We start from the raw sequence: 57,671 nt of genomic DNA, 5'->3' as shown, positions 1-57,671 counted from the left end.
ATAATAAGTTCACCTTTGCTATTGTATAGTTATCCCCACTTACCTTCCCATCAATCTTGAATTTTAATTTAGTCATAATAAGAAGTCCAAGCTTGTACCACATATTACAACAAAAAAATATTTACTTTGAGTGAACCATTATAGCTAAATATAAATGGGATAGACACTTTATAAAATGTTTAGTTTAACTAGTAACGCTAATAAAATTTGAAGGAGAATTTGAATATTCACTGCAATATCTGTATCAGTAGTTGTTACGGTTACGTTTCTGGAATTTTTAATAAATGTTTTTTGTCTATTAATTTGTTTAATAGATGATTTTTGAAACAATTCTTGTGTTATTTTATCTGCCTTTTCACTATCTGCTATAGAAATACTTACTACAACCACAATAGCTGCTTGTAACGCAGCTTGGATGGATAGCGCAGCTTTTGTATCTGTAGTAGTAACTTGTACATCTGCTGAATCTACTATTTCAATATATTCCTCAGAAACTTGATCGATTTCATCTGTTTGTATAGCTTCTTCTAAAAAATTTGCATTTTTACTATATGAATAAGAATTTACTGATTCGGAATCCTGATTTATTGGCTCAGAAACCTGTTTTTTTGGTTCACAATCCTTTTTTATTGGCTCAGAATCCACTTTTTTTCGTTCAGAATCCCGATTTAATGGATCCCGGTTTTTCTTTCGTCTACAAACTTCACAATCACACATAAAATCACCCCTTTTAAACTAAAAAATTAGCAATATTAAAATATTGGCTAACTACTAGCATTTTATGTATTTTTTAATAATTTGTTTGGACAAGTAACTTGAATTTATATTTTACTTCTAATTCTTTTTTGTAATAACAAAAAATAGCCTTCTAACAAGAAGACAACCATCTTTTATTTCACATTTATATAAAAGACCCATACTTAAATACACTTAACTTCATATAATATTTTTAGAATGAGTAGTCGTTACTGAAGGGCACTTTTCGAAGTGCTCTTATCTTTAATCTCCCTCTTTTTCAGGAAGAGTTTTTTTACTAAATCCTAATATGATTTGTATCACTAAGGCTGGCGATTACCACATTTCCTTAATAGCTTCAATGAATACAGTAGCTACTAATTAAAATACCCCTATGATTTTCTCTACACTAAAAAAATCGTGCGTTATCGAACACATGAACTATTTTTTATTTTGACTATGTAACACTAAATTCACAACATTATTATCCTATATTTGGTGAAGCCTACATTTCAATGCCAGCAACCCCACACTTTTAACTAATAACTTAAACAAATGTGCTATCTCAAGGTTCCTTTGATATAGTATCTTATGTTCTATATAATGAAGAGAGCGCTAGTATTCGGAAGGAGGATGTATATGAGTATTCAACTAGCTACATCTAACGATTTAAAATGGATTAATAGTCAATATGAATCAATAGGATTTGTACGAAGTGATTTAAAGAGAGATAAAGTTGCAATTATTACATATAACAACGAGTATGCAGGTGTTGGCCGATTAGTCCAAATAGATGAAGATACTTTAGAAATGGGCGGGATTTTTATTCTGCCTCAATTTAGAGGGCTACAATTAGCTGGTGAGCTTGTTTCATTTTTAGTAGAAACTGCGAAAAAATCACAAATACAAGATGTATATTGTCTTCCTTTTGAGGAATTAGAAAACTTTTATAAGAAATATGGCTATACTGAAGTCGATACTACGAAAGAAGTAGTCCATCCAATTATTCTAAAAAAATATAATTGGTGTTTGGAGAATTACGATAAACACGTTCTACTCTTCAAATTGTAAATGTAATAAAAAAATATATTCTCAATTGCTTTTCTATCCGTACTCCTAATCGGAGCTAAGGATTAATCAAAGATATTTTATCTCTCCTTTTATAAATGGTTGATTAAAACTCAATGTTCCGTTAATACTATAGGTAACATGATTGTATTTCTCCATTCTCCCTTGGAGAAGAGCAGTTAGCTTTTGCTAGCTGCTCTTTTATTTTTTCAAAAAGTCACATAAATATCTTTAATTCCAAACATTCAAAAGATAAAATGTGATAAGATTGTTATGAAGATATTTACCAACTAATAAATGCGCCCTAGACTTACGTACTAGGGCGCATTTATTTTTTAGTATGAACTTCCTTCACTCATCTATTGTCCACAAAATAAGTATCATATGCCTTATCAAATTCATATCCTAACTTTTCTGCTAGTTTAGCAGATGTAGTATTCGCTGCGTCCCAATTTGGATACTTTCCACTTTCTAAGCAATCCAATATAAGAGCTGCACTTACTACAGTTGCCAAGCCCTCTCTTCTATGATTGTGATCAGTCGCAACTTCAATTTCAATCCCATCATTATAAATACTATAGGAGGATGCACCACATACAACTTCTCCGTTATATAAAATGCTATAACCTATACCACGGTTTATATAATCTTCTACCGACTGAAATTGACTTATAAAATCTTCAGAGATTTTATGTAATGTAGGGCTATTTGCGATATGCTCATCTATTCTTCTTAACTCATATTCTTTTGGAAGTGTTGATATAAAAGACTGTAATTTTGAACGATTAAAAACTTCTGGATTTCGTTTGAACTTATAGCGTAAAAACTTATCTATTTTTCTTTCATGGAATGTTTCTAAGCGTTGTTTCCACTCTTCACTATTTACGATAACTAAAATTCTTTCTGGAATATTACGTAATAACTCTTCTGTTTCTTTCACATTTGGGTCTCCAGCGTAAAATGTAAAAATCCCTACCGTAACTTGTGCTACTGTTGGATTTTCAAGATCATTGACCCAAGCAGTACCCATATGCCCTTGTAAATAAGAAAGTAAAACAACGTTATTGAAATCCTCAAACATAGAAACTAGTTTTTTTCTTGTATGTATATTCGCTTCATATATCATTTACATTCCCGCCTTCTTTAAAATCAATCGTATTCTAAATCTTTAAGAATCAACTTATATAATTTTTCACTCAACCGCTTGTTATATAAGCAAACACCTATTAAACTAAAATTTTATATAATTATAAATTATTCACAAATATAAAATTATTATAACATCTAATAAAAAAGAGTATCTCACTTTTTAAACTTTTGAATATACATCGTGTATGTATAAACCCTCAACATAATGTATGAGGATTTATCAAAAAATGCGTTACAACTCCTTCTTAGAAATAAAAGATTCCATTTCACCATTTTTATATACTTTAGTCAATTTAACAACTGACTTGTACGTGTTAACCTCATCGCTTATCATTTTTTTCAACTCTTCTATTTCGATATTACCAGTTCCACTCTCTACTTTTAAACAATTTGAAATGTTTAAGTATCCACTAGATGCGAAAAGAATAATGAATGTAATATCAGGAAAATTAATGAACAGTATTCCAAACTTTAAAGGGTTCGCAGCAGTATCGGATAAAACTAATCGAAAATCTAACAGTTCAGGTACTTGAACAAAGTCCTTAGAAACAATCGCTTTACCTAAAATTGCAACTTGCTTTACTACATTCCCAAGTTCATCTGTAAATTCAGTACATATAGGTGTATCTATTGTTTTAGCTTGTAAAGATACATTTAATTCTACATTATGAAAATCGAAAAAGATTGTACTACCCTCTGTTAAACATTGCGGGCACACATTTCCTAGCAAGCTAAAGTCCTCTTCAATATATTTAACTTTTGTTTTGCAACTACATACTTTCCCTATTCGAATCGCATCAATCTTTGAACAATCGACAAATATAACCTCATTGTCTTCTTGTACGAATGATACGATACCTGTTTTCTTATTAAATGAAAGAAAATAAGATACAACAATTTCCTTTCTTGCTATTATGATATTTTCAACTTTAGTATACGCTTCTAGACTTTGTAAAAACTCACATATACTATTTTGGCAACACCCACAATCACGTTTCGGTTCACAACCCACTTACACTCCATCCCTTCTCTATATAGAATTGCTACTACATATATATGAGTAGCAAATAAGAAAAGCTTGGACAATATAACTTTAACGTAACATTATCGTTACCTACTCGTACATTTATATGGAAATTACACCAATTTTGAGTAAGGACACATAATTTTTACTATAAATACATATAACAATTTCATCTTTCATAAAAAAAACGTTATAATAAGGTGTAGCCTCTACGATTACGTTATAAAGGAGATTAAAACTATGGCTAAAATTAAAGTGTACCAAGCAAAAGAAGAAAATATGGATGCAGTAAAAAATATCATTGATGTTGAGGAACAAAACCCAACTGCTGAAAATTTACAAAATCTATATGCGTGTGTATTAGATACTGAAGATATGGCATTGCCTGAATCATATATTGAAGAAGATATCTTAATTGATTCTATTGAAGTTATGGTTAACGCTTCTCAAAGCAAAGTAAGAGACTTAGGCGCATACGATGTAATCGAAGTTCAAAACAAAGGCAAGAAAACGCAAATTTTATTACTTGCAGACGAAGAATACGAAATTATCGAAGGCTAATCTAACACCGTACATACGAAAAAGCTCCTTTCCAATTGGAAAGGAGCTTTTTCATTACGCTTTTGATGTTTCACTCTTTTTATTCATTTGTTCTTTCTTAATTACCATACGCTCATTTCCCATAAAGAAAATGAATATGAATGCTAATCCAGCTGGTACCAATGCCCACATGAATGTTTGAACAATTGAACTAGAAAGAGCGTCAATAATCTTATCTAATATTTGCGGAGGGATTTGAGATCTTGCCGATTCTGATAAAATGGCTCTTGAATCCCCTAATTTTGTATTCATTCCCCCGCTCATACCTTTAAACGCTTCTTCTAATTGATCTTGGAAACCTGTTCTTTGGATCATTCCGAAGATTGTAATGCCTAGTGTCATTCCTAATGAACGAATGAAGTTACTCGTTGAAGTCGCAGACCCGCGCTGTTCCATACCGAAGTTGTGAATAGCTGCCATACTTAGTACAGAGAATGAGAAACCGACTCCAAATCCGATAATAATCATATAAACTGTTAATAATGCACGACTTGTTTCTGGTGTTAACGTGCTTAATAAGAATAATCCAATTAGCATAATAACCGCAGAAATAATCATAATGTTTCGGTAGCTAAGCTTAGTTGTTAAAAATCCGCCTAACTGCGCTGTTACGACTGACCCTAACATCATCGGTAAAAGTAATAATCCTGAGTTTGTTGCAGTCCCGCCGTATACACCTTGAATGAATAACGGAATGTATACAGTTGCTGACATAAATGCAGCCCCGTAACATAATGCAATAATTGTACTCATTCCGAATAAGCGCTGTTTAAACATCTCAAATGAAATAATTGGTTCTTCTACTTTTCGTTCAATAAAAATGAATGCGATGATTAAAATAGCGAATCCACCAAATAAACTTAAAATAAAGCTAGAATCCCAATCATATTTTTGTCCGCCTAGTTCAAGCGCAAACATTAAAGAAACTACTGCACCAACTAAAGTAATTGCGCCAAACCAATCAATTTTTTGCTTTCTATGAACGCGTGATTCTTTATAAAAGAATGTAATAAAAATAAGTGCTAAAATGCCAAGTGGTAAGTTAATATAAAATACCCAGTGCCAGCTAATGTAATCGGTAATATATGCGCCAAGTAATGGCCCGAAAATACTAGATAATCCAAATACAGCTCCAAATAAACCACCCATTTTCCCGCGTTTTTCAGGTGGGAAAATATCAAAAACGATAGTAAACGCGATCGGCACTAATGCCCCGCCGCCAATACCTTGAATAGCACGATAAATACCTAACTGTGTAATATTTTCAGCAGTACCACAAAGTGCCGAACCAATCATAAAGACGATTAAACCGAAAATAAAGAATCTCTTTCTACCATACATATCTGATAGCTTACCGAAAATCGGCATGCCTGCCATTTCTGCGACCATATAGGCAGAAACGACCCATACAAAATTTTCGAGGCCTCCTAAGTCACCAACGATTGTTCCCATCGCCGTTACGACAATGGTATTATCCATCGATGCCATTAAAATACCTAGCAATAAGCCCGCCACAACAAAGCCGAGCTTACTATTCTTCTCAACCATATCTCTTGCTCTCCCTCATACTACTTATATTTGTTTATGTTCTTTTACGACTGCATTACCTTTTTGATTAAAACTAGTATGATATTCTACAACACTAATTTCACATCCAGGACCAATTGTGACGTTGTTGCCTCTTACAACTTCAGCAATCGTATGTTCTAAATAGATATCATCTCCTTCAACAATCGAAGTTTGGAGGTTTCCAGCATGACTAGTAAAAGGAATAAATCTCGCTTTTTTACGAACGGTAATTTTTTTACCACCAATTTCTCTTACCTTACTGCCTTCATAACGAAGTGAGATTTGAATATTTTCAGCATTAAGTAATCCATCACTTTCAAGACCACCAGTTAATGATAAATCTTCTACTTCAATATCTCCCTTTACATTTAAAGCACCTTTTACATCTACGAAATCACCTGAAAACTTTCCTTCAATATCTATCATACCTCTAACTTTTGTTTTTTCAATATGAGCATCACCATGAATTTGTGTATTACCATATACTTTTACATATTCCGCATCTACATTTCCTTGTACTTCGTTATCTCCATACACGACATAGTTTTTCACTTTTACATTACCGCGTACATCACTCGTTCCGTACGTTTTAAACTCATTGCAACTCATATCATTCGTAATTGTTCCTTCACCGCGAATCTTCACTTTATTATAATCTCCGCCTGCTGAATTACCAGAACCATTTACTGTGAGACTATGTGGATGTTCCATACTGATTTCTCCCTTCCGTTAAACCTGCTTAATTTCTTTTACATTTGCATTTTTATCAACAGTAAGAACACCAGTATATTCAATCAGTTCAATCTCACAGTTTGCTCCTACTGTAACATTGTTTCCTCTTACCGTTCTTATGTGAGCATAATCAATATCGATATTGTCACCTTCTAATAGTTCAGCTTCTAACTGCAAGCCAAACACTGTTTTAAATAGTCTACTAAATGTACCTGATCTATGTCTTACTTTAATCGTTTGACCACCAATTTCTTTCGCTCGACATGTACCGTGAATATTTATATTAATTTCATCTGCGCTTAATAAACCACCGATTGTAAATTGTCCTTCTGAAGAAAAAGTATCCACTTCACAATTACCGTCAATTGTAGCTTGACCATTGACTTTAAATTCTTCACCAGTGACATTTCCACCTATTGTACCTTTTCCTGCAATTTTCAAACTGTTTGCTTTTACATTTTGCGTAATTGTTGCTTTTCCATCAATTCGCATCGTTTCAGCTTGAACTGTGCCATCAACTTTACCAGATCCGCTAATTCGTGCACTGCTACTTTTCAAATCGCCAGTAACTGCACCGTAACCGTTACATTCAAATTGCTCACATTCAACATTTCCATTCACAGTTCCTTTTCCGTTTAATTGCACTTTATGAAACTCGCCACCATTCGATGAACCGTAACCATTTATAATCAAATTATCTGTACGCATACTTTCTCCTCCACTACAACAATTTAGTTTTTAATGCTTCGGTATATTTCATAATCGCTTCGCGTAAAACGATTTTGGTGCCTTTTTCAAAAATTAAATCGTCCACGTTTGAAACTAATAAACATGTAGAAATCCCTAACTTTCGGACAATGATTAAATCACAAGTTTTATGTTTAATTGCTTCATAATTTTCACGTAAAACTTGCAAGACCATTTTTCCTTCTTCTAAACTAATCTCTCCTGATTGTAGTAATTCTTCTAACATGTACACATAAAGAATGTCTACAAATTGAAACTCTGCTGTTTTATTCGTTTGTTCTATGAAAAATTGTAAAACTGGTTCTGATGCAATCCCCTTGCATAAAATGTCTTCCTTTGTTAAAAGAATTTCTCTCACACTCGGCGAAAACATGTTCGCTAGTTCATCAAGTGATAAATCCTCTTTCATCGTTTGGATTTTATCGATACGCTCTAATATCTTTTCTTTCGGAAAAAATGTCTCTTGACCTGTAAACGTTGATTTTCGTACAAACCAATCTTCCGGAATTAAATTTTTTCTTTTCCACCTATATAACTGTCCGTATGAAATACCAGTTAGTTCTAATAAATCTTTTTTTGAAATTAAATCTGTACTCAACTGTACAACACTCCTTCCTGATAACAATGTAACATAACACTGTTACGTTGTAAATAAACTTTTATCACAAGTAGCGTAACAATGTGTAAAACAAACCTATTCCTACATACAAAAAAGGCTCTTACACACCTTATGAAAATGTGCAAAAGCCCTTATATATCAAGACTTAAACCAAATATTATAAAAATCAATCCAACCTTGTGAATTAATCATTATATTTTGAACTTTTTCATGTGTACTTACCTCTTGTTTATTACGATATAAAGGAATAATATGAATTTGACGTAACAAAGTATCCTCGATATCGCGTAACAGTGTAACTCTTTTCTCTAATTCTTCTTGTCTAAAATAAGGAGACAACTTTTCATGAAAGTCCATGCTGCTTTGTCCATGAATAAAACTATTTTTTGTAAGAAACATATATAATAGACTATCTTCTATTCGTTCACTAATTGTGGCACTATCATGCATCATATCGGCCTTTTGTATCGTACTTACTTCCAATAGCTCTTCTATATCAAGAAAATTTTTTTCTACACGAACCCCGTATTTCGCACACTCTTTTTGTATCCACTGTGCATCTTCAACATGATCTCGTCCTGTAAATGTGTAGAGTTGTAGCACTTCATTATGATAAGTACTCCTTTTAATTAAACTTTCTACATCTTCCTCAATCTCTACAATGCTTTCACCTGCTAATATTAGTTTTTTTGCCACTTCTCCACGTTCTCCGCCGAGTTCTTGAACGATTGTATAACCATGAATGATGTTGTATAACGCTTTCCGAAATAACGCATCTTGCATTGGTCCTTCTTTCGTAAGATTACATGTTATATATGTCACGTTCGACTCAAGCCGAGACAATTCTTTATTATGTTTTTCTTTATCTTTATACTGCGCCTTTACTAAAACATCGTATGTACTTACACCTTGTTCTACATTCCACAACTCAACACGATCTAAAAAAGGTCTTTCACGAAAATATAAAGGATGTCCTTCTAAAATGAACAGATTTTCATTACTTTTATATAATTGAAAAGGCCCTGTTCCAATTAGCCCTCCTGCTTCATCTTCATTCACGATAGAACACTGTTCTGCACTTAGCATATGTAAAAACATTCGATTTTCTGTATGTAATTGAATTTCGAAAACGTAGTCATCCACTGAACGGATACTTTCAACGTGTTGTAACATCCATGCGTGTGCATTATTTTCCAGCTTCATAAATCGATTCAACGAGTATATAACATCATGTGCAGTAAGTTGTTTTCCATTATGAAAGTGAACTCCTTTTCGTAAGTAAAACGTCCATATTTTTTTAGCGTCATTATATTCCCAGTGAAATGCAAGTCTTGGCTCTATAATGTTTGTATTACCGTCTACATACACGAGTGTGTCGAATATATGTTTTACCATATGGCATTCTGAGCGCATTGTAGCGTATACAGGATCTAATGTGATATCTAAATTCATTTGTACTTGCAACCGGAGTACATCTCTTCTCCCTTCAGATGTCATTTCAACCTTATGACCAAATATTGAATCCACCCAGCAGTGATATTCTCCCTTTACCGATGGAAAATGCGAGCTATAGCGTTCCACAAATATGCTTCCGCTTTTCACATCCCCTTTTTTCGTTATTTCTTTTCCTCTATCTAAAATTAAAGAAATCGGGTGCTTTTGAAATATTAACTTAGAACGATTTCCTCTACCGCGACCTGGAAACCACTTAATCCAATTTAAATCATCTAATTTTTTTATAATTAATTTACTATTACGCTCTGTACAAAATAAAGTTTCAGATATATTTTGCACTGTTACTTCCAAACGTTCTCCCTCTTTTTTTCCTTTTCCATAAGCAATCCATAGTTCAATGTATTGATCTAAAATAAACATCAAAATCCCCCTAAAAGGTGAAAAATACTCCCTATTCTTTCTACCCTTTTTCCAACTCTCCTTTCATCTTATCATTTCAATATAGAAAGGAGGAATTAATATTGAATTATCTCTTACTTCGTTACAATAAACCTATTTTTATTAGACTGTGCGGTGAATTATTAACCCGAACGACTGAATCTATGTTAGCTCTCATTATGATTATTTACGTCAATAAAATGTTAAACGGCAATGTAATAATAACTATGCTGATTTTCGGCTTACAGCCACTTTCAGACATTTTATTTACACTTATTGCTGGAGGAATTACTGATAAATATGGTCGAAAAAAGATTATGTTACTCGGATTATTACTACAAGGTGTTGCAATCGGTAGTTTTGTTTTCGCTCAATCCGTTTTTATATTTGCACTGTTATATGTCATTAATGGTATTGGCCGTTCCTTATACATTCCAGCTCAGCGTGCACAAATTGCTGATTTAACAAAACAAGAGCAGCAAGCAGAGATTTTTGCTCTCCTACAAACGATGGGAGCAATTGGATCCGTAGTCGGTCCTTTAATCGGTGCAATTTTTTATAATACTCACCCAGAATATTTATTTATCGTGCAAAGTGTAACCCTTACGATATATGCCGTTGTTGTTTGGACCCAGCTCCCAGAAACCGTTCCACCTATAAGTAAGTCGAAACAAACAGTTGAGGCAAGTTCACCAAAACAATTTGTTTTTAAACATTATGCCATATTCGGTCTTATGGTTTCTACACTTCCTATTAGCTTTTTTTATGCCCAAACTGAGACGAATTATCGTATTTTTGCAGAACATGTATTTACTAATCTCGTATTCATACTCGCATTTATTTCAATATGCAAAGCCATTTTGGAAATCATTCTACAAATCTTCCTCGTAAAATGGTCTGAACGATTTTCTATGGCGAAAATCATCCTTATTTCTTACGCCTGCTATACAATAGCTGCAGTTGGCTTTAGTTATTCAACGACGATATTGTCGTTGTTCTTCACCTTACTCTTTTTAGTCATTGGAGAAAGTATTGCTCTAAACCATTTATTACGATTCGTTTCAGAAATTGCACCTCATGATAAACGTGGTTTATATTTTTCAATTTACGGTATACACTGGGATATATCTCGAACGTGTGGACCAGTTATTGGTGCAGTTTTATTAAGTAAGTTAAATGGAAGTATGCTGTTTTATATTTGTGCTAGTTTCTTATTAATTGGAGGTATTGTTCAAGCGCTATTTGTTCAAAATTTGGAACGTAAAAAAATCGTGAACCATCCTACACATAATTTATAGGTTACTACTTTTTCAGTAGATCAACATTTCTTATTGGATGAATGCTAAAAGTATTTCGCATATGACAGGAGACGTTCCTTATTTACAACTAAAAACACCTCACTTAAAGAAAGTGAGGTGTTTTTGAAATCACTTAATTTCTTATCCTGCCATTTTATTAATACTATCCTCTGGTGAAAATACGGAAATATGATCTACCTTACCAGTCGATTTTGGAATGACAAATTTCAATTCATACTGGTTATTTACTTTGTATACATATATTTTGTCTTCACCATTCTCTTTAACTGAAGATGGTTTTCCTAATGCTTTTACAATTTCTTGTAATGTAATCGATTTTAGTTCTGCATGATATGAGCGTACATCAAAAACTTGTGATCCTTTATTAAATCCGAAAACAACATTTTTATTTGTAAAAGTTGCGTACATTCCGTTCCCTGCTTGTTCGGTTTTATTTGCTTTCCCCCACGCTTTTTCAATTTCTTCAATATCCCCTGTATGGGCTCCAAATGGTACATTAAGTACTTTTCCTTCTTTTGCGAGTTCAAACAAATCTTTAACGTGGTTAATTGATTTTTGATTAAGTGTTCTATTTTTCGAATCTGACTCAGGTGATGGGTTTGTTGTTTTTTCATTACTTGGTTTTGCTTCAGGATTTTTCTGTTCTTCTGAAGAATTGCTTTGTTCATTTTTATTATTTTCCGAGGTTAGATTTGTTTCCTTTCTTTCGTCTGTCCCTTTACATGCTGCTAATGCAAATGTGCATGTAAAAGTGAGGAATATCATACCTATTTTCCAATATACCTTCATCACTTTTACCCCCTATTGTATTTTATTCATTTCGATAACCAACCGGATGCGAAGTATAATATCGATTAAGGACTTCTAATTCTAAATCATAACTTTCCCATAATTTAAAAAACTTGGATTTATATTGTTAATCATCGTATTCATCTCCTTATTTAAACCTTCTCTTCTCAATGATAATATCCTCTATCTATATACTTAAAACATGCTGTTACAACAGCTCCTTGAAACAGAAAAAAACCAGTAGGAAATAATTATTCTTTTCCTACTGGTTGAAATGAAATTAAACGGTAAATCTTAGCTTCTTAAAAAATATAACGATAGTGTTTTTTACAGTTTCAAAATTATAAGCAAACGTATTGTCTCCACTTAATGATGAAATACATGTTAAACCTGCAGCTTTAATAAAAGCTTTTACATCTACAAGCATAGAATTAGCCTCCATGAATTTAATTACAATCATTATAACAGGTGTTTTACGATGCTAACATGAAAGTAATAAATACATTTCTATTATTAATTTATCCCGCTATTTGCCGGGCAGTAAGATCCCCACCTCAAAATTCAGCGGAAACAAAGAAGTTAGGTGGGGGCCCTGTTGTCCGTAAAAGCCCGATTGGTGAGGGCTGATAATCAGTGGGGATGAACAAAACCCCCACTGATTAAAGTTTCACTTATTTAGCTCACAGTACACCATTCCAATGTCATATAAAAAAGCTGCCCAAAAAGGGCAGCTTCAAATATGTATATTACAATTCCACCGTTTTACCATCTTCAACAATATGATAAAGTAAATGCGCTAAATGATGAATTGGACCGTATTCTTCCTCTTCCTCATCTGTTTCACCTTGGAACTCAAGATCGTTTAAGTACAGTGCTAAAAATTGATAGTATAGTTTTAAATCAAATCCGTAGCACGCAGTTGGCTCTTCATGATCACCTTCGTACTGTAACATTAAGTATTGATCGTTTCCTTCTGCATCTTCTGCGTCAAAGAATACGAAGAATCCAACGTTTGTATCTAAATCAAATAGATGACGAGTGCCTTTTTCTGTTGCTTTGTTAAAGTCCTCTTCACTTAATTTATGTACTGTTGTCGCTTTAGCATTATCTTCTTGATGGAAATTTACTGTAAATGTTTTCAATGCTGACACCTCCTAATTGTATAATACTAGCATAACATATAAAAAGGACTGCTTACAAATGTAAACAGTCCTTACATTCATTTTCGCATTGCTCGTAATAAGAAGCTTACGATAAAAATTAAAATAATCGCACCGATTAAAGCTGGAATAATTGCATATCCGCCAATGACTGGACCAAAACTACCAAGTAATTTCGAACCAACCCAAGAACCGATAATACCAGCAATAATATTACCAATTACACCACCAGGTACGTCCTTTCCAGTAATTAAGCTCGCAAGCCATCCTAATATACCACCGACGATTAAAGACCAAATCATATAATAACCTCCTTTACATTTCACCAATCAAAATATAATTAGAAACAATTGCTTACCATTAGTTATGTGACATTTTTCATAAGTTATTCATGTTGTTCAACTTTAAGATTTTTGAGAATAATACACACAGATTAAACCTTTTTTTGAACTAACGATTTATCCGACTTGTTATTACACACATTAAGGACAATCTGGCTTCAATATTGTTCGCATAAACTCTTCTTTAAAAGCTGCATAGTTAAAACCAACAGCAATTCTTTGAATCGGCCGATCATCAAACCTTGTTGGCTCACCTATTTTTCTAAAGTCTGCTACACTTTGGCCCCTAGTCACATCATTTGTCGTACTAATCCACACTGCCGATTTTTTATATTCGAAAATACTGTCATCTATAAACGAGATAAACGGTAGTAAATCGTGTATAGGACTTCCACCAATACCCGGATATTCTTTTTTATAGAAGTTCTCATAATAAAAATCAATCATTGGTTTAATGAGTTTCGCCTGTCCAGTTCCTTTTTTATCTATTATATTGGCCATTTCAGGCGTAATAAGCGCGCCCTGTGTTACATTTAACGGGTATATACTAGCGTTTTTCGCATATTTCATAACAATATTTGCTGCAATTGGATCACCATAAAAATTCGCTTCAGATACTGGTGTAACATTACCTGGAAATAGGAAAGCGCCGCCCATTATATAATACGAACAAATACGATCCATTATATTTGGATACAATAAAAATAACGTAGCAAGCGTCGTTAGCCTCCCTGTCGCCACAATTATAATATCTTCTGGACAAGGTTCGATTAATTTGATTAATTCACGAAAATTTTCTCGTTTACAAATTCTCATCTCAGGTGGAATAATAGGCCCTAAACCGTGATCCCCATGGATTTCAGGGAAAAACAAAGGCTCTTCGGCTGTCATCGGTCTACTCGCACCTTCAATAATTTTCACGTGTGTAGCATAATACCTTTCTAAAAAATAAACATTTTCCGTAACGATATCTCGTGATACATTCCCGTACTCAGCAACAATACCTAGAATATCTAATTTACATGTTTTATTTGCATAAATTAACGCTACGGCGTCATCAATACCAAAGTCTCCAAAAAAGATAATTTTCTTATTAACTATTCTCACCCCTCTTGAGCATACTCTACTATTATTATTATGTGAAAAAGACAAGGCGGTGAAACAGCGCAAACTAAAAAAGCCGCCTATTTATTGGCGACTTCAATCTTTTTATAAGACAAATATGCAAGTACATTTTTACTTGAATCGTATTTCGGGTTATTTCCTTTTCTCGGCTCTCTCATATGTGTCTTTTCAAATCCAGGAATGTCTGGCATTTTCCCCATAAATTCAAGCATTTCTTCCTCAGTACCTTCAATGCGTACACGAATCATTATAACTATTCCTCAATTCTCAGTTTCTCTGTACTAAGTATATCGTACTTCAGAAAGACTGCAACACATTTATCTTTTTAACGTTGTACTTTTTTTACATATAAACATAGCCATTTCAGTATAGAACGATTCTACTTTATTATTTTTAAATTGAATATTAAAATATCCCTTCATTTCGTTTGGTGCTTTCATCATACATTCTGTTAACTTTTCACGCTTTTGTACAGGGACATCCATCATATTACACCACCAGTCAAAATCAAACTTCTTATCAAAAGTCAGACATGACTGCATTTGCAAACCGTTTTTTTCTAATAAAGTAAGCCATTCTGTCTTTTTTAGAGCTCGTTCATGACTTGGGTCACGCTTTTTTTCTATAAAATTATAAAATGTATCATATTCATTATTTTCTGGCGAAACATTATCTATTAAGATGAATAATCCATTATCCTCCAACGTACGATTTACTTCATAAATAAATTGAGCCGGACTCGTAAAATGATGGGCTGCAATCCGGCATGTAATTGTATCAAAAAAATGGTCTGAAAATGGTAAATTTTCTGCATTTCCTGCTACAAATGATACATTTTCATGACCATTCTGCTTTATAAAAACTTTTGCTTTTTCTAACATCTGTTCTGTTAAATCAAGTGCAACTACTTCTTCAAACATAGGTGCTAACATATTTGCCACATGCCCGCCACCAGTAGCAACATCAAGAAGACGATTATTATGACGAGACTCAACTTGTTGAACTACATATTGTAAATCCAGTCCTTTAGCATGTATTTTACTATTTACATATTTATCTGCATTACTGCCAAACTGTTTTTTCACAAGCTCTTCTTTACTCATATTATCATCTTCTTTCTATTGTTATTTACATATACGACTCATATAATTATTACAATTCTCTTTATGTATTTTCAAATCCTCTTTTCATCTCACTTCTCATCATGTTCCCTTATAATCAAAATAATATGATTACACGTTCTTCCATTAAACAAAAAAAGGCTACGGGAACTTGCCCCCTAACCTGACTAAATATTTACTACATTTTTATTTCTTCGTATATATCTATATAATATAAATCCTCTTTCAACTTCATAATAACATCTACTTCGTTATAAGTAGCCTCACGAGCATGTAAACCGAATTGATCCATACCAATCCATATCCACCCAGGTGTAAGATATAAAACATCTATATTAAAATAATCTAACTTAGTAAGCTCCGATGTAATAAATTTATCTTTATTAGCGATTTGTTTATCTATTAAACCGTATTCTTTTCCATTTTCAAATAGCGAAATAAATTTCCCTACAATCGGATGTTCACGAACAATAAAATGATATTCTTTTTCCTCTATATTTACCACAATCAAACGAGAAACAGATAAATCAGGCCCTGAATTCGACATATTTGTTTATTCACCTCCTTATATAGGCTTCTTAAATATGATAACAAATGAATATTCAAATTAAGTTAATATAATGTAAAAAATAAAAAAGCTGAATTCCCTTTAGAAATCAGCCTTTATAATTTGATTAACTTTATTCTTTTACAAATTATTATAATGTTTCTTTTTCCTCATCATTTCCGGAAACTAAACTTCCTATAGCATCTGCTGTTACTTCCACTACAAATTCACAAATACCAGCTACAACTTCTCCAATTATTTCATCCATCTTTTTACCCCCTTATTTTATGTAACCTATTTGCATTATAGAAGAAATTGGTAAATACAAACTATCGAAAAAGGTGACATAAACCTTACAGAATTGTAAGCTCTTTTATCCCTTTACTTATCCCCTTTGAAACTCCAAGTATTTTTAGCAGACATATAGGCCATCATAATATGAAGCAAGTAATAATCTAGTGTCAGGAGGCGTTTAATATGTATTACGTAAAATTAATTAAAGGTCAATCTTTCTACGCTTTTGATCATCGTTTCTTAGTGTCTGAAGAAGAAGAGGTTTCAGAGAAAATTTATAATTACTTACGACGTAATGAATTTTTTGAAGTACGTAAAGAAGAATATTCTGCTTAATTACAAAAAGCATTAAGAAAAATATCATCTTATGTGGAACACACGAATATTCATTAACTGTAGAAAACCTTACTAGTGGTGCAAGCGCAGAAGTTGTTGGCCCACTATCTTTTAGCGCTTTAGCTATTGGACAAGAGCGTAAATGTTGCTAAGTGAATCTAATATTTAATTTTGTACTTGAGAAAAGCGAGGCGTAGTTATACGTTCTTGCTTTTTTATATGTACCTTTACTTTCTATTAGCTTTAATCATAAATTTTTTACGTTTTGATTCACTTATTTCATCAATTAACACATCAAATTTTTGACAAATCAAAAAGATTGAAATCCAATTATGAAACACGTAATATAGACTCTGACTCTAAAAAAGTTCGTATGAAAATAATACATAAATAAGGAGGTTTTATATACGAGTTTTTCATTTTAAAAGACGGAGAGGTTTTATGTTATGTGGCGTAATAAAAACGTTTGGATTGTTCTAATTGGGGAGTTTATTGCAGGTCTAGGATTATGGCTTGGTATTCTTGGCAACCTTGAATTTATGCAAAAATATGTCCCTTCTGATTTCATGAAATCAGTTATATTATTTATCGGACTATTAGCCGGTGTTCTAGTTGGACCTATGGCTGGCCGTGTCATCGATCAGTATGAAAAGAAAAAAGTTCTTCTTTACGCTGGATTTGGTCGAGTTTTAAGTGTTATTTTCATGTTTTTTGCTATTCAATTTGAAAGTATCGCATTTATGATTGCATTTATGGTTGCTCTTCAAATTTCAGCAGCATTTTATTTCCCTGCATTACAATCTGTAATTCCACTCATCGTACGTGAGCATGAGTTATTACAAATGAACGGTGTACATATGAATGTTGGTACAATTGCTCGTATTGCAGGTACTTCACTAGGTGGAATTCTTTTAGTTGTGATGAGTTTACAGTACATGTATGCCTTCTCAATGGCAGCATACGCCTTATTATTCCTCTCGACTTTCTTCCTACAATTCGAAGACAAGAAATCAACAACACCAAGTAAACAAGCTGCAAAAGATAATAGCTTTATGGAAGTATTTCGTATTTTAAAAGGAATTCCTATTGCTTTTACAGCACTTATATTAAGTATCATCCCTCTATTATTTATAGCTGGGTTTAATTTAATGGTTATTAACATTAGCGAAATGCAACATGATCCTACGATTAAAGGGTTCATATATACAATTGAAGGTGTCGCATTTATGTTAGGTGCCTTCGTAATTAAACGTCTATCTGATCATTTCAAACCTGAAAAATTACTATATTTCTTCGCAGTTTGTACTGCTTTTGCACATCTGTCATTGTTCTTTAGCGATATAAAATGGATGGCTCTTACATCATTTGGTTTATTTGGGTTTAGTGTTGGCTGCTTCTTCCCTATTATGTCGACGATTTTCCAAACGAAAGTGGAAAAAAGTTATCACGGTCGCCTCTTCTCATTCCGTAATATGTTTGAGAGGGTTATGTTCCAAATCGTCTTACTTGGCACAGGCTTCTTCTTAGATACAATTGGGTTACAATATATGGTTCTCATCTTCGGAGTCGTTTCATTATTGATTATTTCTATTTCCCTTTCTAAGCAGAAACATTATGAAAAACAGCATTCGCAATCTGCGAATTTATAAAATAAACAAAGAAGTATGGATCTAATATTGAATCCATACTTCTTTGTTTTATAATACGCCTATTTATTACGTTTATTGAAATTACCTAAAGGAGTATCCCCCTTTTATTTCGAATAGATTATAAAAAGTACTCTTTATAAAAGGAGTGGTAAAATGTCTGATGGCATCGAAGTATTTATTATCCTGCTCTTTGCAATTGTTCTGTTTAGCATCCTAAACTTTTTAGCCATTTCCTTATCTGGACATAGTTTTAAAAAAAGAATCGTGGCAGGTTTCATATTTTTACTACTGACTCCCATTATCTTTTTGACTATCGCAACATTTGCTTCTATATTTGATAAAGCAGGATTTGGCGCAGGTACGTTAGCCTTTATGATCGCAAGCGTATATATATTAAATGGAATAGTAATTCTGCTTTCCTCTTTATTTATCCTCAAAAAAGACATAACATAGGCTATAGTACTAGCATGAATCTGACTTTACACTAGATTCATGCTTATTTAATTTCTCCTAAATTTTTATATGAAATTAAATAATTCTTTAAAAAAATTTAAACTTTATTTATTATAATATCCCTATCGCATTCGCACGTTTATTCAAATTTAAAAGAAAGGAGCACAAAATGAAAAAGGTTCTACTTACAATTCCTATACTAATTATCCTACTTAGTGGATGCAGCAATAACGATATATACGGTTCTTGGGAAGTCGTTGACAATAAAAAAGGTGAATGTCCTGTATATTATAAATTTGAAACAGTTGTCAAAAAAGAAAATAAAGAGGAAATTGTGCAAAATTTAGTAGAAATGCAAACAACAAAGAATAAAGACGATTTATATAAAGGCTCATTTGTAAAAAATTCTAATGTATATCACATTGATTATGGTAATTCATTTACATCGGACCAAACTTTAAAAGTTGCCGACGGTACATTAAATGTATACTTTTTGACAGCCGAAAAATTATGCACATATAAAAAGAAATGATTACATTTCAGAGGAGACGCAGAAAATATTTTCTGCGTTATTTCACTTTAGAAATCGTCCACAAAAATAGCCCTTGTTTTCGTATTCTTTTTCATTCAAAATATGAGAAATATGCTTAATAAAAACTAGAAAGTACCTTAAGTTATATAAAATGAATCATATAATACACATTTTAATTAACACATCTACGCTATTTACATCGATACTTTTCAAAATAGGCTGATCCTTCCTCTAAATTTGTCAATCGTTTTAATTTTCATAAAAAAATGATAAAATATAAACATGTGTTTTCAGAATAATTAAAAATGCAGAATGAAAGCACTGTTTTAGGAGGGGTTTTGATGACTTACACGTTAGCAACTAGAATGAAAGCATTCCAATCTTCTATATTTAGTGAATTAGGAGCCTATAAAAAAGAAAAAATTGCAGCAGGTCATAACATGATTGATTTGAGCATCGGAAATCCTGATATGCCGCCCGCTGATTTTGTAAGAGAAACAATGGTACATACAGCGAGTGAAAAAGAGAGCTACGGGTATACATTATCCGGTATTCAAGAATTTCACGAAGCTGTAACTGAATATTACAACAACACTCATAACGTTTTATTAAATGCGGATAAAGAAGTTTTATTATTAATGGGTTCACAAGACGGGCTCGTTCATTTACCTATGGTTTATGCAAATCCAGGTGATATTATATTAGTTCCTGATCCAGGATATACAGCTTATGAAACAGGTATTCAAATGGCTGGTGCAACATCTTACTACATGCCTTTAACGAAAGAGAATGATTTCTTACCAGACTTAGAAGTTATCCCTGAAGAAATTGCTGATCAAGCGAAGATGATGATTTTAAACTTCCCAGGGAATCCCGTTCCAGCAATAGCTCATGAAGATTTCTTTAAAGAAGTAATCGCATTCGCGAAAAAGCATAATATTATCGTTGTCCATGATTTTGCTTATGCTGAATTTTATTTCGATGGTAATAAGCCAATTAGCTTCCTCTCTGTACCTGGTGCTAAAGAAGTTGGTGTAGAAATCAATTCTTTGTCAAAAAGTTATAGTTTAGCAGGTAGCCGTATTGGATATATGATTGGAAACGAAGAAATTGTTCGTGCACTTACTCAATTTAAATCTAATACCGATTACGGTGTATTTTTACCAATTCAAAAAGCGGCATGTGCTGCACTAAGAAACGGTGCTACGTTTTGTGAGAAAAACCGTGAAATTTATCAAGAACGTAGAGATACACTAATCGATGGATTCCGAACATTTGGCTGGAATGTCGATAAGCCAGCTGGTAGTATGTTTGTCTGGGCTGAAATTCCACAAGGATGGACTTCTCTAGACTTCGCTTATGCATTAATGGATCGTGCGAATGTCGTTATTACACCTGGTCATGCATTTGGACCTCACGGAGAAGGCTTCGTACGTATTGCACTCGTTCAAAATAAAGAAGTGTTGCAACAAGTTGTTGAAAACATTAGAAATAGCGGCATTTTCGTCCTTGAAAAAGTAAATGAATTAGTTAAAAATTAGTTCCCACTCCCCTGCTTAACTTTAGCAGGGGTATTATTAATTGGAGGTACTTTCATATGCATATTAAAGACACACTTCCCCATCGTTATCCATTTTTAATGATTGATAAAGTAACAAATACAAAACAAGATGAATTCGTTACAGGATATAAACTCATTACAAATAACGAATGGTTTATAAATGATAGTCAAAAACATATGCCTCATATGTTAATTGTAGAAGCACTTGCTCAGCTTAGTGCATTTGTACATACAAGTGATTCTGAAGGACTAGGATTCCTCTCCTCTTTAGATGGAGTTGAATTCCACGGAAAAGCATATCCCGGTGATAAACTTGATTTACATTATGAGCTAACGCGCAATCGCCGAGGTTTTGTTCTTGGTAAAGGTATTGCAACTGTCAACGACCAGCCTATTGTAACTATAGAAAAACTATTAATATATCAAGCAGATTAAAGTGTTCCTTATATCAGTTGGAAATATCTATTCTCAACCAATTAAGTAAATAGGAAAACATATTACGTAGTTAGGAGCAGGAAAATGGAACGTACTATCGGTATCGATGCTGGAGGCACATTAACGAAAATAGCTTATTTTAACGAAAAAAAGCTATTAACTTTTAAAAAATTTTATTCTCATGAACAACATAAAATAATAGATTGGATTAAAAACAACAATGGCATAAAACAAATATGTATTACGGGTGGTAAATCGAAATTATTACAGCAACTGCTTACAGGTTCATATAAAATAATAGAGCTAAACGAATTTGAATCTACTCTTGCAGGTGTCCAATACATATTAAAAGAAGAAAAACACACTATAAACAATTTTATTTTAACCAATATCGGTACAGGTACTTCTATCCATTATGTTTATAATGAACAATATATTCGCGCTGGTGGAACCGGAGTTGGCGGTGGGACTATTATGGGACTTTCAAAATTGTTAACAAATATAGATCATTTTGAAGATATAATACCTCTAACAAAAGTAGGATCTAGAAAAGAACTAGATATTACGGTTGGAGATATTTATGGTGGTATTCTTTCCCCTATCGATAATAACTTAACTGCTAGCAACTTCGGAAAAGCAGCCATTACAGAATCAAATAATAGTAGCTCCGATATACTAGCTACTGTGCAAGGACTTGTCGGTGAAGTCGTTACTGCATTAAGCCTTCAATTCGCTGAAACCAAAAACATTGAACATATTATTTATATTGGTTCGACTTTATGTAATAACGTACAACTTCAACATATTATTAGTAGCTACACCGAATATCAAAATAAAACACCAATCTTTTTACAAGATGGTGGTAATAGCGGTGCAATTGGTGCATTACTTCATGCTACGAAATAAAAAGCTGACTTTTGTCAGCTTTTTAGAAATGGCACTTCAAATTCAATAATTGATTCCCCGTTCTCTCCAATCCGCTCCACGCTTATTCTATCAATCACACAATTTAACTCCCCATGAAAACTAGGAATCTCCTTCACTACTTCAGCAGCTAATTCGGCACTTTCTTTTCTTCCGACTGTTACATGCGGGATGTACGGAATGTCTTCTTTCAAAAATTGTAATAAAGGTCCTGTATACAGCCTATCATGTAGTTCTTCTATTTGTTTTCTTCCTCCATCAACTTCTAAAAACAAATAGTTTCCTACACTAGTGATACGATTTGCAAACTCAATTTCAATTTTGCCTCCCCCTATTGATACATTAAAAATATGAGATTTTAATTCATCATTTGAAATATTACTCTTAAATGGGAATACGATTGTTATATGCGGTAGAATTAATCCAAATAAAGGATCATGTTTATGTCTAATGTTCTCTATTTTATCGATGGACATGTTGTTTAGAAAAAGTAAAATTGTACGCATTTTTATCCCCTCAACTTTTCCTCATTATAATATGTATCATATTCTATGACAGCCTGCCCTTCAACAACTTGTTTTGCTTACCTATAAAAATAAAAAAACTTCTCAAATGAGAAGTTTTCATATAGCATGATTATTATTTTCCCGCCAAACTTTCCTAAACTTATACTTTGAACTGTTCCACCACCGGGTAAATGATTAACAATTGCAACCACATCTGAATTATTACCAACGTATGTCCCAGTATATTTCTTAAAATCATCTGACCTAACATCATATATATCTTTTATTCTTTCTCCGTCAGAACAAGCCGCAATGAATAAAAAAATTGTTAGCATAACGATCATGTTATGATGCATATATTTCATTTAGCATCCCCCATTTTTATCGATATTCGTTAATTACAATATTTACTTTCAAATCCCTTTTTAAATATACGCATTTTAATCAAAATTAAAAATTTTCATTTTTTATGTTTACAATTATCCATTAATTGTATATACTTACTAACGTAAGAAAAAAATTCTAAAAGGAGGTCGAAGGAAATGATGAAATTACAATTACATGCATTAACTTTAGCGTTAACTGCACCTGTGTTTTCTGGACAATTAAATATGAATTCGACCACCCTAATGGAGAATTGAAAATCGTACTTTATTTCATTTAATTCATAAATTCGCCACAGGAGGTCGTATACTTTCCTGTGGCTTTTTCACGCCCAGCCATAGGAGAACTGTATCTTCCTGTGGTTTTTTTGCGCGATTTTTTTAGTCTCTTACATTATTTTTCTAAGAAAGGAGCAACATTCAATGACTATTAGCGTATTGTTTTTAAGTATTACGATTCAAAGAAATACAATTTCCAAAGATGAAATTCTTCATAATCAGCAAATTGAAAAAGCTATGAATGATGTTAAGGAGCGCCAAGCACTTTACTGTGATCACCTGTAATTCCTTTTCGAAAGGAGGAATTCATTTATGACTTTTCATATTTTCTTTTTTACGACTGTGCTTCAAAAAAATACTTTATCTGAAACTGAAATCAATCGTAAACAACAGTTAAAACGACTGACTGATAAAATAACTGACATTAAAAGTTCGCACTACACTCAAATGTATTAAAAATATATTTTAAAGGGGTAATATATTCATGAAATTTAAAGCATTCTTTTTAACAATCACCATTCAAAAACGTAAGCTCTCACAGAAAGAGATTTTACGCGAGCAACACATCCAAAACATTATGGACGAAGTAAAAGAGCGCCAATCTTCTTATTACACTCGTCTTTTCTAAATCACTTATAAAGGGGTAATTATCTAATGAAATTTAAAGTATTCTTTTTAACCATTACCATTCAAAAAAATAAATTTTCCGAGTCTGAAATGCTCCATGAGCGACAAATTAATCAGGCTATGGATTCTGTAAAAGAAAGACAAAGTCATTACTGTAGTCACCTTTAATTTCTTATTACACTCGTTTTTTCTAAATCACTTATAAAGGGGCAATTATTTTATGAAATTTAAAGTATTCTTTTTAACCATTACCATTCAAAAAAATAAATTTTCTGAGTCTGAAATGCTTCATGAACGACAAATTAATCAGGCTATGGATTCTGTAAAAGAAAGACAAAGTCATTACTGTAGTCATCTGTAATTCCAATTCGAAAGGAGGAATTCACATATGAAGTTTCACCTTTTCTTTTTAACGATTACGATTCAAAAAGAAACAATATCTCAAAATGAATTAAAACAAGAAAGACAATATAATCAAGTTATTAATGAAATTCGAGATCGTAGAAGCAAATACTACACTCATCTTTAATCGTTTAACTATATAGAATTGAAAGGAGTAGATTATGATGTTAATAGCACGCTGTAAAGAAATGATTTGGATAGTTCAGAGGGATTCCACATAGTTTTATAGAGCTTATATCACACAAGTTCATCACTGAATTTGATATATAAAAAATATATAATAAAATCAAATCAACCCGCTTTTAATTATTTTTTTATAAACAAAAGATACACCACTTAAAAAGAGGTGTATCTTTCTCAGGTTTTACTATTTCCGATTACTTCTCTTCGTCTTAAACAATCTCACTAAGTTCGAAACAACTGTTTTTGTTACTGCATAAACTGGTACTGCTAAAATCATTCCGATGATTCCAGCAAAGTTACCTACCCCTAAAATTAGGATAATAATTGTTAATGGGTGGATGTTTAATTTTGAGCTCATAATACGTGGTGAAATAATATTACTTTCAAACTGTTGTACAATTGTTACGATAATAATTACGTATAAGGCTTGCATCGGAGATACGAACAGTCCTACAATAACAGCTGGTGCTGCTCCGATAAATGGACCTAAGTTAGGAATGATGTTTGTAAATGCTGCTATAATTCCTAAAACAAAAGCGTACGGTAAATCGATAATTAAATAACCGATAAAAGTAAAAGCACCTACAAATATACAAACGAGCGCTTGCCCTTGAATATATGCAGATAATGTTTCGTTCGTTTCCTTAATGATACGAAGCCCCTCTTCACGGTAAGACTCTGGTAATAAACTTACCGCTTTTCCTGGAAAGGCATGTCCATCTTTAAACATGTAAAATAAAATGAACGGTACAGTAAATACAACTAACGCAACGTTCGTGATAATACCAAATAAAGCCGTTGCACTCGACGTAATTGTATTTGGTATATCTTTTAAGTATTCAATCGCATTTTTTTCAATTGTTTCAATGGAAACGTAGTTTTGTGTAGATAACCATTCAAACAACCTATGATGTGATAATTCTTGTATGTATACTTTTCCCTCTTTTATGTAGCCTGGCATATTTTTTACTAAGTCCATTAGCTGTTGTGAAATCGTAGGAACAACTACTCCAACGCCAACCGCAGTTAATGTTATGATAAAAAGATATAACAGCAATATCGCTAAATTTCTAGGTACTTTTTTATTCTCCAAAAAGATTAATACAGGATTAAATATGAAGTATAAAAAAAGCGCGATTAAGATTGGGAAAAATAATGTTGATATGAAGATACCAATCGGTTGAAATAAAAATGATATTTTTGTGCAAATAAATATGATTCCTACAACCATTAGCACTTCTAATGTCCAAAAGTGCACTTTTGATTTCAAAAAAATGGCCTCCTTTAAACTAGCACTTCTCTTCATTGTACCAAAATAAGTATGAATTTCACATAATATTTTCCTTTACAATATTCCAAAATACCGATAAATACACTACAATGAGATTACATACAAATTTGCAGGTAAAGGTGATAAAAATGACACAATGCATCATTTGCAGAAAAGATACGAAAGAACTTAGTGAACAATATGTCATTCCAGAAATATTATGTGGATATTATTTCACAAACTCAATTTGTGATACTTGCCATGAACAAATGACAACAAATATTGATCGTCCTTTAATTAGGCATAAATTGAGTCAATTTAAGATTGAACAAATGAAAAGACAAATTGATTCCCCACTCTATACGAATGAGCACGGCGAAGAACTTGCGGCTGCTGAGACTGATGTTGTCGAAGTAAGCGACGAAATTCTTTATTCTAATGCATTAATTATGAAACTATGTAAAAAGCACGATATTTCCTTACATAATGAAATTTGGAAAGAGGAACGTGTAACGAAAGTAGCGAGTTCTATTCAACGTGAATTGCTATTAGATAACCGTAAATATAAAATGAGTATATTAAAAATGGCTTATACATTCGCTGTACAAACAGTTGATGGCTACTTTGAAAATCAAGATGCAATTGATATCTCTACCATTCTCTCAAATGCAGATTTCGTGGAACTAAAAGAAAAAAGCATTGTACGTGATTTAAGCAAAAGTTCTTTATGGAATACGCTAAATACAAGTAGTGAAAATCATTACTTTATTTTACTTAGCGATAAAGACGGTCTGTTTTGCTTCATTCGTTTGTTTGACATCTTTGATGTTGTCGTTCATTTATCAGAAAAAAGATTTGACCTTCCATCACCCATTGTCGGTGTAAATAATGTGAATACACAGAAATTTCATGTCCAAAGTTTAAAACAGTATATGGATGGGCTGTTTAAAGAAAAAGCACCTACTATATAATAAGGACCAGAACATACGGTCTCCTTTCTTGATGAAAAGACACTGTGTTATAATGAGTATGAAAAGAACAATACAATCACATAAACCAATTATAAATTGTATATAAATAAAAAAGACTAGTGTGCGGCTACACACTAGTCCACGTAACTTAGCAGATTGGATTGTTCATTTATCCTATTTGTTTCTTACAAACAAAACAACCCACATTCTATAGGCATAGGTGGGTTGTTATTTTTTGAGCTTGTCTATTAAAACGACGACGAACGTTAACAATGCAACGAGAAACAGTCCACCCTGCAGTAGCAACGCTATTTCACTCACGTATTATCACCCCCCTCCTACTCGGAGAAGTGATAATTGAACAACCAACCGCACCTTAAGTTACCCTTTAATTTTACCATATTTTCTAATAATTTACGATGAAAACCCGCAAGCGAATAACTTGCGGATTTTTTATCCCGTATTAACAGGCAATAAACAAAATGAAGCAATAAATAGATGAAACTTTATTTCTGACTATTTTTTTAATGCATATGCATCAGCAATCATTTCACCAACAATTTTATTTGCTTCTTTCTTCTCGTCTTTCAATAATGGGAATAACAATTCTGCCACTTCATATGCTTCTTCTAAATGTGGATATCCTGATAAAACAAACGTATCAATTCCTAACGATTCATATTCTTTTATTCTTTCTGCTACTGTATGCGGATCGCCTACAAGTGCAGTACCTGCCCCACCTCTTACAAGTCCGATTCCAGCCCATAAATTAGGGCTTATCTCTAACGACTCTCTCGTACCTTTATTTAAATGTGTCATCCGTTTTTGACCAACCGAATCATATCTTGCAAATGTCTTTTGAGCAAGCTCAATTGTTTCATTATCCACATATTGAATTAAACGTTCTGCCTCTTCCCATGCTTCTTCTTCTGTCTCTCTTACAATTACGTGTAATCTAATGCCAAATCGTACTGTACGCCCCTTCTCTTCTGCAAGTTTTCTTACTTCTTCTATTTTCTCTTTCACTTGCTCTGGCGGCTCTCCCCACGTTAAGTATACATCACTATGTTGAGCTGCTACTTCTTTTCCAGCAGTTGATGATCCCCCGAAATATATTGGAGGATAGGGCGTTTGAACTGGTGGGAAGACAACTTTACTATCTGTAACTTTAATATGTTTTCCTTCTAAAGAGATCGTTTCACCCTGCAATGTCGATTTCCAAACTTTTAAAAATTCATCCGCTGCTTCATATCTTTCATCATGCTCAAGATATAATCCATCTCCTTGTAGTTCAACTGGATCTCCTCCAGCTACTACATTGATAAGTAGTCTCCCATCTGAAATTCTATCAAATGTAGATGCCATCCTCGCTGCAACTGTAGGTGACATTAGTCCTGGTCTCACTGCTACTAAAAATTTTAGTTTTTCTGTTTCAGCAGCAAGAGCTGAAGCTAACACCCAAGGGTCTTCACATCCTTGACCAGTTGGAAGTAAAACACCCGTATATCCTAAATAATCAGCTGCCGCAACAACTTGCTTATAATAACCATATTCAGCTGCTCTTCCTCGTTTTGTCGTTCCTAAATATCGACCATCTCCATAAGCCGGAATAAACCATAATAATTCCATACCTTTACACACCCCTTATTTATTTTGAGTCGTATACTAACACATTCTATATAAATTACCCCTAATAATTTATATGTTAATCCCCTGTCTCACCTTTAAAGTTATCTCGCCATCTTAAAAACTTCACTTCTAGTAAACGTACTAGAGAGTCAGAAAACTTCCCAACAAATGCAAATATAATTATGCCGACAAATACGATATCTGTATTTGAAAATTGCCTTGCATCCATAATCATATAGCCAATACCTTCTGTAGACCCCATAAGTTCTGCTACTACTAAACTCACCCATGCAACACCTAACGATAACCTTGCTCCTAGTAAAAGGTTAGGCAATGCAGCTGGTAAAATTAGTTTCGTGATTAATTTTCTTTTACTAAACTCTAACACTCTCGCAACATCAAATAACTTTGAATCCACACCTCTAATACCTAAAAATGCGTTTACGTATAAAGGAAAAAATGCACCATCTGCAATTAATAACACTTTCGATGTTTCACCAAAACCGAACCATAATACGAAAAGCGGTGCAACAGCTAAATGAGGTACAGTTCTTAACATTTGCACAGATGGATCTAAATATTGCTCACTTCTCGTTGAAAATCCAACAATCGTTCCTAAAATGATTCCTAAGCCTCCGCCAATAAAGAAACCAGCCGCAGCCCTAAATACACTAATACTTAAATGGCCGAATAACTCTCCTGTTTTAATAAGATCTTGGAAAGCTAGAAAAATATCTAATGGTGTTGGTAAGACTGTTTTAGAAACAAGACCGAATACGCCAGCCAACTGCCAAATTATTAATATAATAACCGGTATAGTAATCGCCCTTACTAAAATTTTTACATTTAACTTTCGCACCTTCTTGACGCTGTTTTTCTCAATCGTTATACTCGCTGGTTTCATAACAGCTTTCGTATTTTCCACTTTACAAAACCTCTTTTCACTTCGCTTTCAATGCTTTTTCTACGAAAGAATTATCTACAACTTTTTCCGTCTTAATTTCTTTCTTTATAGAACCGAGCTTATATTGAAAATCCGCTGTCTTTTGTTGTTCTGCTATTATTTCCTTCGTTACCGGAACTAAAATTGGTTTGTCGTGATTAAACACTTCTTTTACGATCTCCGCATCTATCTTTTTTACAGAAGTATATACTTTTATTGCTTCATCTAAGTTAGCATCTTGCCATACACGTGCTTTCTCATAAACTTTGAGGAATTTCTCAACTAATTCTGGATGTTCTTTCGCAAATTTTGTTCTCGTAATTAAAAATTCTGGTGAAGAGACATTTAATGTTTCACCGTCTGCAATCACTTTCGCACCTTTATTTAATGTATGTAATGATATGAAAGGGTCCCAAATCGCCCATGCATCTACTGATCCTGATTCAAATGCAGGCTGCGCTTCATCTGGTTGTAATTGAATGACATTTACATCTTTTGCATCGATACCTTCTTTATCGAGTGCTCGATATAATAAATTAAAGGCACTACTTCCTTTTGCTACTGCAATTTTTTTACCTTTTAACTCTTTTACACTCGCAATCTTGCTATCTTTTTGAACGAGAATTCCAGTTCCTTTTCTCGCATAACTTGTATTGGCGATTTCGGTAAATCCAATACCTGCTGCTTGCGCTGAAATGACTGGAGAATTCCCTACTTCACCAAAGTCTAATCGGTTTGATGCAATTGCTTCAAAATAAGGAGGTCCACTTTGGAACTCTGTCCATTTCACTTTAACTCCTTCTTTTTTAAACTCCTCTTCAAACCACCCCTTTTTCTTTGCTAGTAATAGCGGGCTTAATCCTTGTTGTATACCAATTTGTATTGTTACATCTTCTTTTTTACTACTTGCTGTACTTTTTTCACATCCTAATAAACATACTGATATAGCTAAAGCAAAAGAAAGAACTTTAAATTTTTTATACATATAAAATCACCCTTTTCCTATATACTCGTTTGAATCAATCCTCCATATTCAAACTGCTGTAATACTTTCGTTCGAAGTTGTTGGAATAATTGAGAAGTTTTATTTCGCGGATAAGGCAAATTATTTTCAATTACTTTATGTATTTTTCCAGGCTTTGTACTCATAATGATGATTCGGTTTGAAAGATATATCGCTTCGTCTATATCATGTGTAACGAATATCATTGTTGTTTTCTTCTGCTCCCAAATATTTAGCAATACTTCTTGTAAATGACTTCGAGTAAAAGCATCCAGCGCTCCAAAAGGTTCATCAAGTAATAATATATTGGGATCTCTTAATAACGCTCTTGCTATCGCAACACGTTGTGACATCCCGCCTGAAATTTCTTTCGGATACGATTTTTCAAAGCCATCTAACCGAACGATTTCAACCCATTCTCTCACCTTATCTTTCACATACTTATCTTTTAACGACAAATCTGCCGCTATATTTTCTTCAACTGTTAACCATGGAAAAAGCCTATGTTCTTGAAAAATAAAACCTTGTTTCTTGCTGGTTTTTAAAATAGGCTCCCCGTCAATAACAACTTCACCTTCAAAATCATTATCTAGACCTGCAACAATTTTTAGTAATGTACTTTTTCCACACCCACTCGGACCGATTACTGTAACAAAATCCCCTTTCTCTAATTGAACATTAATATTCTCTAATACTTGAACAATACCAGTTTGTTTCAAAAAATATTTTGATACCTCATCAATTGAAACAGTCATTTCTTTCCCTCCTTAAAATGATTCATATAAATGAACAGATTCAGCATTTGTGCAATAAAAAAACCAAAGGCATTTTATCAACAGATAAAATGCCTTTGGTTTCTCCAATCAGCAATATGTTATGGAATTAAGTACATATTATACAAATATTTCCGATAAGTCAACTAGGTTTTATTAAAACATACATATGATTTGCTTGAACATTTTACTTTTTTTTATTTAAACGGTATCGTTTACTTACTATTTTTTATGATCTTTAATCCACTGTAACCAATAAGAAAACTCACACGCTAAATGCATTTGATGGGATTTAGTAACTAAGCGACGAAATTTCTACAAAAAAAGAGTAATTTCAAGAAATATGCTACTAACCTTAGATTTATCAAAAAAGTTAGATCGTATAACTTAAGACTACTCATTCCTATTCAAAATATTTATGTAATTTAATTTTATTTCCTCTGCACCCTGGCTGTCTCCAAAACTATTGATGGAAGCTCTTTTTGAATGATTTCTTTTAATCCATAAAGAGCTTTCTTCACATAACCACCTTCGAAATTTCCTAATGGTTCTGGTACTTCATCCTCATCCAATATGAAGTATTCTCCATTTGGAAGTACCATAATATCGATGATTAAATCTTCAAAGGAAACCACTTCATCTTTTATTTGTGTGTTTTTTACGATATTAAAATATGAACCTAAATACTTTCCTTTTATATCTCTCCATACGTATAAATTGTACGGACGATCTTTCCAGTAATATGCGATTGTATAACTCCCTTTTGGGATTGTTAACTTAGTATCATTTGCAGTCATTGTAAATGAATACTGCACCTCGTGAAACAAAACGATACTTTGTGATTGTTTTTCAAGTAATAAGCAATTGTGATCTACTATTGTTGAGTTATACCGGATTTTTCTTTCTATAATTTCAATTTTCGATGTAAGTAACTTATTCATTATTTTGTTTCCCCTTATGCTAGTTCTATCCTCAATTATATCCATTTATGTAGTGATAAAGAAGTATATAGTTTTTTATATAATGATTTATACAAGTACATAATAAAAACTCCTTCTTATTTAGAAAGAGTTTTTCACTATCCATGTTTCATATTTTTTCACTTCTAACGGAAGCTCATTTGTTTTTATGCAACTAACAGCACTATTACTCATGTTTTAACTTTTCCTTAACCGCATCATAAAATTTTCGTTCTTCATCAACATTTAAGTAAACACGACTTACTGTTTTAGAAAAGCCGTATAACAACTGCGCTTTCACTGGCTCTTTTAATGTTATTTCAAAAGTAGCAGGTTCTTTTATGAACTCCATAACAGTTGCATCCAATACCTGTTTCCCTTCTTTTGCCGTTAGCAATTCCCCCTTGTAGAACGCAATACTATCTATTTGTGTAAATGGCATAACGATTTTCTTTCCTAATCCGATTTGAATGATTACTTGTTCTTCTGTTACGACAAGGGGATTTTTGCGCATCGCTTGTATTTCAGCTATAAAATAAATCATCGCGTATACATTTAAAATAAGTAAAATCCATGCTATTACTGAATTCCACTGATGTAGTAAATAATGAAAACCAATGCTTTCAATTACTGTTGCGTGAATAATCATGATATACACACCTATAGCACCAGTCTTTTTATGATATGAGTATACAGATTTACCTGTTGGTACTTTTTCACGCCACGATAAAAACGCATAATAGATTAACTTACACTCTGTTAGAATGACATCTACTAACTTACTTCTTTTCATAGTAGCGTCAAACGCTGCATCAATTGCATAAGAAAAGGAATAATTTTCTCTTCTATATTCTTTATATTTTTTTATTATTTTAGGAAGCACTCTAACAATTTTATAGAGAAGGAATAATTCTATACCTACAAATGCAATTTCAGCCGCAACAATAATATAAGAGATGAATGAAAAAGCTTGTAAATAGTCACTTGGAATAATAAATCTTGCAAAAATATAACCAGCTATTACAACAGGAACTATATACGTTAATGAGTATCTTTTTCGAATAATGAAGAAATACGTGATGATTGGAATGACAAACATGCAATCTAATAATGACCCAAGCACAACTTCTTTCGGCGCAACTGGTACAATTGGAAGGGCATACAATAAATAGTTTGATAGCATAATTAAAGAGACGAGTCCAATCCAAATATCTTTTCGCCTTTGTGATAGTGTAGCCTTCATACGTTCACTCCTTTATTTAAAAACCTCATTTAAATGGTCTTTATAAAATGAAATGGCACGTTCAAATTCTTTTACTTCCTCTACTTTCACGACAGTTTCAAGTAATAATTTCATCGCTGATTCGTGATCGTTTACGTTATATTTTGCTAATGATAAAAATACTTTCATCGGAGCGTTCTCTGGGAATTTTTTCACCCCAGCTTCTAATACTGTAATTGCCTTTTCATATTCCCCTATACAACGATATGTACTTCCTAAACCAATATAAGCACCGCAAAGCGATTCGCCATCAAGTCCATTTGCGATTGCCTGCTCATAATACGGAACTGCTTCTGTTTCTAGCCCCATTACATCATGTATCCACGCACACTGATACAGTACTTCTGCATCCTTTGTAAAGTTTGTTAATCCTATAAGCATCTCTTTAGACTGCGCATACTTCTTTTCGTTTCTAAGTTTAATAGCTTGCTTTAATAAATGTTCCATAGAATCCACTCCTCACCAATTATTCTGTGTATAGCTCTTGATTGATATACGCTTCACATTCGTGTAAAAGTAAAATTCCCACCAATTAAAGTTTCGCTTACTTATTACTATGCGGATTCATTCTTATCTAAAAACTTAATTTTAAAAAGCAGTGACACGATTACATAATATCTCTAAGCTTTTGACAATTTCTTTCGCTGTTTCATCTTTCCCATTGCACAACTTCCCTTTACCATTCTGTCCAATTACATAATGCACAGCTCCGCGCGAATATAAAGAATGTGGTGAATTCGCAATCATTACATTCGCCCTTGCTTCTTTCATTCTATTTTTTGCTCTTTCAAACAGTTCTTCTTCACTTAAATCACTTTCAAGTTTAAAACCAACAAGCACTGTTTCTGGGTCCCATTCTTTTATTTGTTTTAATACTTTTGGAGCCTTTTGAAAATGAATAATCGGTGCTATATCACTTGAAATTTTTCCGTTCATATTAAGAACATTACCATCTTGATCACAAATCTTCTCCACAATCCAATCTGATCCAGCCGCTGCCATAATGACTGCATCAACCTTTTCATGTGTGATGATACTTTTCATTTTATCTTGTAAATCAACGATTCCTTCAAACGGATGTAATTCTAACCCTCTATGTACATCACTCGGTTTCTCCGCAAAATAACCGTGTAAATATATAACATGTGCCCCTTTAGCTAGAAGTTCTTCTGCGATTATCCTTCCAATTGTACCTTTGGCCATATTCGTATGCCCGCGTACTTGATCCCATTTTTCTAGACAACCACCGCTCGTAATTAATACCTTTTTCCCCTTCATTATAACCATCCCTTACTAATTTTTCTTACGAAACCATTCTGTTCCAAAGTCAACTATATCACGCTGTTTCATTAGACGACACGTTGCATTCCCTATCTTCCCATTTTTTACAGTTCCTTTTCGCTCAAACTCCACACCAATTTCTACAAACTTCTCAGATTCGTAATCCATTTCAACAAACTCTTTCCACACTCTTTCACCGTTTTCTATAATAGGTGCTCCTACTTGTATTAACTCACATGCACCAGAACGCACCTCGGATAAATGAACAGACGTATTGGAATCATATCCAACACCAATTAATAATACGTACCCGTCTAAATCATATATTTTTCTTAATGGAGATTCTTCTCCAAAGCTCATTGATAACGAATGGTTCATTGTTATTTCTACTGCATGTTTTCCCCATGCAGCAAAACTTCCTAACGGATGATTACTACGTACTACATTCGGATATGTACGAAAACATTCAACTATTTCACCCATTCCCCTTGTTGGGGTTATACGTGAATCAAATGCTGGGACGTTATCTCGGATAATTTGCCACCAGTCTTCCGGTACAGGTGGTCTTGACCAATGTTTCGGATCGGACAAATCCGAAGATTGCGTTGGCATTATTATCGTTCCTTCTTCCGTAACAACTTTCATTAATGCTTCTACTACAGCAACCGCACCACCAGATATCCACCCGATAGAACTTAGTGATGAATGAATGATAATTGTCATTCCTTTTTCGACTCCTAATGCTTTTAAATCTTTTGTTATTGTTTCGATTGTATTTGGAAATTGTGTACTTGCAACTATTTCATTCATTTTCATATTGGTTCCCCCACTAGCTACGTAAATTTAAACTTTTATATAAATATATTATCATATTTTTCTTAATTTTTAACTTAATCATTTTTCATATCTATAAAAAATGGTAATATTATTACACAAAAATATTTAAATTATAATATTAAGATTTAAATTAAAAAAGAAAGTGAAGATTTTACATCCAACCATAAAAAGCTGTTTTATACATAGACGAAAGAGCTCATCACAAATGATGAGCTCTTTGTTTACTTTATCCTTCAATTGTAACCCCAGTAAACATTGATAAGTTTCCCGTTATTTTCTCACCTACACGTAAAAATAAGCCTGCTGCTCTTCCACTTATACAGTGAGAGCCAATTAATAGTTTACCAGTATATGGACCATCCCATGTGTCAATGGTATAGTCAGGCATTTCTATGTATTGCTGGTATATCTTCCTTTGTTCAAAGTAATACTCTGTTTTATCTTCAGCTAATAATTCATCATTTTCGTATATAGATACTCCGCCACCTTCACGACCAAATACAGGTTTTGAAACGTATGATTCATGTCTTTCTAGAAATCGCTTATTTGAAAAATATGTTGGTAGAAAGTATTTATAAATAATGTCTTGCTCTTCTTCTGTAAAGAAAACACTTTCTTCATAAAACTTCCAAATTAGTGCGAGTACACTTTTGTTTTGCATAACAAACGCGGCTGGCGGATTAATAATTTTCACTCTTTCTTGCGCAATATGATCTAAAAATTGCAAACCAATCCTTTTCCCATTCTTATCAACGTCCGTTACTAAATACTCTATTGGATACAGTCTATATAAATATTTTATTTTTTCTCCACTTGGCGTATATATACCATCTTCCGCAACGACAATGTCTTGTATTCCTACATAGTCCGTTGACTGATTTAAGCAATACGTTCTTAAAAACTGGACCGTTTGTCTATCTTCATCGTGCCAATCATAACTAGTAAAATATATCGTCTCTTCAGGGCCTATATGATAGTCATGTTTAATTTGTTCCCATGCTTGCACAATATGCTCTTCTATATGGTTTGGGTGATTTACATCATGATAACGGCATAACACTTCATTTGCGACAGACGGTTCTAAATAGCCTGTTGGCGTATCACAATTTACTTCTATTAATTTTATATCGTCACCATTTACGATAAAATCAAACCTTGTAAAATATGAAAATAAACCATTATGTTTCATTCTCGCCATTTCCCACGCTTCAGCTGGAAATCCAAGTTTTTGAAAATCTTCTGTCGTATTTACAATATATTGATACGTTCTATATAACACATACATGATTTCTTCTGTCGCTTTTGAGATAGCAGTATAAGTTTTTGCTGGCATGCGATACATCCCTGTTGCCATATATTGATTCCATTCTTCATTCTCTAACAGACTAGGCCAAGTGAAACCATTCCTACTAGCCTCTTCTGCAAGTGAAAACCATACTTTCATATACTCTTCTTGCTCTCGTTGTGTATACATTACTCCATTACCCTTTCGTTTTAGGATCCTGCTGGCGCTTTTGCGTTTCCAATTCCACTTGAACCAGAGTTTACTTTCGGTGTTTGCGTAGTAGATGATTTTGGCGTATTTGTATCTGGTGTTACTTTATTGGATGGATTTGGCTGCTGTTTATTTAAATCCACTTTATTGGAAGAATTATTGTTACCGTTAGAACCACCAGAATAACCACCGCTACTACCGCCACCTGTTCTACGCTCATCTTTTTCACGATATGGAATAACATTATTTGCATATGGTTTCTTCATTAAATTTGGTTTTGCTGTATAATTCATATTTGAAGTTCTACTCGCTAATAAATATCCTGCTACAAATGGAAGTATCGGTAAATGAGAGTTTTCATGATAAGATGAAAATGACGGATTATTTTCCTTGCATAACTCATCTGTCTCTATATTTTCATTGGTTGGGGCTTTATCATCACAATTTAATGTTTCTTGTTCATTTCTTTGTTTTGCACCATCTGTTTTAACAGCTGTACTTTCTTGCTGAGCAGTTTCTTCTTCATAATCACCACAACCTGTTAATAAAAAAGATGACATCCCTATTGAAGTAGCTATTTTTATAAACTTACTTTTCTCCATTCTCACGTGTTATACACCTATCTTCTTTTATCTATATTTTTCCAGATACCTATATTATATAATGAAATTATTATTTTTTTCAAACTATATTCAATATGTACAATTATATATTTCCATGCTATTTTTCCATGTAACAATGAAATCTTTCTATCCCTGGATATTTTTCTCCTAAACTTTTAACTTGAAAACCAATTCTTTTATAAAATTCTACCGCCCCATCGTCTGTCTCCGCTTCTATATAAGTCAATTGGTATACTCTTACAATCTCTTTAATCATTTGCAGTGCAATTCCTTTTTGACGATAATCTGGAGCCACTGCTATATGACATATTCTTGCTTTAGTTTCTCCGATTATTTCAATACCTAGACAAGCTTTTTCTTCATATTTGTACAAAGTCCCTTTATTACTTTGATAAAATATTACTGCCTTCTTTAAGCTTATTTCATTTGGACCGACAGCATATTGTAGCACATTTAATATTGAATCTTTTTCAATTTGTTCAACGCGCTGTATATTCATACTTTCATCCCTTTCTATGAAAAAAGACTAGCTCTTAATAAAAAGAGCTAATCTCATTACGCCGTTATTTTTTCTTCTTTTTTTACAACGACAGCCACATAACTATGAAGTATCATTCCAATAATAACGAGACTCATACCAATCCAAGATAATGATGACGGAATTGGTGCAGATAACCAGATCAGCTCTCCTACTAGCGCAAATAAAACTTCACCAGACTGCGTCGCTTCCACTGTTGCTAATTTTTGCGGATCATCTTTTACAAGATCTGTCGCAAAGAAAAATAATACTGTCGCGATTAACCCAGAGCTAACTGCTACAATAAAACATTGAAAAACTTGGCTACTTGACGGTAATCCGCCAGTTGATACTTCGTAACCAGATAATAAAAACCAAAATGGTAAACTTGCTAATGTCATACCGAGTACTCGCTGAAATACATCTAATTCCCCTTTACAAACTTGCATCATTTTTCTATTTCCAAGAGGATACGCAAATGCTGCAATAACTACAGGAACTACACATAAAATGGTTTCACGAATACCTAATGAAGAAGCATGTTCTACTTGCATGAGAACAACACCGAATAAAATAATGCCCGACATAACTAATTCCTTCATCGGAAGTTTTTTATGTAGTGGATCCACCGCAAAAAATGGTGTTAACAAAATCCCTGCAACGATTGTAATTTGCCATGTTGATGCAACGAGCCAACCTGGTCCGAACGCTCCAGCAAAACTAAGCGGTGCATAAAAGAGACCAAATCCAACGATACTCCAAACTAACCATTCTTTCGGATTGTTTTTCATATATTGAAAGAGTTGCTTTAAGTTCCCTCTATACATAACAATAAGTAATAGCATTGGAACCATAAAATAATACCGTAATGATGCACTCCAAATCCAGCTTCCACCTTCTAAGTCCATTGCCCTGTTTAAAACAAAAGTAAAGGCAAAGAAAAATGATGCCAGTATCCCTATAACAATTGCTTTCATTGTAAAACCCCTTGTATTTAATTTTTAATCTCTATGACATATATTTTAGTATACGCGATGAAAAATCTACATACAAACTTACATTTCATTTTGGAATGATGAAGGAATTGTAGTAGATTTACATGGGAATAAAGTGCATTGATATGAAATCGAGGTCATTACATACCAAAATTTTCAAGGGGCAAAATCTACTTTAATCTCGACCCACTATACTCACCATGAAAATATACGCATCCGCTATAAAAGATGGCTACCAACTATTGCACATTCAATTTACTGGTTTTCTATTGAGAAACCAGTAAATTGAATGATAGCTTGGGAAGAAAAGCGAACGAATAAAAACAAACGCCTCCTTTAATTATTATTTAGAGGCGTTCGTTCATTCAAAAATTAAAGAATATGTAGTTTATATTCTCTGTATAATTTCCTCAATCGACTTATATGAGCTTGATGATACCGATTATGATCTGCTATATGCCATATTCCCCATCTTATTGTCGCAGTTTCCCCTTTTTCATACAAAACTTTCTCTCTTAAAAGAACAACACCATATGTTCATCATCACTATACACACCATTCATTTTTATAGCCCTTTTTTCAATTCCGTACGTTTTAAATCCCATTGATTCATATAATCGTTTTGCTGGTTCGTTCGTTGACACAACCCCTAAATTGAATTGCTCTAGCTTCATCTCTTTTGCCCTTTCAATTGCTTTACGTATTAAATCACGTGCAAGACCACTTCTTCGATTTTCAGTATCTACATACATCGCAACGATATGTCCTTTATGCTTATATGCGTCCTTTTCTTCTGTTAATAAAGTAACAACCCCAACTAAACGATTTTCATTATTAAAAGCACCAAATGTAAAACTACTGTTGGATGAAAGATTACTAGCAACACGTTCAAGAGGTTTTTCTTGACGTACTGCTTCTTCATAAGTCGTTACAAATGCTTCTGGATTTACTTGTAATGCTTGTAAACGTAACTCCCAATATTGTTTTGCATCCGCTTTTGTAAGTAATCGAATCATTTTATCTTCCCCTTTTTAATTTACATAATATTTTTATAGGCTACTTTTTTTGATTCATACTCTTCTTTTAATATACTGTAACGATTGCGATGAATGAACTTCCCCTGTCTCAATCGATCATTTCTCATTAACCCTTCGCATACAAATCCGGCATTTTCATAACTCTTTTTAGCTTGTGTATTATCTTCATCTACACGTAACCAAATTTTCTCCAATTCAAACTGGGAAAAACCTATTTGTAACATGCTGTTTAGAGCTGCCATTCCAAATCCTTTACCCCAATAGTCTTTATTTCCAATCGCAATTCCTAGTTCTGCATTTTTATTTGTTTTATCAAAATTTTTAAGGTCTACCCATCCAATATGTATACCTGTCTCAGTAACGATTGCCCTTTGTTCATAACCATTTTTTCGGCTTATACAAGCTTCAATCCAGTTTCTCGTATCTCCACGAGTGAACGGAGGATATTGATCTGGTACAACTAAATGCTTTGTTACATTTCTATCTAATGACCATTGATAGCGATCTTCTACATCATCTAGTGTCAATTCTCTTAATTGAACATATGGTACATTCATTGTTCTCTCCCCTTTTTATTTACCAATAGAAAATCCTTCGAACACTCTTCCACCATACTGCTCTAACGTCTTTTCTATAAAATGAATTAATTCATTTTTCTCTCCCGTTTTATAAAAATAATCAAAAGCCGCTACAAATTTGTTTGCATATTGCTCATCATATCTTCTTAGCACTCTAATAAACCATTTTGAACTCCCAAGCCACATACCATTTACTCTTAATACATATTCATGTACTAAATCCGCTAATAAATTAGCGATAAACAATTCTTCTTCTCTTTTCGTTGCACCAATAAAGTCATCTAAAGTATCCGTAATAAAATATCGCTTCTGCTTAATCGTTTCTTCGGTCCATTTAGCTGGTCCTTTATGTAGTAAATCATTCGCTTCTTTTTTTAATTTCTCAACAATTTCCTGTTCCCCTTTTAATGCAATCCCTTCTGAAACTAATTGTGGTAACGACGGTCTCCCTCGATCACAATCCATTTTGAAAAAAGTTTTATATGTTTCAAAATTATGAACAAACACCTCAACAGGCCATCCATTACTATAGAAAGATTCTCTATAACAAGAAGTTAAACTGTGGTCAACTATTACAATATCAAGGTCAGATGTTTTCGTCGCTTCTCCTCGTGCAACGCTTCCGCCGAGTAAAGCTACATCACAATTCGGAAATTGTGATGTAATTATGTTTTGTGCTGCTTCGATTGGTTTCATAACCGCTCCTCTTTTCTTATTCCACTTTCTTTTTTTTAGCTCTTTCTCTCGCTTTTTTTATATAGCTTTCTGCATCTGGTGTTTTACATGATGTTGCACCGTGATCAACCTCTACTTTTCCAATTTCACTTGCAATTCCAATCGCTTGTCGCTCTAAGTCTTCATTACGAATTCCTATTGCGATTAAAGCACTATTCATCGCTTCTTTTTTTCTATTTTTTTCATTATGTATATTTTCTTTAATCTCTTCTAAGTACGGAGAGAAGAAATCATCATGTAACGTTTTATTTTTAATCGCTATATTTGCTAATAAAGACCAGCCAGCTCTTCCAATCCATTCATCATTAGACTTTGTCCACTCTTCCATTCTTTCTATTGCAATTGGCGAAGTACATATAGATGTCATAAGAACATCCATTAAACAGTAATAATCAACATCCTGAACCCAACTATTAAGCTGCTCTGTCGTTATTTTCTTCGGGTCTAAAATATAAGTTGCTAATGTCATCGCGTCCATATTTTTCGTTTCCCACAATTCAACTGCTAAATCGTGATCTTTTTTTATCATCTTTTTTAACAATTTTAAATTTGCAAAACTAACTCCAAATAACGGCTCTTTCGCTCCGTGGTTTTTATACGTTTTTCGATTTTGTTCTGTTCCATATCCTTCTAGTTGCTGCATTACTTCCTCAAGTAACATATACCCACCTCTTTATCTTTTATGTTGACTCTATATATGTATGTACGATATATTCTACATTACTTTTTGGTTTACCTATATTTATTTTTAAAATACGGTATGTGAAATTTCTAAACATTGCACAACTACACTATCAAAAAACTGTATATTTAACATGTACAGTTTTTTGATGGTAACAATTTTCCGTAGAATAAGATATAAACTACGAAAGAATTTTTAATGAGAGGTGTATTTCCAACATGTTTAGAAAACTCTTTAAAATGGTTTACTATCATACTTTTATACCTCCTTCATAAATTATGTGTATTACATTTGTTCTTAGCCAAAATCTTTCTACATTTTAATAACTCTCTCAATAAGATTTTCTTATATAGAAATCCCTACAAACGCTGTAGGGATTTTTGTATAAATCATTTTGTTACACTCTTTTTCATATGATAATAGTTTCTTTATTCAGATGCATTCATAAGCACAATTCTCCAACCATCTGGATCCTCTATTGTGGTTCCTTTCTCTATCCAATACGGGTTTTCTGGTTCCACCTCATGATAGCCCATATTACTTAATCGATTTACTATCTTTTCAATTTCATCTTTATTAGGCATATAAAAAACTAGTAAATTATCTTTTGTCGGCGCTGGACATGGACTTCCATTAACATGTGTAGTAAACTCCAAATGATACTCTTCATCTGGTAATCCAAACATAACCCCGTCATATCCTTCGTGATTGTGAAATTCTCCTATACGTTTTAGTCCTAATCCTGTTTCATAAAAACTTATCACTTCTTCAAATTTATCTGTTGGTCTTGCAATTCTAAATTGAACCCAATTCTTCATGCAAATCTCCTCCTTTTCATTTTCCAAAGCTTTATAGTAATTAGTATAGGTTACATATATTTCCTTTAACATCCCTCATTAGTGTGAGCTTCCTAAGTTGAAAGACCTATTAGTTAATAAACAATAGGTCTTTCGTATAAAATTCATGTAAAACTAGTTATATAAATGTAGAGATGAAATATAAGCTATTACGTATGAAATAATTCTCCTTGCAGAGCCTTTATATACCGATCAGCAAATCTTTGTACAGCTTCATTCGCATCTTCCACCACACCATGAAATGCATTATATAGTCGGCTAAATACAAATATTCGAATCAATAATTAGAACGAAAATGAAGTGATACGAAAGTATGATTAGCCTTCTTTCGGTTTTTAGACTTTAGTCTCATTCCTATAAATTTTTTATTTCCTACTTCCAAGGTAATAGTTTTTAATTTTATTAAAACTTTCTAATATATTTAACACTTTAATCGTTAAAAGAAAGCACAAATCTTCATAAAATAAACGAATCAATTAATTTTTTGTCACAACTTTAACACAACCATACCTACTATTACACATCAGGAGGGTATTAGGTTTAAATTAAGGAGAGAGGTAATTATGCTGTATGAAGTATTTGATACGGAAGGCAGTAACAATATAAAGTTTGTTGATAAAACTAACAGGTGAATTTAATATGATAATTGAAGAGTTTGTAAAGAAAGATTAATATTGATTTCAAGCTTCATTTTAGGGGAAATAAACATTACAAACTATATGAATTAATAAGTAGCATTAAAGCAAAATTTATATCCACGAAATATTTAAATTCATATACAATTTTATACAACCACTTTTTATAAAACAAGAAAAGTGGTTGTATGTGTTAGAAAGTATTCTTTTTTACAAAATCACGCTACATATTTCATTAAACTACAACTACTCGTTTTCTTTTTTCTTCTTTTGTTCCTCAGAAGGTTCTTCTGTTGGGTCTGGTTCTTGTTCATCCTTTTTGTTTAATTCATTATTTTTTTCTTTAGCAGGATCTTGTTTGTCATTTTTTTCCTCCTGTCTTTGTTCAGAAGGTTCCTCCGTTGGATCTGGCTCCTTTTCGTCTTTTGGAGCTGGATTACAACCAATTAATAATCCTACTGTAAATATGCTTGTCATAAATATTGAAAACATTTTTTTATAATTCAATTAAAACACCTCCTAAAATTAATATCCCTTATATTGTTTCCAATTAATAATTCAATTTATCCAATTATTTGTGACATTTCTTTAAAAATGACATTCCTTTAAAATCTTGCATACATTTGGCTAAACTTTTTTACACTTGTAAAAAAGTTTCTTTGCATTTCCCTACCTATAATTGCTAATATAGTAGAGTAGAACTTTTATAGAGAGAAGGAAAATTATGCACAATGGAATTCGAATGACAACTTTAGTAAAAAGGGCTATGTTAGTGTGTGCGGGGGTATTATTCACATACGAAGCGGCTTTTGGATCAGTACATACCGCTCTAGCTAGTACAGAGGATGAAGCAAAATCTGTTCAACTTGTAAGTGAGATTCAAACATCTCTTGCTCCGAAAGAAGCGCCAAAACATTATAACGGGCAAGTTAGAAAAGTCGCTTATTTAACATTTGATGACGGTCCTGGAAAATACACAGCTGAGCTTTTAGATATGTTAAAGAAAGAAAATGCAAAAGCAACATTCTTCCTAATTGGTTCAAACGTAAAAGCTTTCCCTGATCTTGTAAAACGCGAAGATGCTGAAGGCCACTACGTTGGGATGCACAGTATGACTCATAACTACAAGAAACTCTACACTGAAGGTCATTACGTAGATGAAATGAAGGAAGACCAAGGCTTAATCGCTGGTGTTTTAGGTAAATCACCAGTATTAACTCGTCCATCTTACGGCTCTATGCCAGGATTAAACGAAGCTCTTCGCAACAAAGTTGTAGAAAATGGCTTAAAAGTTTGGGATTGGACAATTGATTCTTTAGACTGGAAATATAACAAAATGCAAGTTGATGCTGCATCTGCTAAAATTGTAGAAAACGTGTTACATGGTGCTACAAATCCAACAGAAGTTATCCTTATGCATGATATTCATCCACAATCAGTAAAAGCAGTTCCTGGAATTATTAAAGGACTGAAAGAAAAAGGATATGAATTAGAAGCATATAATGAGAACGAACACTTCCCATTAAACTTCTGGCATGATAATCGTATGTAATGAAAAGACTTGATTTCCTCTAGTAGGTTATCAAGTCTTTTTTATCGTTTTTAGAATTTCCTTATAGAGAAAACCTATACATGCTTGCACCATATCAATATTATACGTCCCTTCCCTTTTATCAAATAAATTTAACTTTGAAATATCACATGCTATCTTTAACCTAGTTTAAATAAGTCGATATTATATGATCGTATTTATAGTACAAACTGAAGAAGCTTGGAATCAATTTAAGAAAGAAACGCGATAAGTAAAAAACTATAAAAGCGACTTATTCAAAATAAAAACATACATATCAGAATACAGACAAAAAAAGGATTGAATATACAATTTCAATCCTTTTTTTATATTATCAACACTTTAGCACATATTACTCTTAAGGAGTGATATGTATATGGATTTTCTTTCACCTGAATATTTGTCTGCCCTACTGGCCATCATTGTAATCGATTTAGTGTTAGCCGGAGATAACGCCATCGTAATTGGATTAGCAGCAAGAAGATTACCGAAAGATCAACAAAAGAAAGTTATTATATGGGGTACAGTCGGGGCAATCGCTATTAGAGCCCTCGCTACCTTAGTTGTCGTTTGGTTATTAAAAATACCTGGTTTACTTTTAATTGGTGGTGTACTCCTTATATGGATTGCTTACAAATTAATCGCTGAAGGCAAAGATCATGATATTAAAGCAGAAGAAGGATTTTGGTCTGCCATTAAAACTATTATTATTGCTGATGCGTTAATGGGCATTGATAATGTACTCGCTGTTGCAGGAGCTGCCCATGGTAACTTTTCTTTAGTAATCATTGGGCTATTAGTTTCTATTCCTGTAGTTGTATGGGGCAGTACATTGATTTTAAAATGGGTAGATCGTTTTCCTGTCATCATTACGATTGGAGCAGCCGTTTTAGCTTATACTGCCGCGAAAATGATTGTAGATGAGAAATGGTTCGCTGGATTTTTCGAAAGTAACCCTTTCGTTAAATGGGCATTTATCATTATTATCATCGTCGGTGTAATTTTCTTCGGAAAGGCAAAACAAAAAGCAAAAGCTGGTTCTGTCTAATAATGATGGTATATTTACAAATAAAAGGCACTATTCATATGAATAGTGCCTTTTATTATTTATTTAGCTTCCCCTTCCGGAGTCGTTTTTACTTTCGTTTTGTTTTTATCACGGTTGTTATAGTTATACTTCGAACGGTCTACTGGAGTAAATCCTTCCGGTGTGTAGAATCGTAATAAGTCACCATTTACGACTTGGTCAGAGTATTTTAGTGAGTTTTGAACCATTTGTTCATTTTTCTTTATTTCATCTGTAAATTCTACTGGTTTTCCAGTAGTTGTATCATAATATTTGCCGTTTAGTGCCGTAACTGTTGGGCTTACGTAATTACCGTTACGGAACGCAACGACTTGTTTATAATCTGGTGATAATAAATCAGAACCAAATTGAACATAATTCTTTGTATCTGTACCTAGTAAGTGTAATAGTGTTGGAAGAACGTCAATTTCACCACCGTATTGATGTTGTACGCCACCTTTCACTCCTGGTACACGAACGATTAAAGGTACACGTTGTAACTGTGCATTTTCAAATGAGTTCATTTCTTTACCCATTACTTTTGACATTGCTGCGTTATGGTTATCTGAAATACCGTAATGGTCTCCGTACATAACGATAATTGAGTTATCATATAAACCAGATTGTTTCAAGTAATCGATGAAGCCTTTTACAGATTCGTCTAAATAGCGTGCTGTTTGGAAGTACGTATCTACTGATGAATCACCTGTTGTTGCTGGTTCAATCGTTGCTTCTGCCTTATCGATTGGATAAGGGAAATGGTTTGATAACGTAATAAATTTTGTATAGAACGGTTGTTTCAACGTTTGTAATAACGGAATAGATTCATTAAAGAATGGTTTATCTTTTAATCCGTAGTTTACTACGTCTTTTTCATTCATATCATAGTATGACGCATCAAAGAATTTATTAAAACCAAATGATTTATAAATATCGTCACGGTTCCAGAATGTTTTGTAGTTACCGTGGAATACTGCTGATGTGTATCCTTGTTGTCCTAAAATAGCTGGTGCTGATTGATACGTATTATGAGATTTCGTTGTAAAGACAGAACCTTGCGGTAAACCAAACATTGAATTCTCTAACATAAACTCCGCATCAGATGTTTTCCCTTGTCCTGTTTGATGGAAGAAGTTATCAAAGTACAGTGTATTCGCATCTTTTGTAAATGAGTTTAAGAACGGTGTAACTTCTTGACCATTTAATTTGTAATCAATTAAGAAGTTTTGGAATGACTCTAAATGAATGTAAATTACGTTCATTCCCTTTCCTTTACCGAAATACTCAGGATTTGGACTTGCATAAGTTGATGTTAAATAATTTCGTACTTCTGTCATATTATCGCCATCAGCTAATGCTCGTTCTGTCGATGCTTTCGCACTTTGAATTCCATCATAAATTGTGTAGTTGTATGCACCTAAATATTTCACAATATAATTACGGTCAAACGTTCTAGTTAATAATTCAGGACGGTCAGACTCTGCAAGACCTAAGTTAACACTGAATAATAAAATACCTGCTACAAATACTAATGATAATTTATGCTTCGCAACACGAATTGGTTTCGGATTTGCAAATTTCGTTGCTACTAATACAATTAAAATAATTGTATCTAAGAAGTATAGCGGATCATAAAGATGTAGCAACGCAACAATACTACCACCTAAATCTCCAAAGTTATTCGTTTGTGTTAATGTCGGGAACGTAATAAAGTCACTGAAAAAGCGATAATATACTACGTTTGCGTATAAAAGAATCGACAATAACAAGTTGATAACAATTAACCAAATATAAGATCGTTTCCCTTTTGCAAATAATGCAAGTCCTAAAAATAGAACTGCTGAACTAAGCGGGTTAAAAAACAGCAAGAATTTTTGAATTGTGTTTGAAATTCCTAAATTAAATTCCGTTACATAAGCTGCATATGTTTTGAGCCAAAATAAAATAACGGCAAACAGAAAGAATCCAAAATGATTGCTTAACACATTTTTGCTCTTTAATAAGAACTGTTTCATTTCTCCACCTCTTTTAATCATCCAAGGCTTATTTTTTATAAGTCTGTCTCTCTATTCAAATTTTCTTCTTCAAATAGGTTATCTTTATTTAACTATATGAAGAATATTAGTAATTATAATTTGAAGCTAGTATTTATTCAACTATTTCTTTCTAGACATTTTGACCTCGGTTTCTATTTAACAAAATAAATTTGTAACATTTCCTGTTTTCTCCCAAGATTCATCCACTAATTATGACACCCCATACTATATACCTTTATAAACTCATTCGCAAACTATTCTATCTCCAAATTTGGTACATATTTCACATGACAAAATAATGCGATTTGATTATATTACTCCACTTACATTTCCTTTCTTCAACTAACTCTTTAAATCTTAAACTCATTACATCCCTTCCATACATAAAAAATTCTCATGTTCATTGATATTATATTTGAATAATTATTCATTTGATCTCCCAGCGATGTTACGTTTTCTCGACAAAAAAACTCGCTCTTTTTAGAGCGAGTTTTTTCATTATATATTATTGACCTTTGTACATTGCATCTACTTGTTTTTGAAGTTCCTCATTTTCTAAGAACTCATCATAAGTAGCCTCTTTATCGATTACACCGTTTGGTGTTACTTCGATAATGCGGTTTGCAATTGTTTGTACGAACTGATGGTCATGAGATGTGAATAAGATTGTACCTTTGAATGCGATTAAACCGTTGTTTAACGCTGTGATTGACTCAAGGTCTAAATGGTTCGTTGGATCGTCAAGTGTGATTACGTTCGCACCACTTAACATCATTTTAGATAACATACAACGAACTTTTTCGCCTCCAGATAATACAGAAACGTTCTTCTTAACTTCTTCACCTGAGAATAACATACGGCCTAAGAAACCACGTAAGAAGCTTTCAGACTCATCTTGTGGAGAGAATTGACGTAACCATTCAACTAAGTTGTAATCACTGTTCTCAAAGTACTTAGAGTTATCTCTTGGGAAGTAAGATTGAGAGGTTGTTACACCCCATTTGAATGAACCACTATCCGGCTCCATTTCACCCATAAGGATTTTAAATAATGTTGTCATTGCAATATCGTTACGGCCGATAAATGCAACTTTATCACCTTTATTTAAAGTGAAGTACACATTATCTAACACTTTTTCACCATCAATTGTTTTAGAAAGACCTTCAACAGTTAATAAGTCATTTCCTACTTCACGCTCAGGTGTGAAGCCAACGAATGGGTAACGGCGTGATGACGGTCTAATATCATCTAATGTAATTTTGTCTAATAATTTTTTACGAGAAGTTGCTTGTTTCGCTTTAGAAGCGTTTGAACTAAAGCGTGCAATGAAGTTTTGTAACTCTTTTACTTTCTCTTCTTTTTTCTTATTAGCATCTTGTGTTAATTTTAAAGCTAATTGGCTTGACTCATACCAGAAGTCATAGTTACCAACATAAAGCTGAATTTTACCGAAATCAAGGTCAGCCATGTGCGTACATACTTTATTTAAGAAGTGACGGTCATGGGATACTACGATAACTGTGTTTTCAAAGTTCATTAAGAAGTTTTCTAACCATTGAATCGCTTTTAAGTCCAAGTGGTTGGTAGGCTCATCTAATAATAGAATGTCAGGTTGACCGAATAAAGCTTGAGCAAGTAATACTTTTACTTTCTCTGCCCCAGTTAATTCTGACAATTTCTTATCATGAAGATCTTCACCAATACCTAAACCTTTAAGAAGGATTGCAGCTTCTGACTCAGCTTCCCAACCGTTAAGCTCAGCGAACTCACCTTCAAGTTCAGCAGCACGCATACCATCTTCATCACTAAAGTCTTCTTTCATGTAAATAGCATTTTTCTCTTGCATTACTTTGTAAAGTTGCGTGTGACCCATAATTACTGTTTCTAATACTGGGAACTCTTCATATTCGAAGTGGTTCTGTTTTAATACTGCTAGACGCTCACCTGGCGTAATATGTATGTCACCTGTTGACGGTTCAATTTCTCCAGATAAAATCTTTAGAAATGTTGATTTACCAGCACCGTTTGCTCCGATTAAACCATAGCAGTTACCTGGCGTGAATTTTATGTTAACATCTTCAAATAATTTGCGATCCGCGAAACGCAAACTAACGTTACTTACTGTAATCATTTGTGTCCTCCTACTAATACCGCTTATTTCAGCGTTTTCTCACCGATTGTCTTAAAAAATCGCATATTACGACTCAATTATTGTAGACTATAGCTATTATATAGTAGAAGCTGGATGAATAGCAACGGTTGATTACCTTTCTACAATGAAATCGGATAGTTTTTGTCCATTCCCCTAGCTATTGTATGTATATCATCGACCTCTTTCTCATATAACCTTTCACTGCTCATTCTGTAATATATCGGATTCATTTTCTTCTGAAATATTATATACCGAAAAAACTGTAGAGAAATCATTCCCTACAGTCTCTTCTTATTTCGTATTTATTATTTTCTCTTTGTAACTCTTCATTTTACTCGTTAACCCTATTAACGCTGGTAATAATATCGGCATCACAATTAAAGCTAATAGAAGAAGTGCAACGCCAACTACTGATGCAACTTGTATAAGTGTTAATACACCTGATGGAATTAATGCTGCAAATGTCCCGCCTAAAATTAGCGCAGCTGATAATACAACTCCTCCTATATGACGAGATGCAGTTACAATTTTCGTTACCGAATCCCCTTCTATCTCGTTATAGCGCATCATTACGAAAATACTATAATCCACTCCTAAAGCGACAATCATAATGAAGCTAAAGAATGGAACATTCCAGCTTAATGACTCTACATGTAATACATGTGCACTAATTTGTTCGCTTATACCAAGTGATGCAAAGTACGCCAATAGTAATGAGCCAATAATAAATATTGTGTTTAGTAATGAGCGTGTAATTACGATTAATACAATCGCAATGCCAATCAACATAATCGTAGCTGTACGTAAGAAATCTTGCCCTGTTACTTCTTTTAAATCCACGTTTCTAGCTGTTGTTCCGCCAATTGCTGTTTTCGCATCATGTAATTCCGTTCCTTTTACAGTGCCATCGATTGTTTTATTAATTTCTTCAATAATTGGCATCGCTTCTTTTGAATACGGATTTACATCTAAAATGATAGTCATTTTAGCAATTTTTCTATCCTGTGACATGTACGTGTTCAATGCTTTTTGGAAATCTTCTCCCTCTAGCACTTCTTTTGGAATATAAAACTTCTCAGAGCTTTTCGATTCATTGAGCTCCCCTAAATATTTCTGTGCGTCATGCAGGCCATTACTTACTTTTCCAAGCCCTTCTGTACTTTTAGATAAACCGGATTGTAATTGGCCCATCTTTTCTTGCAGATCTTTAAGGCCCGTTAAAAGTTGTCCTTGCCCATCGTTTATTTTCGTTAATCCAGACTGTAACTCAACTGATTTATTTGCAATTTGTTTTGAACCTGAAGAACCTTCATTTAATCCATTTTTAAGATCGGCTGCTCCCTTTTGTAACTTATTAACTCCATTGCTCATTTCTTTTAAGCCGTTATCCACTTTCAGTAACGATTGATTCGCTTCTTTAAATGAACTCATCGCCGTTTTGTGCTGTGTTGCTAATTGATTTAATTCATTTGAAAGTACGCTTAATTTCTTTTGAGCCTCTTTAGCAATTCCTATCGTTTGTTGTATGTTTGGATCATTCGCTAATTCTGGTTTCGTTTGAACGAAATTGGTCATTAACATTTCAATTTGTTCATATCCCTTTTTCGCACCATCAATCGCTTGAGAAATACTTCCGAAGTATTGATCGTAAGAGTTTAAACCTTTTTCTAACTGTGCATAACCAGCATGCAGCTGCGACGTTGCATTAGATAGAACATTTATATTTTCGTTTACTGAAGCTAAACCACTCTCAATTTGCTGTGCTCCTTGTGCACCGTCGTTTATGCCATTTGATAATTGATGTAAAGCTGTTCCCAATGCTGATACCCCGTTTTTCGCCTCGTTCGTTCCATCAATTAATTTTTGAACATTCGCAAGACTATTTGAATCATTACTTCCCATTTTATTTTTCGCATCTGTTAATCCATCATTAATTTCCTTTATGCCACCATCGACATCCCCTAATCCTGTATTCAATTCTCCCGCTTGCTTATTTAAATATAATTCTTTTATCTTCTCACCAGTTGGACGTGTTGGTGCATATACTTCTGACACACCTTTAACTTTCGAAATTTTATCAGTTAATTCGTCTAAAATTTGTAGAGAAGTTCCTTCATCCAGCTTTTTATCAGATTGAATGACTAATGTACTCGGTGAAGAGAAACCAGGCGGAAAATGATCCTCTATTACGTTAATACCCATCTTGGATTCATACTTATTATCCACTTCAAATAAATCATTGTAATTAAGTGTATTAGAGTATTTTAATACGAAAGGAATCGATATTACGACTACGATGATTAAAGCGACAAATGGTCTTGCTACTGAGTTTTTCGCAAAGAATCCCCATAAGCGACTATCCTCATGACCTTTAAATGTTTTAACTGGATAAAACATTCCTTTTCCTAAAAGCACCATGAAAAATGGATTTAAAGTCGTTAATACGAGTAATAATACTAAAACACCAATTGCTACCGCTGAAGTAGATTGATATAATTTAAAACTTGCTAACGCAAGTGATGCAAAACCAATTAGCACCGCTATTCCGCTATATAATACAGTTTTACCTGCTGATTTGAATGTTTCTTTCGTAGCTAAAAATGCATTTTCTTGTTTACTTAATTCTTCTTTAAACCTCGTATATAATAAAATGTTATAATCTGTTCCTACCCCAAACAGGACGACGACTACGAACACTTGTGTAAAGTTTGAGAATGGAAAATTAAATTGATCTACAAGCTGGGCAATAATCCCCATTGAAACTAAATACGATATACCAACTGTAAGAAGAGAAACAATTGGAACAACTGGTGAACGGAATACAAGGATTAATACTACAAGAATGAAAATGATTGAAATAACTTCTGTCTTTTTCACTCCCTCTTGAGAGGATTTAAGAAAATCACCCGCTATTAAGTCACTTCCTGTTAAATACGTTTTTACCCCTTTCGTTTGCACTTTTTCATGAAGATTATTTGAAACTTTTGATATTTCACCATGTTTTTTATCTATCGATATTTGCGTTAAAATAGTCGTATTATCTTTAGAAACTAATTGTTTCTCCAAGTCTTTATTGTCTAAATGTGAAACAACTTCCTTAATTCCTAATTGCTCTTTTTCATTTCGCAGGGCGTTGATTGTTTTTGTTATTTCCTTTTTTTGTTCATCTGTTAAAACTGCCTTATTGCCACTATTAAAAACGGCTATAATTTCATACTTTTCAACCCCTTCTTTATCCATCTCTTTCATCATCTTGTCAGCAATACTGCTTTGCTTTGTATTAGGGATTGTAATTTTCCCTTTTTCTTTCACTAATTTATCCATATTAGGCATCGTTACGACCATTGTAATAGTAATAACTATCCATAATAGAAAAGTTAAACTTCTCCAACTTTTTAACTTGCTCATTTGAATCATCTCCCGTTTTGAAATTTACACGTGGAATGAATATTCATTCCTAATCTTTTGAAAAAATTTATAGGAATGAACGTTCATTCCTATCATTCTATTAAATTATTAATTAACTATATTAAACTAGGTAAATCGGAATGAATGTTCATTCCTATCCTTATAACGCTATAGAATCAAATGATTCTAATAGCATTCCAACAGCTTTCTTCCAATTCCTTTACCAATTCATCTGTATATTCTAACTGCCCTGTTTCCATTACTTTAATTAATTTTTCAATTGGTTGATATACAATAATAATTAAAGCAATTGGTGGTAATGGACGAAGCAAACCTTTTTCGATTCCATCTTCAATCAAGTTCATGAAGAAACCCATGAAGTCCTCGAATATTTCATTGCTATGTTCATCTAGAAAATAACTATCACAGTGAGAATTTGTAAAAAGAAAAGCATCTGCATTTTGTCTCGCAAATTCAAATAAACGGTTGTATGTATGGCTAAACTGTTCACGAATATTTGCATCGACCGGGAAATCATTTTTTATTAATTCCGATAGTTGTAAAACACTTTTCGTAAATAAAGAATTAACAAGCGCTTCTTTATTTTCAAAATAACGGTAAATCGTACCTGCACCTACTTTTGCTTTTTCAGCAATCATGGGAATTGTTGTACCATCATAACCTCGTTCTGCAAAAAGTTGTATTGCAGCATCAAAAATATCCTCTTGTTTGTTTTTAGCCATTTTTCCACCTCAATTTCCAGGAATGAAAATTCATTCCGTTTTTAATTATAAATTAGATACGCTAAAAGTCAAGTGTGTGACAAAGTATAGCTGTCATTTCTTATCCCCTATTTGTGAATGAAATTATATGAGCAACTTTCTGGATATATTGGCGCAACTTAAAATTATATCAGCGATTCTCATGATATATCGACTTACCGAAAGAAATTCACAATATAAGAGGAGGATATCCCAAAATTTCACTTGGGATAGCCCGCCTTCATACATGCAAATTAAAAGAAATCATAAATAAACGGCTTACGCACTGGTACTAAATTATCAAATGACCGTATTACTTCGTCACTTCCACTAATGAATTCCAGTTCATTTAGTTCTAACGGACGTTTATATCCAAGCATTATTGCCGATAGCGCAGTTATATCCAGTTTAATTCCTTTTTCCGTTGTTTCTTCTACAATTGTTATTTCATGATTTGCAAGTCTCACTGTTATGTTATTCCATGGAGCAAATGCGTCTGTAATGTTTAGGATCACTTCTTGCTGTACATTGTTCCAATTCAACTCATATTGTTTTAAAAACTGCTCCACATCTACAATTCTTCCCATAAAATATGGTTTTATTTCTGTCTTCACGCGTGGCTCTTGCAATGTATATAATAATGGTTCGCTCTCACTTACTGTCATTTCAATTTCTTTAATCATAGAATCATGCTGACAAATAAAGTTCCACAGACCATTTCGTGCTTCATTATGCAGTGGTACAAATTCTTCTACTGTCATTTTATAGTTTTCTATTTTGTATAACATGTAACCTGCTGCCTTTTTATTTTCATCATAGTAAATGGCTAATGTTAAATCATCATAAACCGCTTGTAACCACCAGTTCTTCTCTCGAACTAACATACATGAAAAACGTTCTGCAAATGCTTCATAGAGCTTCTCGACTTCTTCTGGATGATTTTCTTTATTAAAACGTTTCACAGTACCATTTACTTGTTTTTTCATTACTAAATCGCTCTTACTCATATGACATTTGAGTAGATTCGCACAAAGTTCCCAGCCGTATTTACGATAAAATGAAACAGCAAATGGATGTAACATAGAGACTGTATAGCCATCTTTTTTCATTGTTTGAAGTGAATGTTGAAGTAGCTCTTTTACATACCCACTTCTTCTGTACTCTGGATACGTCGCTACTCCTGCAACGCCACCCATTTTAAATTTTTCTTTACCTATGTAAATATGAAACGGAATGAGGTGTAGTTTTGCAGCTAAGTCTTCCCCTTCCATAATGCCGTATATTTCATGACTTTCCTTCATTTTTGTAAGTTGCTGCTGTAATCGTTCCTCATCTACTTTATATTGAAAAGCGTATTCTGATAAACGTAATGCTTCTCTGAACTTATCTTCTTTTAATTGTATGACATTCATATAATTCTCCTCCATTCCCTATTTAAATTGTATCATAATTCTTACTATTATAGTTCGGTAAGTGAAATTACACGGACGTTTTAACAAAAAAAGCAGATACATCACGTATCTGCTTTCCACCCTTTTTATTTAGCTAACTTTTGAAGTTCGTCAAAGAATGTAGGATATGATACACCTACTGCTTCTGCATCTTCAATAATTGTTTTTCCTTCTGCCAGGCAGCCAGCAATTGCAAGCATCATTCCGATACGGTGATCACCATAACTATTTACTATATTGCCTTTTAGAGCTGATTTTCCATAAATGATCATACCGTCATCAGTTGCTTCTATTCGAGCTCCTAGTTTCGTTAACTCAGCAACGACTGTATCAATACGGTTTGTTTCTTTTACTTTTAATTCGTGTGCATCTTTAATTACTGTAATTCCTTCTGCTTGCGTTGCCGCTAATGCAATAACAGGAATCTCATCAATTAATCTTGGGATAATATCCCCGCCAATTTCAATTCCTTTTAATGAAGATGTTTCAATCGTAATGTTTGCAGCTGGTTCTGATGATCCTTCGTTAATTGGCTCTACAGTGAACGTAGCACCCATTTTCTCTAAAACATCAATAATACCTGTACGAGTTGGATTCATCCCTACATTTTGTAATACTAGTTTACTATTTGGAATGATTGCACCGGCTACTAGGAAAAATGCAGCTGATGATACGTCACCTGGCACTTGAACATCTGTTGCTGTTAGCTTTTGTCCACCTGCAAGTTTCACTGTTTTTCCTTCGCGCGTTACTGTAACGCCAAATGCTTCAAGCATTCTTTCCGTATGATCACGGGAAATATGTGGTTCTGTAACAGCTGTTACACCTTCTGTGCGAAGTCCTGCAAGTAAAATAGCTGACTTTACTTGTGCGCTTGCTACAGGCGAAGTGTATTCAATTGCTTTTAAATCTCCGCCCCGTATTGTTAGCGGTGTAAACGTTCCTTCTTCCCGCCCATCAATGTTTGCACCCATTTGTTTTAATGGATTTGTAACACGTTTCATCGGTCTTTTTGCGATAGAT

Annotated in this window: 63 protein-coding genes and 4 pseudogenes (1 of these 67 running past the window's edge); 20 read left to right on the top strand and 47 right to left on the bottom strand. The window is 33.3% G+C overall.

Annotated features, from left to right (window positions below; genetic code table 11):
- Positions 1-168 precede the first annotated feature (168 nt).
- The gene (locus ACTFRH_RS14375; protein WP_000332789.1) at positions 169-717 is read right to left on the bottom strand and encodes a spore coat protein; all 549 of its coding nucleotides are present in this window, start codon (positions 715-717) and stop codon (positions 169-171) included.
- Positions 718-1,374: 657 nt separating this feature from the next.
- Here ACTFRH_RS14375 and ACTFRH_RS14370 point away from each other — a divergent pair.
- Positions 1,375-1,806, top strand: a complete 432-nt coding sequence (locus ACTFRH_RS14370) for a GNAT family N-acetyltransferase (protein ID WP_000027168.1) — start codon at positions 1,375-1,377, stop codon at positions 1,804-1,806.
- Between the two features lie 352 nt (positions 1,807-2,158).
- On the opposite strand, the gene ACTFRH_RS14365 is transcribed toward ACTFRH_RS14370, so the two are convergent.
- Both ACTFRH_RS14365 and ACTFRH_RS14360 read right to left on the bottom strand, forming a co-directional pair.
- A complete protein-coding gene (locus tag ACTFRH_RS14365; RefSeq protein WP_000638736.1) occupies positions 2,159-2,929 on the bottom strand; it encodes a GNAT family N-acetyltransferase in 771 nt (256 codons plus the stop codon).
- A 255-nt stretch (positions 2,930-3,184) separates the two neighbouring features.
- Positions 3,185-3,964, bottom strand: coding sequence for a BC_2878 family exosporium-associated protein (locus ACTFRH_RS14360; RefSeq protein WP_000501703.1), 780 nt, complete (start codon positions 3,962-3,964; stop codon positions 3,185-3,187).
- Positions 3,965-4,216: 252 nt separating this feature from the next.
- Between ACTFRH_RS14360 and ACTFRH_RS14355 the strand changes: the two genes are divergently transcribed.
- Positions 4,217-4,537 (top strand): hypothetical protein, encoded by a 321-nt coding sequence (locus ACTFRH_RS14355; protein ID WP_001062727.1) that lies wholly within the window; start codon positions 4,217-4,219, stop codon positions 4,535-4,537.
- Positions 4,538-4,591: 54 nt separating this feature from the next.
- Here ACTFRH_RS14355 and ACTFRH_RS14350 read toward each other — a convergent pair whose 3' ends face one another.
- The 5 genes from ACTFRH_RS14350 to ACTFRH_RS14330 all read right to left on the bottom strand — a co-directional run bounded on the left by ACTFRH_RS14350 (position 4,592) and on the right by ACTFRH_RS14330 (position 10,118).
- Positions 4,592-6,124, bottom strand: coding sequence for an MDR family MFS transporter (locus ACTFRH_RS14350; protein ID WP_000229654.1), 1,533 nt, complete (start codon positions 6,122-6,124; stop codon positions 4,592-4,594).
- 24 nt (positions 6,125-6,148) lie between these two features.
- Positions 6,149-6,856, bottom strand: a complete 708-nt coding sequence (locus ACTFRH_RS14345; RefSeq protein WP_000400908.1) for a polymer-forming cytoskeletal protein — start codon at positions 6,854-6,856, stop codon at positions 6,149-6,151.
- Positions 6,857-6,874: 18 nt separating this feature from the next.
- Entirely contained in the window at positions 6,875-7,585 is a 711-nt protein-coding gene (locus ACTFRH_RS14340) for a bactofilin family protein (protein ID WP_001258385.1), read from the bottom strand.
- A 13-nt stretch (positions 7,586-7,598) separates the two neighbouring features.
- On the bottom strand, positions 7,599-8,222 hold the full coding sequence (locus tag ACTFRH_RS14335) for a YhbD family protein (protein ID WP_000102239.1): 624 nt from the start codon (positions 8,220-8,222) through the stop codon (positions 7,599-7,601).
- A gap of 159 nt (positions 8,223-8,381) precedes the next feature.
- On the bottom strand, positions 8,382-10,118 hold the full coding sequence (locus ACTFRH_RS14330; RefSeq protein WP_000470194.1) for an SgrR family transcriptional regulator: 1,737 nt from the start codon (positions 10,116-10,118) through the stop codon (positions 8,382-8,384).
- 101 nt (positions 10,119-10,219) lie between these two features.
- Between ACTFRH_RS14330 and ACTFRH_RS14325 the strand changes: the two genes are divergently transcribed.
- Positions 10,220-11,434, top strand: a complete 1,215-nt coding sequence (locus ACTFRH_RS14325; RefSeq protein ID WP_001108460.1) for an MDR family MFS transporter — start codon at positions 10,220-10,222, stop codon at positions 11,432-11,434.
- A 141-nt stretch (positions 11,435-11,575) separates the two neighbouring features.
- On the opposite strand, the gene ACTFRH_RS14320 is transcribed toward ACTFRH_RS14325, so the two are convergent.
- From ACTFRH_RS14320 to ACTFRH_RS14285, 8 genes are all read right to left on the bottom strand, one after another.
- Positions 11,576-12,244, bottom strand: a complete 669-nt coding sequence (locus ACTFRH_RS14320) for a YjgB family protein (protein ID WP_000870489.1) — start codon at positions 12,242-12,244, stop codon at positions 11,576-11,578.
- Positions 12,245-12,524: 280 nt separating this feature from the next.
- Positions 12,525-12,671, bottom strand: coding sequence for a hypothetical protein (locus ACTFRH_RS14315; protein ID WP_000959549.1), 147 nt, complete (start codon positions 12,669-12,671; stop codon positions 12,525-12,527).
- A 319-nt stretch (positions 12,672-12,990) separates the two neighbouring features.
- The gene (locus tag ACTFRH_RS14310) at positions 12,991-13,386 is read right to left on the bottom strand and encodes a hypothetical protein (protein WP_000847588.1); all 396 of its coding nucleotides are present in this window, start codon (positions 13,384-13,386) and stop codon (positions 12,991-12,993) included.
- A 77-nt stretch (positions 13,387-13,463) separates the two neighbouring features.
- Positions 13,464-13,706 (bottom strand): GlsB/YeaQ/YmgE family stress response membrane protein, encoded by a 243-nt coding sequence (locus ACTFRH_RS14305; protein WP_000638306.1) that lies wholly within the window; start codon positions 13,704-13,706, stop codon positions 13,464-13,466.
- Positions 13,707-13,886: 180 nt separating this feature from the next.
- Entirely contained in the window at positions 13,887-14,852 is a 966-nt protein-coding gene (locus tag ACTFRH_RS14300; protein WP_001223677.1) for a nucleoside hydrolase, read from the bottom strand.
- A 77-nt stretch (positions 14,853-14,929) separates the two neighbouring features.
- Positions 14,930-15,118 carry a DUF3970 family protein gene (locus tag ACTFRH_RS14295; RefSeq protein WP_000621885.1) on the bottom strand — a complete coding sequence of 63 codons (189 nt, stop codon included), beginning with the start codon at positions 15,116-15,118 and terminating at the stop codon, positions 14,930-14,932.
- Between the two features lie 69 nt (positions 15,119-15,187).
- Positions 15,188-15,973, bottom strand: a complete 786-nt coding sequence (locus ACTFRH_RS14290; protein ID WP_000031308.1) for a class I SAM-dependent methyltransferase — start codon at positions 15,971-15,973, stop codon at positions 15,188-15,190.
- A 196-nt stretch (positions 15,974-16,169) separates the two neighbouring features.
- Positions 16,170-16,538, bottom strand: a complete 369-nt coding sequence (locus tag ACTFRH_RS14285) for a hypothetical protein (protein WP_000071478.1) — start codon at positions 16,536-16,538, stop codon at positions 16,170-16,172.
- A gap of 477 nt (positions 16,539-17,015) precedes the next feature.
- Between ACTFRH_RS14285 and ACTFRH_RS14280 the strand changes: the two genes are divergently transcribed.
- From ACTFRH_RS14280 to coaW, 8 genes and pseudogenes are all read left to right on the top strand, one after another.
- Positions 17,016-17,168, top strand: a complete 153-nt coding sequence (locus tag ACTFRH_RS14280) for a YqbF domain-containing protein (protein WP_000291905.1) — start codon at positions 17,016-17,018, stop codon at positions 17,166-17,168.
- Between the two features lie 35 nt (positions 17,169-17,203).
- A pseudogene (gene exsC / locus ACTFRH_RS14275) lies at positions 17,204-17,320 on the top strand (exosporium protein ExsC); the annotation flags it as partial.
- A gap of 294 nt (positions 17,321-17,614) precedes the next feature.
- Positions 17,615-18,817 (top strand): MFS transporter, encoded by a 1,203-nt coding sequence (locus ACTFRH_RS14270; RefSeq protein WP_000269261.1) that lies wholly within the window; start codon positions 17,615-17,617, stop codon positions 18,815-18,817.
- Between the two features lie 153 nt (positions 18,818-18,970).
- A complete protein-coding gene (locus tag ACTFRH_RS14265) occupies positions 18,971-19,270 on the top strand; it encodes a hypothetical protein (protein ID WP_001279457.1) in 300 nt (99 codons plus the stop codon).
- 169 nt (positions 19,271-19,439) lie between these two features.
- On the top strand, positions 19,440-19,802 hold the full coding sequence (locus ACTFRH_RS14260) for a hypothetical protein (RefSeq protein ID WP_000757017.1): 363 nt from the start codon (positions 19,440-19,442) through the stop codon (positions 19,800-19,802).
- Between the two features lie 341 nt (positions 19,803-20,143).
- Positions 20,144-21,343, top strand: coding sequence for an LL-diaminopimelate aminotransferase (locus ACTFRH_RS14255; protein ID WP_000222706.1), 1,200 nt, complete (start codon positions 20,144-20,146; stop codon positions 21,341-21,343).
- Positions 21,344-21,399: 56 nt separating this feature from the next.
- Positions 21,400-21,798, top strand: coding sequence for a 3-hydroxyacyl-ACP dehydratase FabZ family protein (locus tag ACTFRH_RS14250; protein ID WP_000547643.1), 399 nt, complete (start codon positions 21,400-21,402; stop codon positions 21,796-21,798).
- A gap of 84 nt (positions 21,799-21,882) precedes the next feature.
- Positions 21,883-22,704: a type II pantothenate kinase gene (coaW, locus tag ACTFRH_RS14245; protein WP_000442497.1), complete on the top strand. Its 822-nt coding sequence runs from the start codon at positions 21,883-21,885 to the stop codon at positions 22,702-22,704.
- Between the two features lie 14 nt (positions 22,705-22,718).
- Here coaW and ACTFRH_RS14240 read toward each other — a convergent pair whose 3' ends face one another.
- Together ACTFRH_RS14240 and ACTFRH_RS14235 are read right to left on the bottom strand one after the other, a co-directional pair.
- Positions 22,719-23,228 (bottom strand): 2'-5' RNA ligase family protein, encoded by a 510-nt coding sequence (locus tag ACTFRH_RS14240; protein ID WP_001259202.1) that lies wholly within the window; start codon positions 23,226-23,228, stop codon positions 22,719-22,721.
- A gap of 155 nt (positions 23,229-23,383) precedes the next feature.
- A pseudogene (locus tag ACTFRH_RS14235) lies at positions 23,384-23,593 on the bottom strand (DUF4825 domain-containing protein); the annotation flags it as partial.
- A 441-nt stretch (positions 23,594-24,034) separates the two neighbouring features.
- On the opposite strand from ACTFRH_RS14235, the gene ACTFRH_RS14230 reads away from it, so the two are divergent.
- Genes ACTFRH_RS14230 through ACTFRH_RS14205 form a run of 6 tightly spaced genes read left to right on the top strand, consistent with a single transcriptional unit; the run spans position 24,035 to position 25,046 of the window.
- Complete coding sequence (locus ACTFRH_RS14230; RefSeq protein ID WP_000156196.1) at positions 24,035-24,175, top strand: YrzI family small protein; 141 nt, start codon at positions 24,035-24,037, stop codon at positions 24,173-24,175.
- Between the two features lie 27 nt (positions 24,176-24,202).
- Positions 24,203-24,346, top strand: coding sequence for a YrzI family small protein (locus ACTFRH_RS14225; protein ID WP_000142730.1), 144 nt, complete (start codon positions 24,203-24,205; stop codon positions 24,344-24,346).
- Positions 24,347-24,374: 28 nt separating this feature from the next.
- Positions 24,375-24,518, top strand: coding sequence for a YrzI family small protein (locus ACTFRH_RS14220; RefSeq protein WP_000668963.1), 144 nt, complete (start codon positions 24,375-24,377; stop codon positions 24,516-24,518).
- 26 nt (positions 24,519-24,544) lie between these two features.
- Positions 24,545-24,685 carry a YrzI family small protein gene (locus ACTFRH_RS14215; protein ID WP_000669805.1) on the top strand — a complete coding sequence of 47 codons (141 nt, stop codon included), beginning with the start codon at positions 24,545-24,547 and terminating at the stop codon, positions 24,683-24,685.
- Positions 24,686-24,737: 52 nt separating this feature from the next.
- Positions 24,738-24,878 carry a YrzI family small protein gene (locus ACTFRH_RS14210; RefSeq protein WP_000669805.1) on the top strand — a complete coding sequence of 47 codons (141 nt, stop codon included), beginning with the start codon at positions 24,738-24,740 and terminating at the stop codon, positions 24,876-24,878.
- Positions 24,879-24,905: 27 nt separating this feature from the next.
- Entirely contained in the window at positions 24,906-25,046 is a 141-nt protein-coding gene (locus tag ACTFRH_RS14205) for a YrzI family small protein (protein WP_000668500.1), read from the top strand.
- Between the two features lie 240 nt (positions 25,047-25,286).
- On the opposite strand, the gene ACTFRH_RS14200 is transcribed toward ACTFRH_RS14205, so the two are convergent.
- Complete coding sequence (locus tag ACTFRH_RS14200) at positions 25,287-26,372, bottom strand: AI-2E family transporter (RefSeq protein ID WP_000837892.1); 1,086 nt, start codon at positions 26,370-26,372, stop codon at positions 25,287-25,289.
- Between the two features lie 149 nt (positions 26,373-26,521).
- Between ACTFRH_RS14200 and ACTFRH_RS14195 the strand changes: the two genes are divergently transcribed.
- Positions 26,522-27,343 (top strand): HNH endonuclease, encoded by an 822-nt coding sequence (locus tag ACTFRH_RS14195; protein WP_000189712.1) that lies wholly within the window; start codon positions 26,522-26,524, stop codon positions 27,341-27,343.
- A gap of 228 nt (positions 27,344-27,571) precedes the next feature.
- Here the strand turns inward: ACTFRH_RS14195 and ACTFRH_RS14190 are convergent, their stop codons facing one another.
- From ACTFRH_RS14190 to ACTFRH_RS14085, 22 genes and pseudogenes are all read right to left on the bottom strand, one after another.
- Positions 27,572-27,664: a putative holin-like toxin gene (locus ACTFRH_RS14190; RefSeq protein WP_001289320.1), complete on the bottom strand. Its 93-nt coding sequence runs from the start codon at positions 27,662-27,664 to the stop codon at positions 27,572-27,574.
- Positions 27,665-27,859: 195 nt separating this feature from the next.
- Complete coding sequence (gene ssuD, locus ACTFRH_RS14185; protein WP_000422295.1) at positions 27,860-28,972, bottom strand: FMNH2-dependent alkanesulfonate monooxygenase; 1,113 nt, start codon at positions 28,970-28,972, stop codon at positions 27,860-27,862.
- A gap of 76 nt (positions 28,973-29,048) precedes the next feature.
- On the bottom strand, positions 29,049-29,897 hold the full coding sequence (locus ACTFRH_RS14180) for an ABC transporter permease (protein WP_000432129.1): 849 nt from the start codon (positions 29,895-29,897) through the stop codon (positions 29,049-29,051).
- A 16-nt stretch (positions 29,898-29,913) separates the two neighbouring features.
- Positions 29,914-30,900, bottom strand: coding sequence for an aliphatic sulfonate ABC transporter substrate-binding protein (locus tag ACTFRH_RS14175; RefSeq protein WP_440048874.1), 987 nt, complete (start codon positions 30,898-30,900; stop codon positions 29,914-29,916).
- Positions 30,901-30,917: 17 nt separating this feature from the next.
- Positions 30,918-31,673, bottom strand: a complete 756-nt coding sequence (locus ACTFRH_RS14170) for an ABC transporter ATP-binding protein (protein WP_000218572.1) — start codon at positions 31,671-31,673, stop codon at positions 30,918-30,920.
- 449 nt (positions 31,674-32,122) lie between these two features.
- The gene (locus tag ACTFRH_RS14165) at positions 32,123-32,632 is read right to left on the bottom strand and encodes a DUF402 domain-containing protein (RefSeq protein WP_001037880.1); all 510 of its coding nucleotides are present in this window, start codon (positions 32,630-32,632) and stop codon (positions 32,123-32,125) included.
- A gap of 205 nt (positions 32,633-32,837) precedes the next feature.
- A complete protein-coding gene (locus tag ACTFRH_RS14160; protein WP_000648428.1) occupies positions 32,838-33,893 on the bottom strand; it encodes a hypothetical protein in 1,056 nt (351 codons plus the stop codon).
- 12 nt (positions 33,894-33,905) lie between these two features.
- Positions 33,906-34,379 carry a tetratricopeptide repeat protein gene (locus ACTFRH_RS14155; protein WP_000400636.1) on the bottom strand — a complete coding sequence of 158 codons (474 nt, stop codon included), beginning with the start codon at positions 34,377-34,379 and terminating at the stop codon, positions 33,906-33,908.
- Between the two features lie 141 nt (positions 34,380-34,520).
- Positions 34,521-35,210 (bottom strand): phosphopantothenoylcysteine decarboxylase domain-containing protein, encoded by a 690-nt coding sequence (locus ACTFRH_RS14150; RefSeq protein WP_000676728.1) that lies wholly within the window; start codon positions 35,208-35,210, stop codon positions 34,521-34,523.
- A 15-nt stretch (positions 35,211-35,225) separates the two neighbouring features.
- Positions 35,226-36,029: an aminoglycoside N(3)-acetyltransferase gene (locus ACTFRH_RS14145; RefSeq protein WP_000783342.1), complete on the bottom strand. Its 804-nt coding sequence runs from the start codon at positions 36,027-36,029 to the stop codon at positions 35,226-35,228.
- Positions 36,030-36,276: 247 nt separating this feature from the next.
- A complete protein-coding gene (locus tag ACTFRH_RS14140) occupies positions 36,277-37,524 on the bottom strand; it encodes a glutathionylspermidine synthase family protein (RefSeq protein ID WP_000288525.1) in 1,248 nt (415 codons plus the stop codon).
- 20 nt (positions 37,525-37,544) lie between these two features.
- The gene (locus ACTFRH_RS14135; RefSeq protein WP_001242220.1) at positions 37,545-38,153 is read right to left on the bottom strand and encodes a hypothetical protein; all 609 of its coding nucleotides are present in this window, start codon (positions 38,151-38,153) and stop codon (positions 37,545-37,547) included.
- 112 nt (positions 38,154-38,265) lie between these two features.
- The gene (locus ACTFRH_RS14130) at positions 38,266-38,667 is read right to left on the bottom strand and encodes a GNAT family N-acetyltransferase (RefSeq protein ID WP_001025789.1); all 402 of its coding nucleotides are present in this window, start codon (positions 38,665-38,667) and stop codon (positions 38,266-38,268) included.
- A 56-nt stretch (positions 38,668-38,723) separates the two neighbouring features.
- Positions 38,724-39,662 (bottom strand): DMT family transporter, encoded by a 939-nt coding sequence (locus ACTFRH_RS14125; protein ID WP_000644589.1) that lies wholly within the window; start codon positions 39,660-39,662, stop codon positions 38,724-38,726.
- A 390-nt stretch (positions 39,663-40,052) separates the two neighbouring features.
- A pseudogene (locus ACTFRH_RS14120) lies at positions 40,053-40,199 on the bottom strand (DinB family protein); the annotation flags it as partial.
- Complete coding sequence (locus tag ACTFRH_RS14115) at positions 40,196-40,696, bottom strand: GNAT family N-acetyltransferase (RefSeq protein ID WP_000620319.1); 501 nt, start codon at positions 40,694-40,696, stop codon at positions 40,196-40,198. The gene ACTFRH_RS14115 and the pseudogene ACTFRH_RS14120, both read right to left, overlap by 4 nt.
- A gap of 20 nt (positions 40,697-40,716) precedes the next feature.
- Positions 40,717-41,274 (bottom strand): GNAT family N-acetyltransferase, encoded by a 558-nt coding sequence (locus tag ACTFRH_RS14110; protein WP_001102506.1) that lies wholly within the window; start codon positions 41,272-41,274, stop codon positions 40,717-40,719.
- A 15-nt stretch (positions 41,275-41,289) separates the two neighbouring features.
- Positions 41,290-41,991 carry a nucleotidyltransferase domain-containing protein gene (locus ACTFRH_RS14105; RefSeq protein ID WP_000802426.1) on the bottom strand — a complete coding sequence of 234 codons (702 nt, stop codon included), beginning with the start codon at positions 41,989-41,991 and terminating at the stop codon, positions 41,290-41,292.
- 16 nt (positions 41,992-42,007) lie between these two features.
- Complete coding sequence (locus ACTFRH_RS14100; RefSeq protein ID WP_000923463.1) at positions 42,008-42,691, bottom strand: DNA alkylation repair protein; 684 nt, start codon at positions 42,689-42,691, stop codon at positions 42,008-42,010.
- Between the two features lie 449 nt (positions 42,692-43,140).
- Positions 43,141-43,530: a VOC family protein gene (locus tag ACTFRH_RS14095; protein ID WP_000800670.1), complete on the bottom strand. Its 390-nt coding sequence runs from the start codon at positions 43,528-43,530 to the stop codon at positions 43,141-43,143.
- 188 nt (positions 43,531-43,718) lie between these two features.
- Positions 43,719-43,832: pseudogene (locus tag ACTFRH_RS14090) on the bottom strand (hypothetical protein); the annotation flags it as partial.
- A 618-nt stretch (positions 43,833-44,450) separates the two neighbouring features.
- On the bottom strand, positions 44,451-44,711 hold the full coding sequence (locus ACTFRH_RS14085) for a hypothetical protein (RefSeq protein WP_001106981.1): 261 nt from the start codon (positions 44,709-44,711) through the stop codon (positions 44,451-44,453).
- 217 nt (positions 44,712-44,928) lie between these two features.
- Here ACTFRH_RS14085 and ACTFRH_RS14080 point away from each other — a divergent pair, with 217 nt between their 5' ends.
- Positions 44,929-45,756 carry a peptidoglycan-N-acetylglucosamine deacetylase gene (locus ACTFRH_RS14080; protein WP_000551445.1) on the top strand — a complete coding sequence of 276 codons (828 nt, stop codon included), beginning with the start codon at positions 44,929-44,931 and terminating at the stop codon, positions 45,754-45,756.
- 394 nt (positions 45,757-46,150) lie between these two features.
- Positions 46,151-46,822 (top strand): TerC family protein, encoded by a 672-nt coding sequence (locus tag ACTFRH_RS14075; RefSeq protein WP_000346947.1) that lies wholly within the window; start codon positions 46,151-46,153, stop codon positions 46,820-46,822.
- 59 nt (positions 46,823-46,881) lie between these two features.
- Here the strand turns inward: ACTFRH_RS14075 and ACTFRH_RS14070 are convergent, their stop codons facing one another.
- The 6 genes from ACTFRH_RS14070 to aroA form a co-directional block, all read right to left on the bottom strand.
- Complete coding sequence (locus tag ACTFRH_RS14070) at positions 46,882-48,855, bottom strand: LTA synthase family protein (RefSeq protein ID WP_440048873.1); 1,974 nt, start codon at positions 48,853-48,855, stop codon at positions 46,882-46,884.
- A gap of 526 nt (positions 48,856-49,381) precedes the next feature.
- On the bottom strand, positions 49,382-51,007 hold the full coding sequence (locus ACTFRH_RS14065; RefSeq protein WP_000633864.1) for an ABC-F family ATP-binding cassette domain-containing protein: 1,626 nt from the start codon (positions 51,005-51,007) through the stop codon (positions 49,382-49,384).
- 312 nt (positions 51,008-51,319) lie between these two features.
- Positions 51,320-54,436: an MMPL family transporter gene (locus tag ACTFRH_RS14060; protein ID WP_000040307.1), complete on the bottom strand. Its 3,117-nt coding sequence runs from the start codon at positions 54,434-54,436 to the stop codon at positions 51,320-51,322.
- A 176-nt stretch (positions 54,437-54,612) separates the two neighbouring features.
- Positions 54,613-55,179, bottom strand: a complete 567-nt coding sequence (locus ACTFRH_RS14055) for a TetR/AcrR family transcriptional regulator (RefSeq protein WP_001107290.1) — start codon at positions 55,177-55,179, stop codon at positions 54,613-54,615.
- A 272-nt stretch (positions 55,180-55,451) separates the two neighbouring features.
- Positions 55,452-56,609, bottom strand: coding sequence for a GNAT family N-acetyltransferase (locus ACTFRH_RS14050; protein WP_001100921.1), 1,158 nt, complete (start codon positions 56,607-56,609; stop codon positions 55,452-55,454).
- Positions 56,610-56,734: 125 nt separating this feature from the next.
- On the bottom strand, positions 56,735-57,671 hold the 3' portion of the coding sequence (gene aroA / locus ACTFRH_RS14045; RefSeq protein ID WP_000664614.1) for a 3-phosphoshikimate 1-carboxyvinyltransferase. It continues 353 nt past the right edge of the window; 937 of the gene's 1,290 nt are visible here — the last part of the coding sequence; its start codon lies beyond the right edge, outside the window; it ends in the stop codon at positions 56,735-56,737.

This window comes from Bacillus cereus group sp. MYBK216-1 (assembly GCF_051916495.1).
In the GTDB taxonomy this organism is placed as follows: domain Bacteria; phylum Bacillota; class Bacilli; order Bacillales; family Bacillaceae_G; genus Bacillus_A; species Bacillus_A thuringiensis_K.
This window is presented reverse-complemented; position numbering and strand designations above follow the sequence as displayed.

Bases quoted from the DNA above. Each gene is read 5' to 3' on its own strand.
- ACTFRH_RS14375 (WP_000332789.1), bottom strand. From the start codon at position 717: ATGTGTGATTGTGAAGTTTGTAGACGAAAGAAAAACCGGGATCCATTA.
- ACTFRH_RS14370 (WP_000027168.1), top strand. From the start codon at position 1,375: ATGAGTATTCAACTAGCTACATCTAACGATTTAAAATGGATTAATAGT.
- ACTFRH_RS14365 (WP_000638736.1), bottom strand. From the start codon at position 2,929: ATGATATATGAAGCGAATATACATACAAGAAAAAAACTAGTTTCTATG.
- ACTFRH_RS14355 (WP_001062727.1), top strand. From the start codon at position 4,217: ATGGCTAAAATTAAAGTGTACCAAGCAAAAGAAGAAAATATGGATGCA.
- ACTFRH_RS14350 (WP_000229654.1), bottom strand. From the start codon at position 6,124: ATGGTTGAGAAGAATAGTAAGCTCGGCTTTGTTGTGGCGGGCTTATTG.
- ACTFRH_RS14345 (WP_000400908.1), bottom strand. From the start codon at position 6,856: ATGGAACATCCACATAGTCTCACAGTAAATGGTTCTGGTAATTCAGCA.
- ACTFRH_RS14340 (WP_001258385.1), bottom strand. From the start codon at position 7,585: ATGCGTACAGATAATTTGATTATAAATGGTTACGGTTCATCGAATGGT.
- ACTFRH_RS14330 (WP_000470194.1), bottom strand. From the start codon at position 10,118: ATGTTTATTTTAGATCAATACATTGAACTATGGATTGCTTATGGAAAA.
- ACTFRH_RS14320 (WP_000870489.1), bottom strand. From the start codon at position 12,244: ATGAAGGTATATTGGAAAATAGGTATGATATTCCTCACTTTTACATGC.
- ACTFRH_RS14315 (WP_000959549.1), bottom strand. From the start codon at position 12,671: ATGCTTGTAGATGTAAAAGCTTTTATTAAAGCTGCAGGTTTAACATGT.
- ACTFRH_RS14305 (WP_000638306.1), bottom strand. From the start codon at position 13,706: ATGATTTGGTCTTTAATCGTCGGTGGTATATTAGGATGGCTTGCGAGC.
- ACTFRH_RS14295 (WP_000621885.1), bottom strand. From the start codon at position 15,118: ATGATTCGTGTACGCATTGAAGGTACTGAGGAAGAAATGCTTGAATTT.
- ACTFRH_RS14290 (WP_000031308.1), bottom strand. From the start codon at position 15,973: ATGAGTAAAGAAGAGCTTGTGAAAAAACAGTTTGGCAGTAATGCAGAT.
- ACTFRH_RS14285 (WP_000071478.1), bottom strand. From the start codon at position 16,538: ATGTCGAATTCAGGGCCTGATTTATCTGTTTCTCGTTTGATTGTGGTA.
- ACTFRH_RS14280 (WP_000291905.1), top strand. From the start codon at position 17,016: ATGTATTACGTAAAATTAATTAAAGGTCAATCTTTCTACGCTTTTGAT.
- ACTFRH_RS14270 (WP_000269261.1), top strand. From the start codon at position 17,615: ATGTGGCGTAATAAAAACGTTTGGATTGTTCTAATTGGGGAGTTTATT.
- ACTFRH_RS14265 (WP_001279457.1), top strand. From the start codon at position 18,971: ATGTCTGATGGCATCGAAGTATTTATTATCCTGCTCTTTGCAATTGTT.
- ACTFRH_RS14260 (WP_000757017.1), top strand. From the start codon at position 19,440: ATGAAAAAGGTTCTACTTACAATTCCTATACTAATTATCCTACTTAGT.
- ACTFRH_RS14255 (WP_000222706.1), top strand. From the start codon at position 20,144: ATGACTTACACGTTAGCAACTAGAATGAAAGCATTCCAATCTTCTATA.
- ACTFRH_RS14250 (WP_000547643.1), top strand. From the start codon at position 21,400: ATGCATATTAAAGACACACTTCCCCATCGTTATCCATTTTTAATGATT.
- coaW (WP_000442497.1), top strand. From the start codon at position 21,883: ATGGAACGTACTATCGGTATCGATGCTGGAGGCACATTAACGAAAATA.
- ACTFRH_RS14240 (WP_001259202.1), bottom strand. From the start codon at position 23,228: ATGCGTACAATTTTACTTTTTCTAAACAACATGTCCATCGATAAAATA.
- ACTFRH_RS14230 (WP_000156196.1), top strand. From the start codon at position 24,035: ATGACTATTAGCGTATTGTTTTTAAGTATTACGATTCAAAGAAATACA.
- ACTFRH_RS14225 (WP_000142730.1), top strand. From the start codon at position 24,203: ATGACTTTTCATATTTTCTTTTTTACGACTGTGCTTCAAAAAAATACT.
- ACTFRH_RS14220 (WP_000668963.1), top strand. From the start codon at position 24,375: ATGAAATTTAAAGCATTCTTTTTAACAATCACCATTCAAAAACGTAAG.
- ACTFRH_RS14215 (WP_000669805.1), top strand. From the start codon at position 24,545: ATGAAATTTAAAGTATTCTTTTTAACCATTACCATTCAAAAAAATAAA.
- ACTFRH_RS14210 (WP_000669805.1), top strand. From the start codon at position 24,738: ATGAAATTTAAAGTATTCTTTTTAACCATTACCATTCAAAAAAATAAA.
- ACTFRH_RS14205 (WP_000668500.1), top strand. From the start codon at position 24,906: ATGAAGTTTCACCTTTTCTTTTTAACGATTACGATTCAAAAAGAAACA.
- ACTFRH_RS14195 (WP_000189712.1), top strand. From the start codon at position 26,522: ATGACACAATGCATCATTTGCAGAAAAGATACGAAAGAACTTAGTGAA.
- ssuD (WP_000422295.1), bottom strand. From the start codon at position 28,972: ATGGAATTATTATGGTTTATTCCGGCTTATGGAGATGGTCGATATTTA.
- ACTFRH_RS14175 (WP_440048874.1), bottom strand. From the start codon at position 30,900: ATGTATAAAAAATTTAAAGTTCTTTCTTTTGCTTTAGCTATATCAGTA.
- ACTFRH_RS14170 (WP_000218572.1), bottom strand. From the start codon at position 31,673: ATGACTGTTTCAATTGATGAGGTATCAAAATATTTTTTGAAACAAACT.
- ACTFRH_RS14165 (WP_001037880.1), bottom strand. From the start codon at position 32,632: ATGAATAAGTTACTTACATCGAAAATTGAAATTATAGAAAGAAAAATC.
- ACTFRH_RS14160 (WP_000648428.1), bottom strand. From the start codon at position 33,893: ATGAAGGCTACACTATCACAAAGGCGAAAAGATATTTGGATTGGACTC.
- ACTFRH_RS14155 (WP_000400636.1), bottom strand. From the start codon at position 34,379: ATGGAACATTTATTAAAGCAAGCTATTAAACTTAGAAACGAAAAGAAG.
- ACTFRH_RS14150 (WP_000676728.1), bottom strand. From the start codon at position 35,210: ATGAAGGGGAAAAAGGTATTAATTACGAGCGGTGGTTGTCTAGAAAAA.
- ACTFRH_RS14145 (WP_000783342.1), bottom strand. From the start codon at position 36,029: ATGAAAATGAATGAAATAGTTGCAAGTACACAATTTCCAAATACAATC.
- ACTFRH_RS14140 (WP_000288525.1), bottom strand. From the start codon at position 37,524: ATGTATACACAACGAGAGCAAGAAGAGTATATGAAAGTATGGTTTTCA.
- ACTFRH_RS14130 (WP_001025789.1), bottom strand. From the start codon at position 38,667: ATGAATATACAGCGCGTTGAACAAATTGAAAAAGATTCAATATTAAAT.
- ACTFRH_RS14125 (WP_000644589.1), bottom strand. From the start codon at position 39,662: ATGAAAGCAATTGTTATAGGGATACTGGCATCATTTTTCTTTGCCTTT.
- ACTFRH_RS14115 (WP_000620319.1), bottom strand. From the start codon at position 40,696: ATGATTCGATTACTTACAAAAGCGGATGCAAAACAATATTGGGAGTTA.
- ACTFRH_RS14110 (WP_001102506.1), bottom strand. From the start codon at position 41,274: ATGAATGTACCATATGTTCAATTAAGAGAATTGACACTAGATGATGTA.
- ACTFRH_RS14105 (WP_000802426.1), bottom strand. From the start codon at position 41,991: ATGAAACCAATCGAAGCAGCACAAAACATAATTACATCACAATTTCCG.
- ACTFRH_RS14100 (WP_000923463.1), bottom strand. From the start codon at position 42,691: ATGTTACTTGAGGAAGTAATGCAGCAACTAGAAGGATATGGAACAGAA.
- ACTFRH_RS14095 (WP_000800670.1), bottom strand. From the start codon at position 43,530: ATGAAGAATTGGGTTCAATTTAGAATTGCAAGACCAACAGATAAATTT.
- ACTFRH_RS14080 (WP_000551445.1), top strand. From the start codon at position 44,929: ATGCACAATGGAATTCGAATGACAACTTTAGTAAAAAGGGCTATGTTA.
- ACTFRH_RS14075 (WP_000346947.1), top strand. From the start codon at position 46,151: ATGGATTTTCTTTCACCTGAATATTTGTCTGCCCTACTGGCCATCATT.
- ACTFRH_RS14070 (WP_440048873.1), bottom strand. From the start codon at position 48,855: ATGAAACAGTTCTTATTAAAGAGCAAAAATGTGTTAAGCAATCATTTT.
- ACTFRH_RS14065 (WP_000633864.1), bottom strand. From the start codon at position 51,007: ATGATTACAGTAAGTAACGTTAGTTTGCGTTTCGCGGATCGCAAATTA.
- ACTFRH_RS14060 (WP_000040307.1), bottom strand. From the start codon at position 54,436: ATGAGCAAGTTAAAAAGTTGGAGAAGTTTAACTTTTCTATTATGGATA.
- ACTFRH_RS14055 (WP_001107290.1), bottom strand. From the start codon at position 55,179: ATGGCTAAAAACAAACAAGAGGATATTTTTGATGCTGCAATACAACTT.
- ACTFRH_RS14050 (WP_001100921.1), bottom strand. From the start codon at position 56,609: ATGAATGTCATACAATTAAAAGAAGATAAGTTCAGAGAAGCATTACGT.